51 protein-coding genes and 3 tRNA genes are annotated in these 53,913 nt (G+C 40.5%); 30 read left to right on the forward strand and 24 right to left on the reverse strand.

What is annotated here, in order from left to right:
- The 20 genes from infB to H5079_RS00100 all read left to right on the forward strand — a co-directional run.
- On the forward strand, positions 1 to 2,032 hold a 2,032-nt coding region (infB, locus tag H5079_RS00005; protein WP_182683205.1), incomplete at its 5' end, for a translation initiation factor IF-2.
- Between the two features lie 109 nt (positions 2,033 to 2,141).
- Positions 2,142 to 2,642: a 30S ribosome-binding factor RbfA gene (gene rbfA, locus H5079_RS00010; RefSeq protein ID WP_011327687.1), complete on the forward strand. Its 501-nt coding sequence runs from the start codon at positions 2,142 to 2,144 to the stop codon at positions 2,640 to 2,642.
- Complete coding sequence (gene truB / locus H5079_RS00015) at positions 2,626 to 3,585, forward strand: tRNA pseudouridine(55) synthase TruB (protein WP_011327688.1); 960 nt, start codon at positions 2,626 to 2,628, stop codon at positions 3,583 to 3,585. The genes rbfA and truB overlap by 17 nt, the downstream gene beginning before the upstream one ends.
- 154 nt (positions 3,586 to 3,739) lie before the next feature.
- Positions 3,740 to 4,009 carry a 30S ribosomal protein S15 gene (rpsO, locus tag H5079_RS00020; protein WP_011327689.1) on the forward strand — a complete coding sequence of 90 codons (270 nt, stop codon included), beginning with the start codon at positions 3,740 to 3,742 and terminating at the stop codon, positions 4,007 to 4,009.
- A gap of 350 nt (positions 4,010 to 4,359) precedes the next feature.
- Entirely contained in the window at positions 4,360 to 6,486 is a 2,127-nt protein-coding gene (gene pnp / locus H5079_RS00025; RefSeq protein WP_182683206.1) for a polyribonucleotide nucleotidyltransferase, read from the forward strand.
- Between the two features lie 254 nt (positions 6,487 to 6,740).
- Positions 6,741 to 7,619 carry a lipoprotein NlpI gene (gene nlpI / locus H5079_RS00030; RefSeq protein WP_011327691.1) on the forward strand — a complete coding sequence of 293 codons (879 nt, stop codon included), beginning with the start codon at positions 6,741 to 6,743 and terminating at the stop codon, positions 7,617 to 7,619.
- Entirely contained in the window at positions 7,603 to 8,778 is a 1,176-nt protein-coding gene (locus H5079_RS00035; protein ID WP_182683207.1) for a hypothetical protein, read from the forward strand. Before nlpI ends, H5079_RS00035 begins: the two co-directional genes overlap by 17 nt.
- A gap of 256 nt (positions 8,779 to 9,034) precedes the next feature.
- Entirely contained in the window at positions 9,035 to 11,827 is a 2,793-nt protein-coding gene (locus H5079_RS00040) for a monovalent cation/H+ antiporter subunit A (RefSeq protein ID WP_011327693.1), read from the forward strand.
- Positions 11,827 to 12,174: a Na+/H+ antiporter subunit C gene (locus H5079_RS00045; RefSeq protein ID WP_011327694.1), complete on the forward strand. Its 348-nt coding sequence runs from the start codon at positions 11,827 to 11,829 to the stop codon at positions 12,172 to 12,174. The genes H5079_RS00040 and H5079_RS00045 overlap by 1 nt, the downstream gene beginning before the upstream one ends.
- The gene (locus H5079_RS00050) at positions 12,171 to 13,688 is read left to right on the forward strand and encodes a monovalent cation/H+ antiporter subunit D (protein ID WP_011327695.1); all 1,518 of its coding nucleotides are present in this window, start codon (positions 12,171 to 12,173) and stop codon (positions 13,686 to 13,688) included. The genes H5079_RS00045 and H5079_RS00050 overlap by 4 nt, the downstream gene beginning before the upstream one ends.
- Positions 13,688 to 14,224 carry a Na+/H+ antiporter subunit E gene (locus H5079_RS00055; RefSeq protein WP_011327696.1) on the forward strand — a complete coding sequence of 179 codons (537 nt, stop codon included), beginning with the start codon at positions 13,688 to 13,690 and terminating at the stop codon, positions 14,222 to 14,224. The genes H5079_RS00050 and H5079_RS00055 overlap by 1 nt, the downstream gene beginning before the upstream one ends.
- Positions 14,218 to 14,487 carry a K+/H+ antiporter subunit F gene (locus H5079_RS00060; protein WP_011327697.1) on the forward strand — a complete coding sequence of 90 codons (270 nt, stop codon included), beginning with the start codon at positions 14,218 to 14,220 and terminating at the stop codon, positions 14,485 to 14,487. The genes H5079_RS00055 and H5079_RS00060 overlap by 7 nt, the downstream gene beginning before the upstream one ends.
- 9 nt (positions 14,488 to 14,496) lie before the next feature.
- Complete coding sequence (locus H5079_RS00065) at positions 14,497 to 14,826, forward strand: Na+/H+ antiporter subunit G (protein WP_011327698.1); 330 nt, start codon at positions 14,497 to 14,499, stop codon at positions 14,824 to 14,826.
- Between the two features lie 184 nt (positions 14,827 to 15,010).
- Entirely contained in the window at positions 15,011 to 15,445 is a 435-nt protein-coding gene (locus H5079_RS00070) for a MerR family transcriptional regulator (RefSeq protein WP_179808057.1), read from the forward strand.
- Complete coding sequence (locus tag H5079_RS00075; protein WP_182683208.1) at positions 15,445 to 17,691, forward strand: heavy metal translocating P-type ATPase; 2,247 nt, start codon at positions 15,445 to 15,447, stop codon at positions 17,689 to 17,691. The genes H5079_RS00070 and H5079_RS00075 overlap by 1 nt, the downstream gene beginning before the upstream one ends.
- Before the next feature lie 30 nt (positions 17,692 to 17,721).
- A complete protein-coding gene (locus H5079_RS00080; RefSeq protein ID WP_011327701.1) occupies positions 17,722 to 18,075 on the forward strand; it encodes a cupredoxin domain-containing protein in 354 nt (117 codons plus the stop codon).
- 72 nt (positions 18,076 to 18,147) lie between these two features.
- Positions 18,148 to 18,363, forward strand: coding sequence for a TIGR02450 family Trp-rich protein (locus H5079_RS00085; protein WP_011327702.1), 216 nt, complete (start codon positions 18,148 to 18,150; stop codon positions 18,361 to 18,363).
- Positions 18,364 to 18,917: 554 nt separating this feature from the next.
- The gene (locus tag H5079_RS00090; RefSeq protein WP_011327703.1) at positions 18,918 to 19,130 is read left to right on the forward strand and encodes an EF-hand domain-containing protein; all 213 of its coding nucleotides are present in this window, start codon (positions 18,918 to 18,920) and stop codon (positions 19,128 to 19,130) included.
- A 149-nt stretch (positions 19,131 to 19,279) separates the two neighbouring features.
- A complete protein-coding gene (locus H5079_RS00095) occupies positions 19,280 to 19,492 on the forward strand; it encodes a calmodulin (RefSeq protein ID WP_011327704.1) in 213 nt (70 codons plus the stop codon).
- A gap of 96 nt (positions 19,493 to 19,588) precedes the next feature.
- Positions 19,589 to 19,804 (forward strand): EF-hand domain-containing protein, encoded by a 216-nt coding sequence (locus H5079_RS00100; RefSeq protein WP_011327705.1) that lies wholly within the window; start codon positions 19,589 to 19,591, stop codon positions 19,802 to 19,804.
- Between the two features lie 87 nt (positions 19,805 to 19,891).
- Here the strand turns inward: H5079_RS00100 and H5079_RS00105 are convergent, their stop codons facing one another.
- The 15 genes from H5079_RS00105 to leuS form a co-directional block, all read right to left on the reverse strand.
- Complete coding sequence (locus H5079_RS00105; RefSeq protein WP_182683209.1) at positions 19,892 to 21,505, reverse strand: M28 family metallopeptidase; 1,614 nt, start codon at positions 21,503 to 21,505, stop codon at positions 19,892 to 19,894.
- Positions 21,506 to 21,775: 270 nt separating this feature from the next.
- Positions 21,776 to 22,015, reverse strand: a complete 240-nt coding sequence (locus H5079_RS00110) for a hypothetical protein (RefSeq protein WP_011327707.1) — start codon at positions 22,013 to 22,015, stop codon at positions 21,776 to 21,778.
- A 222-nt stretch (positions 22,016 to 22,237) separates the two neighbouring features.
- Complete coding sequence (gene lipA / locus H5079_RS00115; RefSeq protein WP_011327708.1) at positions 22,238 to 23,203, reverse strand: lipoyl synthase; 966 nt, start codon at positions 23,201 to 23,203, stop codon at positions 22,238 to 22,240.
- The gene (lipB, locus tag H5079_RS00120; RefSeq protein ID WP_011327709.1) at positions 23,200 to 23,853 is read right to left on the reverse strand and encodes a lipoyl(octanoyl) transferase LipB; all 654 of its coding nucleotides are present in this window, start codon (positions 23,851 to 23,853) and stop codon (positions 23,200 to 23,202) included. The genes lipA and lipB overlap by 4 nt, the downstream gene beginning before the upstream one ends.
- A 19-nt stretch (positions 23,854 to 23,872) precedes the next feature.
- Positions 23,873 to 24,151: a DUF493 family protein YbeD gene (gene ybeD / locus H5079_RS00125; RefSeq protein WP_011327710.1), complete on the reverse strand. Its 279-nt coding sequence runs from the start codon at positions 24,149 to 24,151 to the stop codon at positions 23,873 to 23,875.
- Between the two features lie 218 nt (positions 24,152 to 24,369).
- Positions 24,370 to 25,533, reverse strand: coding sequence for a serine hydrolase (locus H5079_RS00130; RefSeq protein WP_011327711.1), 1,164 nt, complete (start codon positions 25,531 to 25,533; stop codon positions 24,370 to 24,372).
- A gap of 314 nt (positions 25,534 to 25,847) precedes the next feature.
- On the reverse strand, positions 25,848 to 26,621 hold the full coding sequence (locus H5079_RS00135; RefSeq protein ID WP_041454376.1) for a septal ring lytic transglycosylase RlpA family protein: 774 nt from the start codon (positions 26,619 to 26,621) through the stop codon (positions 25,848 to 25,850).
- Complete coding sequence (rodA, locus tag H5079_RS00140) at positions 26,621 to 27,727, reverse strand: rod shape-determining protein RodA (RefSeq protein WP_011327713.1); 1,107 nt, start codon at positions 27,725 to 27,727, stop codon at positions 26,621 to 26,623. Before rodA ends, H5079_RS00135 begins: the two co-directional genes overlap by 1 nt.
- Positions 27,724 to 29,592 (reverse strand): penicillin-binding protein 2, encoded by a 1,869-nt coding sequence (mrdA, locus tag H5079_RS00145; protein WP_011327714.1) that lies wholly within the window; start codon positions 29,590 to 29,592, stop codon positions 27,724 to 27,726. Before mrdA ends, rodA begins: the two co-directional genes overlap by 4 nt.
- Before the next feature lie 8 nt (positions 29,593 to 29,600).
- Complete coding sequence (gene rlmH, locus H5079_RS00150; RefSeq protein ID WP_058372938.1) at positions 29,601 to 30,071, reverse strand: 23S rRNA (pseudouridine(1915)-N(3))-methyltransferase RlmH; 471 nt, start codon at positions 30,069 to 30,071, stop codon at positions 29,601 to 29,603.
- Between the two features lie 42 nt (positions 30,072 to 30,113).
- Entirely contained in the window at positions 30,114 to 30,431 is a 318-nt protein-coding gene (rsfS, locus tag H5079_RS00155) for a ribosome silencing factor (protein ID WP_011327716.1), read from the reverse strand.
- Between the two features lie 92 nt (positions 30,432 to 30,523).
- Positions 30,524 to 31,168, reverse strand: a complete 645-nt coding sequence (gene nadD / locus H5079_RS00160; RefSeq protein ID WP_041454377.1) for a nicotinate-nucleotide adenylyltransferase — start codon at positions 31,166 to 31,168, stop codon at positions 30,524 to 30,526.
- 15 nt (positions 31,169 to 31,183) lie between these two features.
- Positions 31,184 to 32,221: a DNA polymerase III subunit delta gene (gene holA, locus H5079_RS00165; RefSeq protein WP_011327718.1), complete on the reverse strand. Its 1,038-nt coding sequence runs from the start codon at positions 32,219 to 32,221 to the stop codon at positions 31,184 to 31,186.
- Positions 32,221 to 32,712 (reverse strand): LPS assembly lipoprotein LptE, encoded by a 492-nt coding sequence (lptE, locus tag H5079_RS00170; protein WP_011327719.1) that lies wholly within the window; start codon positions 32,710 to 32,712, stop codon positions 32,221 to 32,223. Before lptE ends, holA begins: the two co-directional genes overlap by 1 nt.
- 1 nt (position 32,713) lies before the next feature.
- Complete coding sequence (leuS, locus tag H5079_RS00175) at positions 32,714 to 35,302, reverse strand: leucine--tRNA ligase (RefSeq protein ID WP_011327720.1); 2,589 nt, start codon at positions 35,300 to 35,302, stop codon at positions 32,714 to 32,716.
- A gap of 232 nt (positions 35,303 to 35,534) precedes the next feature.
- Here leuS and H5079_RS00180 point away from each other — a divergent pair, with 232 nt between their 5' ends.
- From H5079_RS00180 to H5079_RS00200, 5 genes are all read left to right on the forward strand, one after another.
- Entirely contained in the window at positions 35,535 to 35,993 is a 459-nt protein-coding gene (locus tag H5079_RS00180) for a zinc ribbon-containing protein (RefSeq protein ID WP_011327721.1), read from the forward strand.
- 76 nt (positions 35,994 to 36,069) lie between these two features.
- Entirely contained in the window at positions 36,070 to 38,493 is a 2,424-nt protein-coding gene (locus H5079_RS00185) for a Lon protease family protein (RefSeq protein ID WP_182683210.1), read from the forward strand.
- Positions 38,494 to 38,495: 2 nt separating this feature from the next.
- The gene (locus H5079_RS00190) at positions 38,496 to 38,972 is read left to right on the forward strand and encodes an FKBP-type peptidyl-prolyl cis-trans isomerase (RefSeq protein ID WP_011327723.1); all 477 of its coding nucleotides are present in this window, start codon (positions 38,496 to 38,498) and stop codon (positions 38,970 to 38,972) included.
- Between the two features lie 147 nt (positions 38,973 to 39,119).
- Positions 39,120 to 39,635, forward strand: coding sequence for a hypothetical protein (locus H5079_RS00195; RefSeq protein WP_182683211.1), 516 nt, complete (start codon positions 39,120 to 39,122; stop codon positions 39,633 to 39,635).
- A gap of 141 nt (positions 39,636 to 39,776) precedes the next feature.
- Positions 39,777 to 40,565, forward strand: a complete 789-nt coding sequence (locus H5079_RS00200) for a hypothetical protein (RefSeq protein ID WP_011327725.1) — start codon at positions 39,777 to 39,779, stop codon at positions 40,563 to 40,565.
- A 113-nt stretch (positions 40,566 to 40,678) separates the two neighbouring features.
- Here H5079_RS00200 and H5079_RS00205 read toward each other — a convergent pair whose 3' ends face one another.
- Entirely contained in the window at positions 40,679 to 41,275 is a 597-nt protein-coding gene (locus tag H5079_RS00205; protein WP_011327726.1) for a hypothetical protein, read from the reverse strand.
- 398 nt (positions 41,276 to 41,673) lie between these two features.
- Here H5079_RS00205 and H5079_RS00210 point away from each other — a divergent pair, with 398 nt between their 5' ends.
- The 4 genes from H5079_RS00210 (at position 41,674) to H5079_RS00225 (ending at position 46,323) form a co-directional block, all read left to right on the forward strand.
- Positions 41,674 to 44,856, forward strand: coding sequence for a PDZ domain-containing protein (locus tag H5079_RS00210; RefSeq protein WP_404936201.1), 3,183 nt, complete (start codon positions 41,674 to 41,676; stop codon positions 44,854 to 44,856).
- Positions 44,857 to 44,982: 126 nt separating this feature from the next.
- Positions 44,983 to 45,294, forward strand: a complete 312-nt coding sequence (locus H5079_RS00215) for a monooxygenase (RefSeq protein ID WP_011327728.1) — start codon at positions 44,983 to 44,985, stop codon at positions 45,292 to 45,294.
- 457 nt (positions 45,295 to 45,751) lie between these two features.
- A complete protein-coding gene (locus H5079_RS00220; protein ID WP_011327729.1) occupies positions 45,752 to 46,033 on the forward strand; it encodes a type II toxin-antitoxin system Phd/YefM family antitoxin in 282 nt (93 codons plus the stop codon).
- Positions 46,030 to 46,323, forward strand: a complete 294-nt coding sequence (locus tag H5079_RS00225; protein WP_086994712.1) for a type II toxin-antitoxin system RelE/ParE family toxin — start codon at positions 46,030 to 46,032, stop codon at positions 46,321 to 46,323. Before H5079_RS00220 ends, H5079_RS00225 begins: the two co-directional genes overlap by 4 nt.
- 83 nt (positions 46,324 to 46,406) lie before the next feature.
- On the opposite strand, the gene lnt is transcribed toward H5079_RS00225, so the two are convergent.
- The 5 genes from lnt to miaB are packed head-to-tail and all read right to left on the reverse strand — an operon-like array spanning position 46,407 to position 51,865.
- Complete coding sequence (gene lnt, locus H5079_RS00230) at positions 46,407 to 47,957, reverse strand: apolipoprotein N-acyltransferase (protein WP_172459234.1); 1,551 nt, start codon at positions 47,955 to 47,957, stop codon at positions 46,407 to 46,409.
- Complete coding sequence (gene corC / locus H5079_RS00235) at positions 47,938 to 48,822, reverse strand: CNNM family magnesium/cobalt transport protein CorC (protein WP_011327732.1); 885 nt, start codon at positions 48,820 to 48,822, stop codon at positions 47,938 to 47,940. Before corC ends, lnt begins: the two co-directional genes overlap by 20 nt.
- 22 nt (positions 48,823 to 48,844) lie before the next feature.
- Complete coding sequence (ybeY, locus tag H5079_RS00240) at positions 48,845 to 49,303, reverse strand: rRNA maturation RNase YbeY (protein ID WP_011327733.1); 459 nt, start codon at positions 49,301 to 49,303, stop codon at positions 48,845 to 48,847.
- Positions 49,304 to 49,307: 4 nt separating this feature from the next.
- Positions 49,308 to 50,366 (reverse strand): PhoH family protein, encoded by a 1,059-nt coding sequence (locus tag H5079_RS00245; RefSeq protein ID WP_182683213.1) that lies wholly within the window; start codon positions 50,364 to 50,366, stop codon positions 49,308 to 49,310.
- A gap of 50 nt (positions 50,367 to 50,416) precedes the next feature.
- On the reverse strand, positions 50,417 to 51,865 hold the full coding sequence (gene miaB / locus H5079_RS00250) for a tRNA (N6-isopentenyl adenosine(37)-C2)-methylthiotransferase MiaB (RefSeq protein WP_086994706.1): 1,449 nt from the start codon (positions 51,863 to 51,865) through the stop codon (positions 50,417 to 50,419).
- Between the two features lie 264 nt (positions 51,866 to 52,129).
- On the opposite strand from miaB, the gene H5079_RS00255 reads away from it, so the two are divergent.
- On the forward strand, positions 52,130 to 53,299 hold the full coding sequence (locus H5079_RS00255) for an FAD-dependent monooxygenase (protein WP_011327736.1): 1,170 nt from the start codon (positions 52,130 to 52,132) through the stop codon (positions 53,297 to 53,299).
- Positions 53,300 to 53,569: 270 nt separating this feature from the next.
- On the opposite strand, the gene H5079_RS00260 is transcribed toward H5079_RS00255, so the two are convergent.
- The 3 genes from H5079_RS00260 to H5079_RS00270 all read right to left on the reverse strand — a co-directional run bounded on the left by H5079_RS00260 (position 53,570) and on the right by H5079_RS00270 (position 53,913).
- A tRNA-Gln gene (locus H5079_RS00260) sits at positions 53,570 to 53,644 on the reverse strand.
- Between the two features lie 39 nt (positions 53,645 to 53,683).
- Positions 53,684 to 53,768: transfer RNA gene (locus H5079_RS00265), tRNA-Leu, on the reverse strand.
- A gap of 70 nt (positions 53,769 to 53,838) precedes the next feature.
- Positions 53,839 to 53,913: transfer RNA gene (locus H5079_RS00270), tRNA-Gln, on the reverse strand.

A 53,913-nucleotide genomic window follows, 5' to 3' on the forward strand; every position in this document is an offset into this window, starting at 1 on the left:
AAGAAAGCTAGCTGAAGAGAACTCAGCACGCTGGAAGAAAGAAGAAGAAGAGCGTAAGAAGCGTGAAGAAACATCTGATCACCACCTTACAACTTCTACTTACGCACGTGAAGCAGAAGATGTTGCTGATGCTCGTGATGAGCAAGGCACACGCCGTGCGAAGAAAAAGAAAAAAGCGCCAGCAAAAGATAAATTTGCAGCGTCTAAAGGCCGTAATAAAGGCAAGTTAAAAGCACCTACATCGCTACAGCATGGTTTTACAAAACCAACTGCTGATGTTAAAAATGAAGTGCGTATTAGCGAAACAATTACAGTTGCAGAGCTTGCGTCACGCATGGCTGTTAAAGGCGCTGAAGTTGTAAAAACAATGATGAAAATGGGCGACATGGTTACTATTAACCAAGTGATTGACCAAGAAGCTGCACAACTTGTTGCAGAAGAAATGGGCCACAAAGTTATCATTGTTAAAGAAAACGAATTAGAGCAAAAAGTACTAAACGATCGCCATGAAGATGGTAAGTCTGAGCCACGTGCACCAGTTGTAACTGTTATGGGTCACGTTGACCATGGTAAAACATCTACACTTGATTACATTCGTTCAGCTAAAGTAGCCTCAGGCGAAGCCGGTGGTATTACACAGCACATTGGTGCATACCATGTTGATGTTAATGGCAACATGATCACTTTCTTAGATACTCCGGGTCACGCCGCATTTACTTCAATGCGTGCTCGTGGTGCTCAAGCGACTGATATCGTAATCTTAGTGGTTGCAGCTGATGATGGTGTTATGCCACAAACTAAAGAAGCGGTACAGCATGCACGTGCTGCTGGCGTTCCTTTAATCATTGCTGTAAACAAAATGGATAAAGAAGGCGTAGACCCAGATCGCGTTAAGAACGAGCTAGCTCAGCTTGACGTTATTCCTGAAGAATGGGGCGGCGATACGCAGTACGTTCATATCTCTGCAAAAACAGGTTTAGGTATTGATGAGCTTTTAGAAGCGGTATTAAACCAATCTGAGCTACTAGAACTTACGGCTCCAACTGTTGGTATGGCTGCAGGTGTTGTTATTGAATCACGCTTAGATAAAGGCCGTGGTCCAGTTGCATCGATACTTGTTCAATCGGGTACGCTTAACCAAGGTGACATTGTATTATGTGGTCTTGAGTATGGTCGTATTCGTGCAATGCGCGATGAAAACGGTAAAGACATTAAGTCTGCGGGTCCTTCTATTCCTGTAGAAATTTTAGGTCTTTCTGGTATTCCGGCTGCAGGCGACGAAGCAACTGTAGTTAAAGATGAGCGTAAAGCGCGTGAAGTTGCTTTATATCGTCAAGGTAAATTCCGTGATGTTAAACTAGCGCGTCAACAAAAAGCTAAGCTTGAAAACATGTTTAGTCATATGACTGAAGGCGATGTGTCTGAAGTTAACGTGGTACTTAAAGCTGACGTTCAAGGTTCAATCGAAGCAATCTCTGATTCACTAACTAAACTCTCTACTGATGAAGTGAAAGTGAAGATAGTAGGTTCAGGTGTTGGTGGTATTACCGAAACTGATGCAACACTTGCAGCAGCGTCTAACGCAATTGTGGTTGGCTTTAACGTTCGTGCTGATGCTTCTGCTCGTAAAGTAATTGAGTCTGAAAACTTAGACTTGCGTTACTACAGCGTAATCTACAGCTTGATTGACGAAGTTAAACAAGCAATGTCGGGTATGTTGGCACCAGAATTTAAGCAAGAGATTATTGGTCTTGCTCAGGTTCGTGACGTGTTTAAGTCTCCAAAAATTGGCGCAATTGCTGGTTGTATGGTTACTGAAGGTGTTATTAAACGTAGCGCTCCAATTCGTGTACTTCGTGATAACGTGGTTATCTACGAAGGTGAACTTGAGTCACTTCGTCGCTTTAAAGACGATGTTGCTGATGTTCGTAACGGCATGGAATGTGGTATCGGCGTTAAGAACTACAATGACGTTCGTGTTGGCGACCAAATTGAAGTATTTGAAACAGTTGAAATACAACGTACTCTTTAATTGTTAGCTAGCTAGACTAATAAATGGGGGCTTAGCCCCCATTTGTGTATCCATTATTTAATTAACTTATTATTATATTCCAATAGGTTATGATTTTAGGACAAATGCAATGAGAGAATTTTCTCGTACAGATCGTGTTGCTCAGCAAATTCAAAAAGAAATTGCGGTAATTTTACAACGCGAAATAAAAGATCCACGCTTAGGTATGGTGACAGTGTCAGCGGTAGAAGTATCGCGCGATTTATCTTATGCGAAAATATTCATTACGGTATTTAATACGCAAGATGATAATGCAGCGAAGCAAAGTGCAAACGTACTTAACGAAGCGACCGGTTATATCCGCTCGTTACTAGGTAAGCGTATTCGTGCACGTATTATGCCTGAGTTAAAGTTTTTAGTTGATAACTCACTAATGGAAGGTATGCGTATATCTAACTTAGTTGATTCCATTATTCGCGAAGACAACGCTAAACATGTTGCAGATGAAACAGATGTTGAAGACAGCACTGATCATGAAGATGACGTAACTAACAGCGAAGATGAGACTAAGCACGTAGATATTGATACAGATAGCGAAGAAGGCACTAATACAGATGGCAAAGCGCAGTAAAGGCCGTCCAGTTGACGGTATTTTGTTGTTAAACAAACCAATTGGCATTTCATCAAATAAAGCACTACAGCAAACAAAAGGTGTGTACTTTGCACAAAAGGCGGGGCACACAGGTGCGCTAGATCCATTGGCAACCGGTATGCTGCCTATTTGCTTTGGTGAGGCAACCAAGTTTACACAGTTTTTACTCGATACAGACAAAACCTATGTGGTACGCGCTAAATTAGGCGAGAGAACAACGACATCAGATTCTGATGGTGAAATTGTTAGCACTAAAGATGTAAATGTAACGCGTGAACAACTGATTAAAGAAATTGCCGCTTTTGTTGGTGAGTCAGATCAGTACCCGTCAATGTACTCGGCGCTTAAGTATCAAGGTAGGCCTTTATATAAGTATGCACGCGAGGGTATTGAAGTACCACGTAAATGCAGAAAAATAAACGTGTTTAGCTTAACGTTTGACGAATTTGATGAAGTGAATAACGTAATACAAATGACGGCGCATGTATCTAAAGGCACCTACATTCGTACTATTGTTGACGACTTAGGTGAAAAGCTAGGTTGTGGCGCACACGTTGTTATGCTGCACCGCACTGCGGTTGGTCAATATCCTGCAGAAAAAATGGTGTCGCTAGATGAAATTGAAGCGTTATTAGCAAAAGCTAAAGACGAAGAAGTTGCACCTTCTACTTATTTAGACGCGTTGTTATTGCCACTCGATACAGCTTTAGTTGATTTACCGGTTGTTGAGATAAGTAAAGAGCAGGGCAGTATTTTTAGTCACGGCCAAGCAATAGACCTTGATATAGATTTGCCTGAAGGCGCAATTAAGGTTGTAGCTGACGGTATTTTTATTGGTACAGGCGAGCGTAATGCCAGCGGCCATTTAAAAGTTAAACGTGGCTTGGCCAGCCAACAAGATGATTATGTAAAACCCGAATAAATAGTTGCTTTAAATATTTTCAGCAGCTTATTTATATTGATGGGATAATTAACTTGTAGTTATTTGTACAATTGGTAGAATACGCCCGCTTAATCGTTTTGGCTGAATTAGTGATCGGCTAAAGCACCTTTTAAATTTAATTTTTGGAGTTATTATGTCACTAAGCAATCAAGAAAAAATCGATATCATTGCTAAATTCGCACGTGCTGAAGGCGACACTGGTTCACCTGAAGTACAAGTAGCATTACTTACTTTTGATATCAACAAGCTTCAAGGTCACTTTGCTGATCACAAGCATGACTTCCATTCTCGTCGTGGTCTGCTTCGCAAAGTTAGCCAACGTCGTAAATTGCTTGATTACCTTAAAGGTAAAGACATCACGCGTTATACTGCGTTAATCAAAGAACTTGGCCTACGTCGCTAAGCACTTGATTATCAAAAAAGGAGCTTTTTAGCTCCTTTTTTTGTGCCTAAAATTCAGCACGACGTTTTATAAATACCTTGAATTATAAAATAAAACCTCTATTTAATAGGTAAGCAAAGGTCGTCATTTTTAGCCTTCATAAGGCTTAGCTTTTATCTAATAGCTAGACTCGCATTCTAACGGCGCTTTGGTATATACTATGCGCGTAGCTAAAAAGGTTTAGTTACGTTTATTTACGTCATCGCCAATTGTAGTACTTAATTGATTTTAAAATAAATACAATTATGTACTGTAATTGGTACTTAGATGACAACTTAAAAACATTTTAAAACATTTAAGGAATATTTTAAGTGCAAGCAATTATTAAAGAATTTCAACTAGGTCAACACACAGTGACACTAGAAACTGGTGCAATCGCTCGTCAAGCAGACGGCGCTGTACTTGCAAGCATTGGCGACACTTCAGTACTTGTTACTGTTGTTGGTAAACGTGAAGCGCAACCTGGCCAAGACTTTTTCCCACTAACAGTTAACTACCAAGAGCGTATGTACGCTGCTGGTCGTATCCCTGGTGGTTTCTTAAAGCGCGAAGGTCGTCCTAACGATGGCGAAACACTTATTGCACGTCTTATTGACCGTCCAATTCGTCCACTTTTCCCAAGTGGTTTTGTAAACGAAGTACAAGTTATTGCTACTGTTGTTTCTGTTAACCCTGAAATTCAACCTGATATGGTTGCGTTAATTGGTACTTCAGCTGCACTTGCTATCTCTGGTATTCCGTTCAGTGGTCCAATTGGTGCTACTCGCGTTGGTTACATCGACGGCGAATACGTACTTAACCCAACACTAAAAGAGCTAGAAGAAAGCAAGCTAGACTTAGTTGTTGCTGGTACTGATAACGCAGTATTAATGGTTGAGTCAGAAGCAGACGTACTTGCAGAAGACATTATGCTAGGTGCGGTTGTTTATGGCCATGAGCAAGCTCAAGCGATCATTACAGCAATTAAAGAATTTAAAGCAGAAGCAGGCAAGCCTACTTGGGATTGGACTGCACCAGCTAAAAACGTATCACTTGAAGAAAAAGTAGCGTCTATTGCTGCTGATAAAGTGGGCGAAGCTTACCGCATTACAGATAAAGTAGCGCGTAAAGAAGCACTTGGCGTAGCTAAAGATGAAGTTGTTGCTGTATTAACAAGCGAACTTGTTGAAGGCGAGTCTTTAGATAAGCAAGAAATTGGTAAAATCTTCGGTTCACTTGAGAAGAAAATCGTTCGTGGCCGTATCGCTGCTGGCGAAAAGCGTATCGATGGTCGTGAACCAGATATGATTCGTGCACTTGACGTAATGACTGGCGTATTACCGCGTACTCACGGTTCTGCTATCTTTACTCGTGGCGAAACTCAAGCACTTGTAACAGCTACACTTGGTACAGAGCGTGATTCACAGTTAATCGACGATTTAACTGGCACGCACAAAAACCACTTTATGCTTAACTACAACTTCCCTCCATTTTGTGTAGGCGAAACTGGTTTTGTTGGTTCTCCTAAGCGTCGTGAAATCGGCCATGGTAACCTTGCTAAGCGTGGTATTGCAGCAGTAATGCCAACATTGACTGAATTCCCATATTCAATCCGTGTAGTATCTGAAATCACTGAATCAAACGGTTCATCTTCAATGGCTTCTGTGTGTGGTACTTCACTTGCACTTATGAATGCTGGTGTACCAATTAAAGCGTCTGTTGCGGGTATCGCAATGGGTCTAGTTAAAGAAGACGATAAGTTTGTTGTTCTTTCTGACATCTTAGGTGATGAAGATCACTTAGGCGACATGGACTTTAAAGTTGCGGGTACTGCTGGCGGTATTACAGCACTACAAATGGACATTAAGATTGAAGGTATCACTCAAGAAATCATGCAAATTGCGCTTAAACAAGCAAAAGCTGCACGTTTACATATCTTAGAAGTGATGGACAAAGCAATTTCTGCACCGTCTGAAGAGCTTTCTCAGTTTGCTCCACGTATTTATACTATGAAGATCCCACAGAAGAAAATCGCTGAAGTTATTGGTAAAGGTGGCGCAACAATTCGTCAACTTACTGAAGAAACTGGCACAACGATTGAAATTGGTGATGATGGCACAATCAAAATTGCAGCAACTGACGGCGAAAGCGCAGCAAATGCAATTAGCCGCATTGAGCAATTAACTGCTGAGCTTGAAGTAGGTACTATCTACGAAGGTAAAGTTGTACGTATTGTTGATTTTGGTGCGTTTGTAAATATTCTTCCTGGTAAAGATGGTCTAGTACATATTTCGCAAATTAGTACTGAGCGTGTTAATAACGTGACTGATCACCTTTCTGAAGGTCAAGAAGTTAAAGTTAAAGTACTAGAAGTAGACCGCCAAGGCCGTGTACGTCTAAGTATTAAAGAAGCAATGGAATCTGCAGCACCTGCAGCTGATGCGCCAACTGACGCATAATTGCTAATATTTAATCCGGTTATATTTACTGGATAACATAAAAAGGGGCTGTTTAGCCCCTTTTTTTATGCTTTAATGAAACTAACTGCTTATAGCAATTGAATTTAAAGTTAATTATTTTAAGCGCTTAAGTTGAACGGATATCATTATTTTAAAGCGTTAAATAATTTATTAGCTAAACGCAGTTAATATGAACCTTACTAGACATCGCATGTCTTATTTATTTGCTACTTACCTTGGTATTAAGGATTTTAATGACACTCAAACATTTAGCCTTGGCATCTTTTACTATTTTGTCTTTAAGCGCGTGCCAAAGCACTTCAAAAGCTGAGTCAATGCCGATTGTTAATGTGCCTTTTACTGCGCCTCTCGCCTCTGATTTTAGAAGTGAAATTGCAATTGCACGTTATTCAGAGCTACTAAATAGAGTAGATCTAAGCCCTGAGCAACAAGCAAAACTTTATTATGATCGGGGTGTATTATTTGACAGTTTAGGCATGACCACGTTGTCGCGAATTGACTTTAATCGTGCTGTTAAATTAAAACCAGATTTAGCCGAGGTGTATAATTTTTTAGGTATTCAACATACCTTAATGCAGCAGTATGAAAAAGCCTATGAGCTTTTTGATTCAGCCCTTGAGCTTAACGAAGAACATGAATATGCGTATTTAAATCGTGGTATTGCACTGTACTATGGCGACAGAGCAGAGCTTGCACAAAACGATTTTAATGAGTTTTTAGCGCGCTCTCCAAACGATCCTTACCGTGTGTTATGGCTTTTTTTAGCGCAAGCACAGGATGATAAAGTTAAAGCACTTAGTGTGCTTAAAACCAATGCTAAAGCACTTGATGAATCGCAATGGGCGTATCAGTTAATTGCGCTTTACCTGGGCGATATTAGCGAACATGATTTTTTATCTGTTATTAGTGATGGGGTTAAATCAGAGCAAGAATACGCACAGCGATTATGCGAGGCTTACTTTTATTTGGCAAAATCGCATCAAGCAGCAGGTAATATTAATTTAGCCGCTGATTATTTTAAGCTGGCACTGGCTACCAACGTGCATGAGTTTATTGAATATAAATATGCGCGATTAGAACTTGAGCTGATGACAGGTGTTGACGAAAGCTAAGCGTTATAAACTAGCGGTAGTATTACTGTGTAGCCTATTAATTAGTGGCTCGAGTAATCATGCTAACAGTATTGGCTTTTGGCAGGTTTTAAATGCCAAGGCCAATATAATACAAAGTTATTGGCTATTTCCTGATTATTTTTCTCTGCATTTACAGCAACTCCCTGATATTGCGCTCGCTTCATTAGCGCGAAATAAAATACCTGCCGCGCAATATAGATATTCACTTAAATTATTAAAAAATAACCATACCGATACTGCAAAGTTATTTTGGCAAAAAAACACCCATACTATGAGTGAGTCAAAACGCCAAGCATTAGCGATGGAGTTATTAGCTCAATCTCAATGGGGCGATCTTAAATTATTGGCAAAGCAGGGGTTATTGCCTGAGGGAGATGCATTAAATCATCTTAAACTGCAAACAACTCAGCCTTATAGCAGCCTGCCCACAGCGTTTATGCAGCGCCTTGGTTTTTTATCATTGAGTTCAGAGGTTAAAGCGGATGAACAATGTTTGTTTAACGTGTTAATGATGAGCGATCACCGTAGCGGGTTATATAAGCTCGCTAAACTTATAAAGCAATACAATAAGCGCCCTGAGCCCAGTGCTGGGGTTTTTTGTTTATCACAACCGATTTATGTTGGCGGTGCTATTAATTGTAGTAGTGCAGCAAATAAAATGGCGCAGTGCGATTGGCAAACCGCTAGGCTAAAAAAACAGCTTCCTACTGATTTTGACTTTATAGTAATGATGCCCAAGCAGGGAAGTGCAAATGTGCGCAGTGGCATTATGCAATTAAATTCAAAAGCAGGTTACCAAGTGTTTTTACATGAATTAATGCACTTTAATGGTTTTGAGGATGAATACGCGCTACCAAAAACGAAGCAAGTTTGGCTGTGCGCACAAAGTGGTTTTGTGGCACCTAATTTGTTTTTAGCAAATAGCGAAGCTACCCCACCAGTAGGTTGGTATAAAAGCCAGAGCTGCCAGCAAGGGGCCGTGGCTTATAAGCCCAGTGAAGCTTGGTCTATTATGCAATATCAGCAGTTAGCTCTCTCAGCGCAATACAGAGCGTTGTGGCAAGCACACATAAATACCCATTTTACAGTGTTTCCTCGTTTTAACTCCTTCATGGAACGCTCAATAACGCCACGCTAAATTTTAAAGTCTTTACTCTAAGGCGTATGAAAAGCGAACATAGTTGATATTGTTGCATTAATTTATATATAAATTTGCTTGATAATTATGCAGCTAGAGGCGCTTTCTATAGACAAAAACGGCGTTTATCAGTATAACTATACGTATTAATGCTGTTAAAAAAGCAGACCACAAAAGCTAATGCCCAAGTCACTTTGGTAATTAACTATAACGAATAGCGTATTGATAAATTTATGATTTTAAAAGGTCCTTTACTATGACTTTGCTCTGGATACCCCTGCTATCCTTAATTGGCAGTGTTATTTCTGCATTTACAGGCAAACTAACGCGAAACCAAGCGACAAGCTTAACTATGCTTGCACCATTAATCGCACTTTGCATAACTCTATATCATGCGCCTGCGGTACTTGCCGGTGAAACTATTCGCTTTAGTGCTGCTTGGATCCCAAGTTTAGGGCTCGATTTCTCCCTGCGCTTAGACGGTCTAAGTTTACTGTTTATATTTATGATTTTGGGCATAGGCTTATTGGTTATTTTATATTCTCGTTATTATTTAAGTAATAACGACTCAATGGCAAAGCTATATAGCTACTTAATGTTATTTATGACCGCAATGCTTGGCATTGTTATGTCTAATAATGTTATTCAGCTATGGGTGTTTTGGGAATTAACCAGTATAAGTTCGTTTTTATTAATTAGTTATTGGTGGCATAAGTCAGAGGCGCGCAAGGGCGCACGTATGGCGCTTACAGTTACCGGAGCCGGTGGTTTAGCGCTGCTTGGTGGGTTACTGATAATTGGCGACATTGTTGGCAGTTATAACCTAGACATAATTTTAGCCAGCAGAGCAATTATTCAATCGCACGATCTATATGAGCTTGCACTGGTTTTAGTGTTATTAGGTGCATTTACTAAATCGGCACAATTTCCGTTTCATTTTTGGCTACCTCATGCCATGGCAGCGCCAACACCCGTGAGCGCCTATTTACATTCGGCGACCATGGTTAAAGCGGGTATCTTTTTGTTAGCGCGTTTTTATCCGGCCTTAGCGGGCACCGAAATGTGGTTTATATTAGTTGCCTTAACAGGTTTAATTACTTTGTTATTTGGCGCATACGTGGCTTTATTTAAGCATGATTTAAAAGGTTTATTAGCGTATTCAACGATAAGTCATTTAGGTTTAATTACGCTATTGCTAGGCCTAGATACCGAACTTGCGACTGTTGCCGCTATTTTTCATATTATTAATCACGCCACCTTTAAAGCGTCACTGTTTATGGCCACTGGTATTATTGACCATGAAACAGGTACGCGCGATATGCGTAAACTCAATGGTATGTGGCGCTTTATGCCCTACACAGCAACGCTTGCTATGGTTGCCGCTGCAGCAATGGCGGGTGTCCCTTTGCTTAATGGCTTTATTTCAAAAGAAATGTTTTTTGCCGAAACACTGCATCAGCAAGTACTTGGCTCTATGTCGTGGTTAATCCCGGTTTTAGCAACCATTGCGGGGGCATTTGCCGTGGCTTATTCGGCGCGCTTTATCCACGATGTGTTTTTTAATGGCGACCCAATAGATTTACCGCGTACGCCACACGAGCCGCCTCGTTATATGCGCGTACCCATCGAAATATTAGTGGTATTGTGTTTACTTGTTGGCATGTTTCCGCACTTTGTAGTTGATGGTATTTTATCGGCAGCTTCATTAGCAGTACTGGGCAAAGCAATGCCAGAGTATCAGCTGAGCATTTGGCATGGCTTTAATTTACCGTTATTAATGAGTGCCATGGCAGTTGCTGGCGGCTTATTTATTTATGTTAACCGTAAACACCTGTTTCAATTTCAAGCGTCTTTACCGCCGCTAAACGCTAAAAAAATGTTTGATCATTTAGTACAATGCGTTATTGATTGGAGCCAAGATAAAATAAACAAAACAGAAAATGGCTCACTGCAACGCTATGTATTTATTATGCTGGGCGTTATTTTATTAGCTGCTGGTTGGCCGTTATTCGAAATGCAAAAATTAGCGGGAAGTGTGCCAAATACACCGGTTGATTTACACAACGGCATAGGTGCTAGCTTGTTAATTGTAGGTGCCATTGCCACAGTGATAAGCCATAGATCGCGTATGGTCGCTTTGTTAATGGTATCTATTGTGGGATTAATGGTAGCTGTGGTGTTTACCCGCTTTTCGGCACCAGACTTAGCCTTAACGCAATTAACGGTAGAAGTGGCAACAATAATACTACTTATGTTGGCATTGTTTTTCTTACCGCAAAGCACCCCAAGAGAATCAAGCTCATTGCGTATATTACGTGATTTAAGTATTGCTTCGACGGTGGGCGTGGTTATAGCCAGTATTTGTTACGCTTTGCTTACTCGTCCGCTTGATTCTATTTCTGACTTTTTTATTGCCAATGCCAAAACCGGTGGTGGCGGTACCAATGTAGTTAACGTTATTTTAGTTGATTTTAGGGGCTTTGATACGCTTGGCGAAATTACCGTATTAGGTATTGCAGCACTAGGGATTTTTAAGCTTTTATCGCGAATTCCATTGTTTATGCCTGCAACCGACAGTGATGGCCGTTCATGGGCACGCGAGCGCCACCCTATTTTATTAGCCAGTATTTCGCAAAGCTTACTCCCGCTTGCACTGTTAGTGTCGGCTTATATTTTCTTACGTGGTCATAATTTACCGGGCGGCGGCTTCATTGCCGGGCTTGTTACTTCTATTGCCTTTATTTTGCAGTATATGGCACATGGCTCTACTTGGATCAGTGAGCGCTTTGATGTTAATTACCGAAAAATTATTGCCTCGGGTATCGCTATTGCTATGTTCACGGGTGTGGGTAGCTGGTTTTTTGATAAGCCATTTTTAACCACGTGGTTTGACTATTTTGACATTCCATTTATTGGTAAAACAGAGTTAGCAAGTGCCATTGTATTTGACCTTGGTGTGTACTTAACCGTAGTGGGTGCCACATTGATGATATTAGCAAGCTTAGGTGATATGACCACAAGTGCAGAGCAAAAAGAAGGTGATGTTTAATGGAGTTATTATACGCGTCGTGCGTGGGTGTATTAATTAGTTGCGGTGTGTTTTTACTGCTAAGAGCACGTACTTTTCCGGTTGTGCTTGGTCTAACTATGATTTCTTACGCAGTTAACTTGTTTTTATTTTCATCGGGTCGACTAACCACAAATAAAGCTGTCGTATTAGGTACAGGTGCAGATTACGCCGATCCACTGCCGCAAGCTTTAGTGTTAACAGCCATTGTAATTGGTTTTGCAATGACCGCCTTTGTGGTTATATTAGCAATACGTGGCCGTGCAGATTTAGGTAATGACCATGTTGATGGTCACCTTGTTAAAAGTAAGTACAAGGTGAAAAAATGATTCAGCATTTAACATCGCTTCCTGTATTGCTGCCTATGCTAGCAGCTATTATTTTACTATTACCACCGTGTGGTAAAAACTTATTTGCCCGTCGTTTGGCTTCAGGCGTAATGGCCATTATTACATTTGTAGTGAGTGTTTTATTACTGATAACCGTACACAACGAAGGTATTAACGTATACGCAATAGGTAACTGGTCAGCACCATTTGGTATTGTACTTGTTGCAGATATGCTCTCTAGCTTGTTGGTAACACTTACTTCATTTTTAGGCGTAATGGTTGTGCTGTACGGATGTGCAGGCGATGATGAACACGGCAGTTTTTTTCATCCACTAATTCACTTTTTAATTTTAGGTGTTAATGGTGCATTTTTAACTGGCGATTTATTTAACGTATTTGTATTTTTTGAAGTGCTGCTTATTGCCTCTTATGCCTTGCTTATGCACGGTGGTGGCAAGCAAAAAACTAAAGCTGCATTGCACTATGTTATTTTAAACTTAGTAGGTTCGAGTGCGTTTTTAATTGGTTTAGGTATTTTATACGGTGTACTAGGCACGCTAAATATTGCCGATATGGCGCAAAAAATATCTTTACTTACTGGCGACGATGTTTATTTAGCTAAAGCCGGTGGACTATTGTTATTAGTAGTATTTGCTTTAAAAAGTGCATTATTGCCACTGCATTTATGGTTACCAAATACCTATTCAAGTGCCGCCCCAGTTGTTGCTGCGCTATTTGCGATTATGACCAAAGTTGGTGTGTACGCCATGCTACGCGTTTATACCGTTATGTTTGGTGAGCAAGCTGGCGAACTTGAACATATGGCGCAAACTTGGTTATGGGGCTTAGCAATTGCAACGATAGTTGTAGGGGCCATAGGGGTATTAGCCGCTCAGGATTTACGTAAGATCACTGCCAATTTAGTACTGGTGTCGGTGGGTACTTTGGTGGCTTTAGTGTCGTTACAAAACATAAACGCTACGGCGGCCTTGCTATATTATTTAGTACACTCAACTTTGGTATGTGCTGCTTTATTTTTACTCGCCGATATAATTTCTATTCAACGCGGTAAAGTTGGCGACAGATTGGTAGCAGGTAGAGTGGTAAAACAGCCGTTTTTATTAGGTACGTTATTTATTATTGCAGCATTAACTGTAATAGGCATGCCGCCATTTTCAGGCTTTGTAGGCAAAATTTGGATTTTAAAAACAACACTCAATAGTGAAAATGCACTTGTATTTTGGCCTGCTTACTTAATTACTAGTTTAGTGTTAATTATTGCACTAGCACGCGCCGGAACTAGTTTGTTTTGGGAAGGTAAGTACACAGGTAGTGAGCCAAATGACGCACCAAACGCGCATCCATTGCAAGTAATTGCTATTGTGGGGTTACTTATTTGCTCAGTAATGCTAGTTGTTTTTGGTGGTGCTATTAGTGAGTACACCATAAAGGCCGCAACCCAATTACACGACATAAGTGGTGGTATTAATGCCGTGCTTAAAGGAGGTGTTTAATGCGACTAAAAGCACGTTTTAGATTGTTACCTACGCCATTTCGTAGTGTATTTTTATTTATAGTATGGCTGTTATTAAATAATAGTGTGTCTGCAGGGCACTTGGTATTAGCGGCTATATTTGCGATTGTTATTCCGTTATTTACTATATCGTTTCGCGATCCTCAGCCATTAATTTTAAGGCCCGGATTAGCCTTTAAACAGGTTTTTATTGTACTGTACGATATAATAGTGGCTAACTTACAAGTGGCTGTATTAATACTTGGGCCAAGTAAAAACATGCGCCCAGCATTTGTTAAAGTACCCGTAGATTTAACCCATGAAATGCCGATTACTATTTTGGCAAGCTGCGTGTCACTCACACCTGGCACTGTGAGCGCTGAGGTATATCCTATTTTAGAATCACTTAATAAAGGTGAGCAACCAAAACAGCGTTATTTGCTTATTCATGTACTTGATCTTAAAGACGAGCAAGCACTTATTAAACAAATAAAAGAGCGTTATGAGGCTCCCTTAAAGGAGATATTTCAATGTTAGAAACCGTATTATTAATTGTATTTAGCATGATTGGATTAGCGCTACTATTAAATTTATGGCGTTTGGTAATTGGTCCATCGGTTCCCGATCGTATTTTAGCGCTCGATACTATGTATATAAACGTGATTGCGCTGATTATTTTATACAGTATAAGTATGAGCACGGGGTTGTACTTTGAAGCGGCTTTATTAATTGCAATGCTTGGCTTTATAAGCACAGTAGCATTATGTAAGTATTTACTTCGCGGCGATATAATCGAATAAGGTATAGCAATGATCAGTGAATGGATAGTATCAATATTATTATTACTAGGTGGCGTGTTTATTTTAATTGGCTCAATAGGCTTAGTTAAACTGCCTGATTTTTTTATGCGCTTACATGGCCCAACTAAAGCAACTACCCTAGGTATGGCGAACATTTTAACTGCCGCTATGGTGTACTTTGCAAATACCGAACATGGCGTGAGTGTTAAAGAAGTACTTATTACTATATTTTTATTAATTACCGCACCGATTAGTGGGTATATGTTAATTAAAGCAGCCATTCATCATAAGCTCAAACCAAAAGATGGCACCAAAGGGCTTGATAATATTGAAGATTAATATTATTTATAAATGCATTTAGCGTGTAACTACCCTAGATATATTTAACTACAATAAAGCCGGATAAAGTTAATTTATTCGGCTTTGTTGTTTTTAAAGTATTTAAGTTGACCTATGTGTGACACATAGGTTTACACTACAGGTATGAATTTAGCTTTAAACTATGAATTATCACGGAGGAGCTATGTACGTTAAACAACTTGCCAATAAAATGAGCGTTACACCCGACACTATTCGCCATTACACGCGAATGCAGTTGCTCAAACCAGTCCGTAGTGTAAGTAACGGTTATCAAGAATATACAAAAACTGATCAACAGCGTTTAAAGTTTATAATCAATGCTCGTCAGTTGGGCTTTTCTGTTAAAGATATTCAGCACATTATTACTGAGTCGGAGCAAGGAAACTGCCCATGCCCATTAACACGAAAACTAATAGTTAAACGCTTAGCCGAAACCGAAGCTCTTTTTCAAGAAACACTTAAGCTGCGCACACGAATGCAAGCGGCAGTTAAGCAGTGGCAAAGTTCTCCCGATGGCGCAACTAGCGCTGATATATGTAGTTTAATAGAGTCATTTGTTGACCCCATTAGCACTGAAGAAAATAACCCGGAGGCGTAATGAGTAATAATATTAACAGCAGCTCACAAAACTTTATTATTGAAGGGGCTAATTGTGGCAGCTGCGTAGCAAAAATAGAAAAAGCGCTAAAAACAGTATCGGGTGCACAGCGAGTAGAAATGAACTTTGCACAACGCACCGTACAAGTGGAAGGGCAAGCGGATGAAGCGGCGCTTATTGCAGCGGTAGAAAACATTGGCTATAAAGCAAAGCCCATGAGTAATGACTCAGAGCAAGATGCGCTCGATGAAAAAGCCAAAGCCGATGACGCGCATTATAAAAAATTAATGCGCAATATGATATTAGCGTTAGGCGTAGGTGCACCATTAATGCTTTATGGGCTTATTTTCGATATGAACGTAATAACCACGACTCAACGTATAGCTTGGTTTATTGTGGGTTTAGCCACGTTGGCAGTGATGGCCGTAGCCGGTAAGCAATTTTACAATGGCGCATGGCAAGCATTTAAAAACCATGCCGCCAATATGGATACGCTTATAGCGCTGGGAACCGGTACTGCTTGGTTATATTCTATGGTAGTCGTTATTACCCCTAACCTACTACCAGAGGTGGCAAGGCATGTGTACTTTGAAGCCTCAGCAATGATCATTGGTTTAATAAGCTTAGGCCTAGCATTAGAAGTAAAAGCACGCGGGCGCACCTCTGAGGCTATAAAGCGTTTAATAGGGCTGCAACCAAAAACAGCACGTGTTATTCGCGACGGGCAAGAGCGCGATATTGATATTAGCGACGTAGTAAAAAGTGATCAGGTACGAGTGCGCCCGGGCGAAAAAATATCAGTAGATGGCGAAGTGCTTGAAGGCAGTAGTAGTGTTGACGAATCAATGCTAACGGGTGAACCTATGCCGGTTAATAAACAAATAGGCGATACGGTAGTCGCTGGTAGTATTAATAAAACCGGAACATTATTATTCAAAGCGACCCATATAGGCAGCGAAACAACACTCGCCAATATTATTAATATGGTAAAGCGGGCACAAAACTCAAAGCCGTCAATTGGTCGTTTAGCAGATGTTATTTCGGGTATTTTTGTTCCCACGGTAATGATAATAGCAATACTTGCTGGGCTTGCCTGGTTAAACTTTGGCCCTGAGCCAGCAATTGCTTATGCGGTAGTTGCTGTCACTACAGTGCTTATTATTGCTTGTCCGTGTGCGCTTGGTTTAGCAACGCCAATGTCGGTAATGGTGGGCATAGGTAAAGCTGCTGAGTCGGGAATACTGATCCGCAACGGTGAGGCACTACAAGTAACTTCTAAAATTACCACCATGATTTTAGATAAAACTGGCACCATTACCCAAGGATCGCCAACGGTAACCGATGTTATTACCTTTAATAACAGCGATGAAAACACAGTAATGCAGCACGTTGCTAGCCTAGAGAGTAGTTCAGAGCATCCATTAGCCGAGGCCATAATAAGTTATGCTAAAGCGCTAAACTTAACGCTGAGTAAAGTAACTGACTTTGATGCACTTACCGGTAAAGGAGTAATAGGGACACTTGATGGACAAACGCTGTTGTTTGGTAATAAGGCCTTAATGGATAAATACCATGTTGCAATTGACGATGCGTACGAGCAGGCACAAACATTGGCAAGTGAAGCAAAAACCCCAATGTATTTTGCAGTTAATCAACAGCTACAGGCTATTATTGCTGTAGCAGATCCTATTAAAGCAGACTCAGCTGCAGCAATTAAGCGGTTGCAAAATAAAGGCATTCACTTAGTCATGCTCACAGGTGATAACCAAGCAACAGCGCAAGCAGTTGCTAAAAAAGTAGGAATAAAGGACTTTATTGCAGAAGTACTCCCTGACGACAAAGTAAATGAAGTTATAAAACGCCAAGCAAAGGGCGAAATAGTGGGTATGACGGGCGATGGCATTAACGATGCACCGGCACTAGCACAAGCCGATGTTGGCTTTGCGATTGGCACAGGCACTGATATAGCCATAGAAAGTGGCGACATAACCCTAATGCGCGGATCGTTACACGGCCTTGCAGATGCAATTGCAGTAAGTAGCGCGACCATTTTAAATATTAAGCAAAATCTATTTGGTGCCTTTATTTATAATGTGGCGGGTATTCCAATTGCTGCTGGGTTGTTATATCCATTTTTTGGATTATTGCTTAACCCAGTAGTAGCAGGGGCTGCTATGGCACTATCATCGCTAACGGTTGTTAGTAACGCCAATAGATTACGCTTTTTTAAACCAGCAAAATCATAAGCCAAAGCCTTTAATTTAGGAGTAATAATTATGTTGATGATTAATATATTAGGCGCATTACTCATAATTGCGATTGTGTACTGGTTTTGGCTTTTTAAGCCAAAGCAAGTGCAAAGTAACGACAATAAGGTAGTTATAGTGGTTGATAACGGTATATACCAGCCGGCGCAAATTAAAGTTGTTGCAGGTAAAGAGTTAACACTTAACTTCGATCGCCAAGATAGTGCACCATGTAGCGAAACAGTCATATTTCCACAGCTTGATATAAGTAAAACCCTCGTAATGGGCGATGCTAATACCTTAAAAATACCCGAGCTTAAAGTAGGTGAGTACGACTTTCACTGCCAAATGCAAATGTATAAAGGTAAGCTAATAGTGCAGTAATAGTTGAGCTAAACGTATTGTTAGCGCGTATTGGCTTATCATATTTACAGCTTGGTTGGACTTTGCAATTTTATGAATAAACTAAACCCTAAAAAGCTACTTAATAGTAAGTGGACTGCAGTACCTGCAATCAATAAAGAAAAACACTTTATTATTATAGAGGTTGAGTACGATGAGGATAGCAACGTGATTGCGTGCGTTACTGAGGCAATAATTTCAAAAAGCCAATACCCAATTAGTTGGCGAGATTTAAAAAACGCACAAAATTGGTTACAAGGCTGGAAATAACAACTAATTCCACTTCTCGTAAAAATAATAAAGCCGCTGCATTAAGATTATGTAGCGGTTTTTTGTTTCAATTCACTGTTAATCACATCCTAATGTGCACTGCATTCGCCAAATGGCGACAAAAAGTATCATTTACTTTAAAACACTTCATAAATGCTGAATTAATAAAATCAATTATAAAAAGCTATTAAATTTCAATGCCTTATTGTTTGTTTTTTATTTAATAATTTATAAAAAGTAAATTGTTCATGGTGGGTTTATTACAAAATCAACTTAAAGCAGCCAGTAGTGGCTTATTTGCGCTGTGTTGTGTCTTTTTTATTAAAGTTAACCTTATGATTTTTAAGCTTTAATTATTTAACATCAAACAGCTGTTGCTAAAAAGCAACAAAAAATCATTATAAAACACCCTCAAACGGCTTAAATAAGTATAAGTAACTGTTTTTATTGTGATTTAAAAACATGGCACCGAAGTTGTAATACCTAAGCTGTATTGAGCAAAACAAGATTAAAGTTAAACAGCTTAAATCATAACCCAATGAAGGAATTACATTATGAAAACATTTAAATCAACACTGGTACTAATGGCTTTAGCTTCTTCATCAGCGGCTTTTGCAGCAACAGATTTTGACACACTCGATGTAGATGGTAATGGTGCAATTAGCCAAGCAGAAGCGTCGGTAGATGCAGAGCTTATGAGTAAATTTACTGAGCTTGATACTGACCAAAATGGTGAGTTATCTAAAGAAGAATTTTCTAAGGCATAAGCCTCAAGCCCTACAACACAATTAATATTCTGAGTTGCCAAAGACAACCTAAATAGGCAAGGGAGCCTTTGATAAAGAATAATAAGGAAATTCAAGTGTTCACGGGAAAGTTAATACATTTATATTACATAGACTTGAAGGATTAAATTATGAAAAAGTTACAATCAACACTGGTTTTAATGGCATTAGCGTCTTCATCTGCAGTATTTGCAGGCACCGACTTTGAAACACTTGATGTAGATAGCAGTGGCACAATTAGCCAAGCCGAAGCGTCGGTTGCTGCTGAGTTAATGGAGCAATTTGCAGAGCTTGACGTTGATGGCAACGGTGAGCTTTCTAAAGAAGAATTTGCTGAGTATTAATTTTCAGCACATTAATTTACAGAATATGGATTCTTGAAAAGGACTTTTCACTTTATTATTTTTTATTAAACAGGCTTTAAGCTTAAGGATAACACAATGAAAACATTACATAAGACATTAGCACTAATCGCACTAGCATCATCTTCAGCGGCATTTGCAGCAGTCGACTTCGACTCATTTGATACAGATGGCGACGGCGTTATTAGCCAAACAGAAGCGCAGGCAAACCCGCAGCTTGCACAAATATTTGATGAATTAGATGCAGATGGTAATGGTGAACTTTCTAAAGAAGAGTTTGCAGCAGTTCAATAATGCTACCCATTTCTAACTAAATAATGATAATACGTACTAAAAAGCAGCCAATTGGCTGCTTTTTTATGTGTGTTTAAAACGCAATTGCTAGCGCTTATCTTGCTCACGTTTTGTTTTAAAGTCAGACTCTGCTTTCCACTTTGGCCAATCGTTGCTGTTAGCCAGTTGTGTGGCTATATTAATGATCAGTTGGCTATCTTGCTCTACACCACCAAGCGACCAGTCGGTAGAGTAATCATCGGCTTCTTTGTGGTACTTATGAGTAATGTAATCAGGGTCGGTATCACCAAGGCTCATAAATAATAAACTGGGCACACCTTGCTTAGAAAGCGAAAAGTGATCAGAGCGAAAAAATAAACCATTTTGCGGGCGAGGATCCATTTTTACCGTTCGACCTTGTGCCTTAGCGGCCTTGGCTAAGTAATCTTCCATTTCAGAAAGCCCTTTACCATACTGTAAAACATAGTCAGTAGCGTCAAGTACGTTCATGCCATCAATATTTAATAAGCCAACCATTTGTTTAGTTGGGATCACCGCACCAGATGCAAATTCTTCTGAGCCAATTAGGCCAGTTTCTTCTGCGGTAAAATTGGCAAAAATGATCGAGCGTTTAAATGGCGTTTGTTGATGCATTTTACTCATTACTCTGGCAATTTCGAGCGTGGCGGCTGTACCTGATGCGTTATCTACCGCACCATTATAAATTTTAGGCCCGCTATCTGTTTGTTTAGTGCCAAAGTGATCCCAATGCGCACTAATTACAACGTATTCGTCTGGCAGTTCGCTACCGGTAAGTTGTGCTACTACGTTATGCGATTTTGCATGCGATACTTCATTTTTAAAAGCCAGGTTGGCTTTTACATTAAGCGGCAGCGCTTTAAAGTCAGCATTTAAAGCCTGTTGTTTTAATTGCTGATAGTTAAGGTTTGCAGCATTAAATAAGCGCTCGGTAGCCTCAAGGTGTAACCATCCCATAACGGGAAGTTTTGAGGTGTTGTTGGTGCCATCAATTAGCGTATATTTAGTACCCGTATTTGAGCTCTCTACCACGCTCCACGGGTAAGCTGCTGGTGCAGTTTCGTGCACTATAAGAACGGCAGCAGCACCTTGACGAGCCGCTTCTTCGTACTTGTAAGTCCAACGACCGTAGTAGGTCATAGCATTACCGGTAAACAGGCTGTCGTCTTGAGTTGCAAAGCCAGGATCGTTAACTAACACCACCACGGTTTTGCCTGTTACATCAAGATTTTTATAATCGTTCCAGTTACATTCTGGTGCATTAATACCATAGCCTACATATACCACGTCAGAATTACGCACATCAATAACGCTTTGTAGCTGCTCGGTACGGGCAGTAAAGTCTTTACCTGCACTAAAAGTGAGCTCACCAATAGTTAATTGCATATTTTGATCAGCAGTTACTTTTGCCATTTTCACCGGTTGTAAGTACTTATCGTTATAAGCACCGCTTAAACCAAACGCTTGGTATTGCTTAGTTAAATAACCAATCGTTTTTACTTCACCGGCTGTAAGGGGGCCACGACCTTCAAATTCGTCTGAGGCGAGTGTTTTAATGTGCTGCTTAATATTATTAATACTAAGTGCTTGGGAATTCTCAAGTTTAGTTGTGTCTGCAGCTTGCTCTGAGCAACCTATGAGCGTTAGAAATAAAAAAAGGCTGGTTGTTTTTATAATTGTCATAATAACTGAGGGTAGGTAATACATAGCTCGACTATATACAGCGAACTTTAAAGTGTCTATACAGGATATAATTTTATAGACTTAAGTTTTAGCTGTTGCACAATATTGAACTTAGAACTTAGAACTTAGAACTTAGAACTTAGGAGGGGGAGCAAGGAGCAAAAATTAGTTGTGGCAGTGTTATAAATGTAGGCTAAATTAATACTGCCCTAATAATAAAACACATCTGTGTTTATAATATTAAGGGCAATAATAGCCGCGGCTAACTAATTAAGCATCTGCCAATTTAACGCGGATTTTGCTTTTATCAACAGTTGCTTGGTTAAGGGCTTTAATTGCACCTTTAACTTCTATGTCGTTTGGCATTTCAACAAAGGCAAAACCTTTAGATTGGCCAGTTTCTTTATCAAGTACTAAGTTACAGGTAGTCACTTTACCGTGCTCTGCAAATAAAGTACGAAGGTCGTGCTCAGAAGTAGCACGAGATAAGTTGCGAACTAATAGTTTCATAATGAACCATGTTTTAAAAATAACTACCGCGATTGTCTCAAGTAAAAGCCGATTGACCTAACGATAAATTGCGATCAGTAAAAATAGTTTAGCCAGTGGTGGCTACAAGCGAGATAATTATGCGCGGATTTGTTTTGGTTTAAGCAATTAGCATAATGCTAGGTGCCTAATAGAAAACCGCTGCTTAATAAAAGCGAGCGGTTTTTTTATGCCAAAAACGACTTATTTTACTTCTTTACCTGCCGCTTGTTGGTCAGCATGGTAGCTAGAGCGCACAAATGGGCCAGAGGCTGCATGAGTAAAGCCAATTTCATCAGCGTAGGCTTTTAGTGCATCAAACTCAGCAGGTGGCACGTAACGTTTTACTGGTAAGTGGTGCTTAGAAGGCTGTAAGTATTGGCCTACTGTAAGCATATCAACGTTATGGGCACGTAAGTCGCGAAGTACTTCTTCTATTTCGCTAATTTCTTCACCTAAACCAACCATTAAACCAGACTTAGTTTTAATCTCTGGGTGCGCTTCTTTAAAGCGACGCAGTAGCTCAAGTGACCATTTGTAATCAGCCCCTGGACGCGCAAGCTTATATAAACGCGGCGCAGTTTCTAGGTTATGGTTAAACACATCTGGTGGGGTTTCGATTAGTATTTCGAGTGCGCGGTCCATACGGCCACGAAAATCGGGTACTAAAATCTCAATAGTAATATTCGGGCTGTGCTTGCGAATTTCGCGAATACAATCGGCAAAATGCTGCGCGCCGCCATCACGTAAATCATCACGATCTACCGAGGTAATAACCACATAGCTTAGCTTCATGTCTTTAATTGTAAGCGCTAGTTTTTCAGGCTCAGTTGCATCAGGTGTTAATGGACGACCATGGGCAACATCACAAAATGGGCAACGACGAGTACAAATTGCACCTAAAATCATAAAGGTAGCTGTACCGTGGTTAAAACATTCAGATAGGTTAGGGCACGAAGCCTCTTCGCATACCGAGTGCAGCCCATGCTTACGCATCGCCTGTTTAATGCCCTCAATACGCTCTGTTGATTTAGGTAAGCGAATTTTTAGCCACTCTGGCTTGCGTAACATTTCGTTTTTTTCTGTTGGTAAAACTTTTACGGGGATCAACGCCATTTTTGCTGCGTCGCGTAGTTTTACACCTGGTTCCATCTTGACTGGTTTATTCATTCGTTTTCAAACCCTTCAGTATGCTTAACCTGTGTTGCATTAAGCTTTTTAATCATGTGTTTTACCAGTCCTGCACCTGCTGTTTCTAGGTTTTGAGGACCCTTTAATTCTTTAGTTTGCACCATATTCATGCCTGCATAACCACATGGGTTAATGCGTAAAAATGGACTTAGGTCCATGTTAACATTTAATGCTAAGCCATGAAACGAGCAACCACGACGAACGCGTAAACCCAAAGAGGCTATTTTACTGTCGTTAACGTAAACACCGGGCGCATCGGCTTTGGCGTATGCTTGAATGTCGTACTCGGCGAGGGATTCAATAATACACTCCTCTAGCCAAGTAACTAATTCGCGTACACCAATTTTTAAACGACGTAAGTTAAATAGTACATACATCATTTGCTGGCCGGGGCCGTGGTAGGTTACTTGCCCACCGCGATCAACTTTAATCACTTCTATATCGCCGGGTGCGAGTAAGTGCTCGTCTTTACCTGCTTGGCCTTGAGTAAATACACTTTCGTGCTCTACTAACCAAATTTCATCCGCGCTATCGTCGTCGCGGGTATCGGTGAAGTCTTGCATTTTCTGCCAAATTGGCAAGTAACGCTGGCGGCCAAGTTGGCGCACGATTAAGGTGTTTTCTTTCACAACAAATCTCAATTATGGCTTAAAGCATGTGGCGTACGTCATCTAGATTACTGATCACGTTATAAATTTCTTCAATATGAGCGCCACTAGTAACGGTTGCAACAAGCGAAACTGATTCGTAATTACCTTTGCTACTTGGTTTTACTTTTGGGGCATAGTCGCCAGGTGCAATAACTTGTAACTTAGCTAAAATTTGATCCGTTAAGTTTACATTGGCTAAACCCATTATTTTAAATGTAAACGGGCAAGGGAACTCTAAATACTCATCAAATTTAGTATCTTTAACTGGTTGAACCACGACAGTGACTCCTCATACAAAAAAGTGTTGGCTTAATTTTGCTAAGTGGCAAACCCTAAGCTTAATACTATTGGGCTAATGGCAATCTGAGTTAAGCTTGTTTGGCTGTGCCAAAAAAGTTACAACTCAACATAATTGACTTATATGGGGCGCATTCTAGCATTTTTCAAGCAAAAAAAAACGCCTCATAGCAGAGGCGTTAATATTGTTTTATGCGGCTATTGCATAATCTGTAAACGTAAGTAGTCATAAATTTTACTAAAGAAGCTACCTTCTTCCACTTCTTCAAGTGTAACTAGCGGATATTGTGCAATATCTTCGCCTTCTAGTTGTAAAAATAAAGTACCTACTTTAGTGCCTTTAGCTAATGGCGCTTCAAGCGTGTTATCTAATTTAAAGTTCGCTTTTAAATTTTTATGCTGACCACGTGGAATAGTGATAGGGGTATCTTCTAAAATACCTAAAGAAACATTTTCTTTATTACCCATCCAAATACGTTGCTCTGCAAAGCTATCGCCTGCTTTGTACGGTGTAATTGTTTCATAAAAGCGAAAGCCATAGTTAAGTAACTTTTTGCTTTCTTCTTTACGTGCGCGCTCGCTTGAAGTACCCATAACAACAGCAATTAAACGCATATCGTTTTTAGTTGCAGAGGTTACTAAGCTGTAGCCTGCATCTGATGTATGGCCGGTTTTAATACCGTCTACGTCTAGGCTTTCATCCCATAATAATGAGTTGCGGTTGTATTGTTTAATGCCGTTATAAGTAAATGACTTTTTCTTATAAAGTGCGTACTCATCGGGTACATCGCGAATAAGTGCGCCGCCAAGTGTTGCCATATCACGCGGTGTTGTATAGTGCGCGTCGGTATCAAGGCCGTGGCTATTAATAAAGTGAGTGTTGCTCATGCCTAATTTTGCAGCGTGGGCGTTCATTAAATCAGCAAAAGCGCTTTCGCTACCGGCAATGTGCTCTGCCATAGCAACGCAGGCATCGTTACCTGATTGAATAATTATTCCGTGGTTTAGGTCATCAACGCTAATTTGTTTACCTACTTCAATAAACATTTTAGATGATTCTGGAAAGTTTTTAGCCCATGCTTTTTCGCTAACCGTAACCATGTCGGTAGGTGCAATATTACCGGCTTTAACTTCTGTGCCTATAACATAACTGGTCATCATTTTAGTTAAACTAGCAGGTGCTAACTTTGTATCAGCTTCACCTTGGGCAATAACTTTACCAGTTGTAAAGTCTACTAAAAAATAACCTTTAGCATTAACTTGAGGAGGTGCTGGAATAATTTGTGCGGTGGCTGAAAATACGGCGGCAGAACAAACTAGGCCGCATACCCCGTTGAGAATTTTATGTTTAATAGATTTCATCATACTCATTAATGGTTAAAGTTAAAGATTTGCGTTAGCCCATTCACATACCCAAACTACCCCTAGATGCGGGCGTCGTTGGAATTAAAAACGATTTAGGCAAGGCATTGATTACAAATAATAGTCACTCTATTGTTCAAATCAATAACGCAGTATAAATCGTTTTTAAACCAACCTCCAGGGCGTTTCACTGGAGCTTACTCTCTGTGTTGTTACTTTTTAAAAGGGATTACCATTTCAGCAAAGTAACGCCTAGATATTAAGTCCCAGTGCAACGCTGAATTCTGCATCTTAGGGTGGTTTGGGTATTAGTCTTACTGAGTGTAAAGCAAGAACGCGTTTTTAAATTGGTTTTGTTTTAATTGTGTTAATACTTGCTGTGCATGCTGGGCGTCTTTAATTGGCCCTAAATGCAACCTGAAAATATCGTCTTTTTGCACGATATTAGTGGGTAATTTATAATCGAGGCGTAAACGACTAGCCAATGCTTCAATATTTGCTAGTGTACTACCTGCTGCTACCTGAATATAGGTTAAATGCGCAGTCGAATTATCAAGCGTAACTGCTTCAAGCTTAACCTTGGCTGTACCATGGGTGTAATAACCTAGTTTGTATGCGGCTGCGTAGGATAAATCAATCACTCTATCTTCATGAAATGGGCCACGGTCATTTACGCGCACAATGACAGATTTATTATTACTGGTATTTGTTACTTTTACAAAGCTAGGTAAGGGCAGTGTTTTATGAGCGGCGGTCATGGCAAACATATCGTATATTTCGCCATTTGAAGTATGATAACCATGAAATTTACGGCCGTACCACGATGCAATGCCTTCCTCTGCATAACCAGTCTCGTCAAGCATAGGCGTATAACTTTTACCTAATACGGTATAAGGCCGGCTTGCGCTGGCACTTTTAGTAACTTTAACCACTACAGCGTCTTGCATTTCTAATGTGGTAGGCGCACGTAATGGTGCAGCATCATGGCGCATGCTGTAGCGACTGCTTGGGGTGTTATTTGAGCTACTACAAGCACTTAAAAGTATTAGGACAAAGCTGATAGTAAAAAATCGAGTATAAAATTGCATTATTTTAAAAGCATCCTTTTATCAGTTGCAATAGACATAATAATGCCAAAACTGGCCATCAGCGTCACCATAGACGTACCACCATAACTTATTAGTGGAAGCGGTACACCTACAACGGGTAATAAACCCGATACCATGCCTATATTTACAAACACATAAACAAAAAATGTCAGTGTAAGTGAGCCAGCTAATAACTTGCCAAAGGCATCTTGTGCATTAACGGCAATGTATAAACCGCGGCCAATAATAAATAAATATAAACTGAGTAAAATACACACCCCAAATAAGCCAAATTCCTCACTTAACACCGAAAATATAAAGTCAGTATGGCGCTCTGGTAAAAATTCAAGTTGCGATTGCGTACCCTGTAACCAACCTTTACCTTCAATGCCACCAGAGCCAATCGCAATTTTAGACTGAATAATATGATAGCCAGAGCCAAGCGGGTCGCTTTCAGGATCTAAAAAAGTAAGTACTCGTTGCTTTTGATAATCGTGCATACCGTAGTGCCAAAAAGGCCATGCAGCGAGTGCTACGATAGAGCTTAAAAAACCAATTAAACGCCAGCTCAAACCCGATAAAAACAATACAAAAACACCTGAGCTGGCAATTAATATAGAAGTGCCTAAGTCGGGCTGCTCTTTAATTAGTAGCGTCGGTAGCATCATAATTACAAAACCAATAATTAAATGCAGTGGGCGAGGGGGTAAGTGATTACGTCCTATATACCAAGCAACCATCATGGGGACTGCAAGCTTCATTAATTCAGATGGTTGAAAGCGAGTGATACCTAAGTCTAGCCAGCGCTGAGCACCTTTAGAACTCACTCCAAATAATAACACTCCAACCAGCATTAATAGCCCTAAGCAATAAAGCGGTATAACTAAGCGCTTTAAAGTAGCAGGAGATAGCTGCGCTAATACGAACATAGCTACAATTGCACCGCCCATACGCGTAATATGGCGGATCATCATGGCGTTGTCTTGGCCACTGGCGCTGTACACAATAGTGATACTACCGACCATCATTATTAGCAGCGCAATAAATAAGGGTAAGTCTATATGTAGGCGCATCCAAATTGAGCGTTTATCGTGCAAAGCGGTCATGGGATGTTATTCCTTGCAAGATTAACGGGGTTGGCTGCAAAGTAGTAATCCATAAGTTGCCGAGCAATTTGCACACCACCATGGTTATTTTCTAATATTACAGACACTACAATTTTGGGATCGTTATACGGTGCAAAACCAATATAAATAGTGTTGTCGCGTTGTCGCTCTTTTAACGCATCAGCATCGTAGCGTTCGCCTTGAGCAATACTTACTATTTGTGCTGTGCCCGTTTTACCAGCAGAGTCATAATTAGTCCCTTTAAATGCTTTATGCGCAGTACCCGATACTTTTTTTACTGTGTTGTGCATTGCATCTAAAGCAATTTGCCAATGATGAGGGTTTTTTAATATTACAGGGGGCTTTTCTTCATTATTGATTTGTATAATGTCGTTATCTTTTTTAACCACTTGCACTAAATGTGGCGGATGGTTAATACCACGGTTTACTAAAATGTTTGTCGCATTTGCAATCTGAATTGGAGTGGCGGTCCAATAGCCTTGGCCTATGCCTACAGAAATAGTGTCACCACGCCACCACGACTCTTTAAAGCGATTTTCTTTCCACTCTTTTGAGGGCAGTATTGCCGTAGTTTCTTCATGAATATCAATACCAGAGAGTTCACCAAAGCCAAAACGCGACATAAAGTTACTTATTTTAGTAATACCTAAGCGATAAGCTGCATCGTAAAAATAGGTATCGCACGACTCTTCAATTGCTTTGTATACATCAACATGACCATGACCCCAACGTTTCCAGTCGCGCCATTTATGCTCTACATTTGGAATTTGAAAAAAACCAGGATCCCACATAGAAGTACTTTCGCTGACTATATTCTCTTCTAGGGCTAAAATAGCCATATGTGGTTTTACAGTAGAGGCAGGTGCATAACGACCTTGAGTTGCACGATTAATTAACGGGCGGTCTGGGTTTAGTAACGCTTTATAGTTTTTGCTGCTTATGCCGTGCACAAATAAATTAGGGTCGTAACTAGGGTTAGAATAAAGCGCAAGTACACCGCCATCTTTAGCGTCCATAACGACAATAGCACCACGCATATCTTTAAGCGCATGTTGGGCAATTTGCTGTAAACCAATATCGAGTGTGAGTACTAAGTCGCTCCCTGGTTGCGGGGGGAGCATGCTTAAAGTGCGAATTATTCTACCGCGATTATTAACTTCAACATGCTGCGAGCCCACTTGGCCATGCAAGAGTTCTTCGTAATACTTTTCGATGCCGAGTTTGCCAATGTCGTGAGTGGCGCGATAATTTGTAGCTTGATCTTCTTGAGTTAATTTATTTAGCTCTTTTCTGTTTAATTTAGCCACATAGCCCAGTGCATGGGTAAGGGTATCGCCAAACGGATAATAGCGTGCGAGGCGAGCTTCAATACTAAAGCCTGGGAATTTATGTTGGTTTACTGAAAATTTAGCAACTTCTGTTTCATCTAAACGTGCTTTTAGTACTTGGCTTTTAAAGCGCCGCGTATGTTTTATATCGTCTAAAAAGTCGGTTTTTTCTTGCTCGCTTATGGTTATTATTTTACTTACTTGTTCAAGCGATAGCGGCAGGTCTGCAACATCTTCAGGAATAACCTCAAGATTATAAACGGGTTTGTTTTCGGCAAGTAATACGCCATTGCGGTCGTAAATTAAACCTCGGTTAGGCGCAATTGGAATAACTTTAATACGGTTGTCGTTGGAGCGAGTTTGGTAGTTTTGATGATCATCTACCTGAATTTTATATAAATTCGAGAGTAAAATAGCAATTAGAGCTAATATAAAAATAAAACCCACAAACGCACGCCGTGCAAATAAGTTTGCCTCTGCTGAATGGTCGCGAATAGTGGGTCTTTGTTTTAACATGGCAAGGATTACTCGCGATGATAAGGATGGTTGTTATTTAAGCTCCAGCCTCTGTATAGGCTTTCAGCAACAATAATACGCACCAAAGGGTGCGGTAAAGTTAAGTTAGATAACGACCATTTTTGCTCAGAGGCAGCAATACACTCTGGTGCAAGTCCTTCAGGACCGCCAATAAGTAAACTTACATCGCGGCCATCGAGTTGCCATTTTTCCATGTTTTTAGCAAGTTCGTGGGTATCAAGTGGTTTACCTGTTACTTCTAGAGTAACAATACGGTTGCCTTTAGGAATAGCTGCTAAGGTTTTTTCACCTTCAATATGTAAAATGCGTTTTATATCTGCATTTTTACCACGTTTTCCGGCTGGGATTTCAATCAGTTCAAGTGCCATATCTTTAGCAAAACGACGTTGATACTCTGTAAATCCGGTTTCTACCCAAGCTGGCATTTTTGTACCAACGGCAATCATTTGTATTTTCACGTGTTACTTCCAAGCCTGTCTAAAATAAGTGGGTGTTTATTACTAGCCCCACAGTTTTTCTAGATCGTAATAGCTACGTGCTTCGTTTTGCATCACGTGTACAACCACATCACCTAAATCAACCAATGCCCATTCACCGTCGCTTTGGCCTTCATAACCTAAAGGTTCTTCACCTGCGTGGCGAGCCTCTTTTGCTAAATTATCAGCAATTGACAGAACATGACGTTTAGATGTGCCAGAGCATACAACCATGTAGTCTGTAATGTCTGATGTTGCTGTTACGTCAATATGAATCACATCGCGTGCTTTCATATCTTCAATTTTATCTATTGCAAAAGCGAGTAGTTGTTTCGAATCCAAGGTTTTGTCTCAATTTTAAATTTAATAGCGTGCATTTTAACATGCTAGGGGTTTTATACCAATGACTCTTGCAGAGTATTCACTTGTCAAGGTTAATTAGTATTATCATCATTTTGGTAAAGCGCATGGCGCTCTATATACAGACTCACCGCATCGGGTAATAGTTCATTCTTTTTATTAGTATTTTTAAGTTGTTGGCGAATATTACTCGATGCTGCATCGAGCATTTCACCGGGTAAAAAATAAAGTTTACCGGCAACCGTATGTGAAAGGGTTTTTGCATTATTAACTTGCGCTTGTTGCATATAATGCTGTAAATGGCCACTAACAGCACATTGCTGCCCAGGGCGTTGATACACCACAATATGGCAAAGTTGCGTGATTGCTTGCCACTGATACCATTTATCGAGGTTATTAAACGAGTCCATGCCAATTAAAAACACAATTGGCGTGTTTGGATGCTGTGCTCTTAATTCTTGTAAACTCAATAAAGAATAAGAAGGCCCAGTGCGGTGCAACTCTCTTAAATCGAGTTGAAAAAAAGGGTAAGGCGCAATTGCTGCATTGAGCATAGCTACTCGGTGCTCGGTGCTAATGCCAGGAGCCATTTTGTGGGCGGGCAGTGCGCAAGGCATAAAGTACAACGTATTTAAGTTAAGTGCATTTACGCATTGCTTTGCCATATTAATGTGCCCCAAATGAACGGGGTCGAAAGTGCCACCAAAAATTGCGATCATGTTAAATTCTGCATTTTAATTAACAGGATGACATGGCAGCGAAATATTCAGCGGTTGGCAAAACTTAATACAAATATGCGCGAGTGCTTGATAGGGCGCAATTAAGTTACCTTGTTTGTAGCTGGCGTCAAATATTGCAAGCTCAGAGCTAATTTGCTCAAGGGTATGAATACTTAACCTGTTTATAGCACTTTGTACTGGCGCTTGTTGGTTTTTCCATATTGCTTTTTGCTTAAATAAATTAGCAATGGGCTCGCCATTAAGTAAACCAATTTGCACATCAATTAAGGTGTTAAGCTCCTTGGTTATTGCCCATAAAATACTCACCACTTCGGTGTTATCGCTGGCCAGTTTATTCAGCACTTTTATTGCTTGTTTAGCTTGGCCGTTTAATAGTGCGTCGCTTAAATCAAAAATATCAAACTTGGCTTGATTTAATAGCCCTTGCATTACTAATTGTTGTGTAATGAGCGCATTGGCGTGTAGTAATGAGAGTTTTTCGAGTTCTTGAAAACACGCCAGTAAATTACCTTCAGTGGCGCTAATTAAACTCAGCTTTGCCTCATTTTGCATATTAAGAGATAAACGCTGGCATTGCTCATCTAACCAACGCTTTACATGCGTACCGGTAAGCGGATAGCAAGGTACAAATAAACCGTGTTTATCAAGCGCTTTAAACCAAGCACTGCGTTGTACGTCTTGGCTGGCTTTAGCGCCTTTAATAATTAAAATGGTATCGGGGTTTATTAGCTCAATAATTTTTTTAAACGTGTTGCTGCCAATAATTCCTGGCTTTTGCTGGTTTAAATCAAGCTCAATAATAGTGCGGGCGCTAAACAGCGACATACTTTGATATTGAGCTATAATTTCTTGCCAATCAAAACCTTGCATTAAAGTAAATTTAATTACTTCATCAAAGCCTTGCTCTTTAGCAATTGCGCGAATTTGTTGTACACATTGCGCTTCTTGAAAAGGCTCTTCACCAAACACTAAGTAAAAGGGTTTTAAGCCTTTTTTTAGTTCACTCGGTAATTGATTAGCGTAACAGCGCATTATAGTTGCGACAACTCTCTAAGAATACGACGACTAGCTTGTTGGCGTATTTCGCTAATAAGGAGTGCAAGCTCTTTTGCTTTGGCTAATGCATTGTCAGGATCGTCTTGATAATTACGATATAACTCAAAGCGCTTTTCTATTGGCTCAGCATTAGGACGATTGATCACAAACGCAACACTGTAAGTAAGTTCGTATTCTGCTACTTGGCCATTTTGAAACAACGACAAGGTTTGACGTTCAAGCTGATCTTTAAATAAATAAAGCTGTGCCGACTTTTTACTAGCCGCAACTAGTTTAACGTCACTGGCAATAAGCTCACTTTTTAAGGCGCTAAATAACGCTGACTTTTCATCGTCGCCAATGAGGGTTATTTGTTTTAGATCGTCTGGCAAGCTAGAGGCTTTTTTTAAATGAAAGCCACAGCTAGTTAATAAAAAACAGACTAGCACTAAGGCTAGTCCGTTTTTAATGGCGTTAAAAGCGGCCATATTAATTAGCTACCACATTAAGCAGTTTACCCGGTACGTAAATAACTTTACGAACGGTAACGCCGTCAGTGTATTTAGTTACGCTTGCTTGTTCAAAAGCGAGTGCTTCTACTTGCTCTTTTGTGGCATCGGCTGCAACGGTTAGTTTAGCGCGTAGTTTTCCGTTAACTTGAATAATAATTAACTTTTCATCTTCAACCAAAGCCGACTGATCAACCTCTGGCCATGAAGCGTTAACTATATCGCCTTCTTTACCTAGCTCTTGCCATAATTGGTGCGACAAATGCGGCGTAATAGGTGCAAGCATAATAAGCATTGCTTCAAGCGCTTCGTTAGCTATCGCTACATCTTGCTTACTATTTAACGGTGCTTTTAATAATTTATTAGACAGCTCCATAATTGCCGCAATAGCAGTATTAAAGGTTTGACGACGTTCAACATCATCACTCACTTTAGCAATTGCTTTGTGTAAATCGCGACGCAGTACTTTTTGCTCGTTATTTAATGCTGTTTTATTGAGTGGTTGAAAACCAACTGTTTTAACATCAACCGCGTATTTCCACACACGTTTTAAGAAGCGATGTGCACCTTCAACACCCGCGTCAGACCATTCTAGCGTTTGCTCTGGTGGTGCTGTAAACATCATAAATAAACGTACAGTGTCGGCGCCGTATTGTGCAATAACATGCTGTGGGTCAATACCGTTATTTTTCGATTTTGACATTTTGCTCATGCCAGATGAAAACACCGGGTTACCATCAACTTTATGCCATGCTTTAGTTACGCGGCCTTTGTCGTCTGTTTCGGTATTTACGTCGCTTGGCGAAATCCAAATATCAGCCCCTTTTTCATCTTTACGATAAAATGTTTCGGCTAATACCATACCTTGACAAAGTAAGCGGTCAAATGGCTCGTCTGAATCAACTAAACCAAAGTCGCGTAATAGTTTATGGAAAAAGCGCGAGTACAATAAATGTAAAATAGCGTGTTCAATACCGCCTATGTATTGGTTTACTGGTAACCAATAGTTAGCCGCTGCTGGGTCTAGCATGCCTTCGTCATGACGTGGGCTACAGTAACGAGCGTAATACCAAGACGATTCCATAAAGGTGTCAAAGGTATCGGTTTCATGAAACGCTGGTGCGCCATTCATGGTGGTTTTTGCCCAGTTAGGATCAGCTTTGATTGGCGATGTAACGCCATTCATTACTACGTCCTCTGGTAAGCGTACTGGCAGCATATCGTCGGTTGCTGCAAGTTCGTTACCGTCTTCGTCGCTAAGCATTGGAATTGGTGAACCCCAGTAACGTTGGCGGCTTACACCCCAATCACGCAGGCGGAAGTTTACTTTACGCTCGCCCACACCCAAGGCTTCTAACTTATCGGCAATGGCATTAAATGCCGCGTCAAAATCAAGGCCGTCAAATTCACCCGAGTTAACCAATACACCTTTATCGGTAAACGCTTCTTTGTTTAGGTTTACTTCAAGGTCAGAGCCCGTAACTGGCGCAATCACTTGTTTAATATCAAGGCCGTAGGCTGTTGCAAATTCAAAGTCACGTTGGTCGTGTGCAGGCACTGCCATTACCGCGCCTGAGCCGTAATGCATTAATACAAAGTTAGCGATCCAAATTGGTACTTGCTCACCAGTAAGTGGGTGAGTAGCAAAAAAGCCTGTTGCTATGCCTTTTTTCTCCATGGTTGCCATGTCGGCTTCACTTACTTTGTTGTTTTTACATTCTTCAACAAACAGTGCCACAGAATCGCTATTTTTAGCCGCTTCTTTAGCAATTGGGTGGCCTGCAGCAACCGCTACATAAGTCACACCCATAAAGGTATCTGGACGCGTGGTATAAACGCTAAATGTTTCGTTGTTATCAGTGCGTTTAAATTCAATATCACACCCTTCAGAGCGACCAATCCAGTTGCGCTGCATGGTTTTAACTTGTTCAGGCCAATCTTCTAACTTGTCTAAATCGTCAAGTAGTTCTTGTGCGTAGTCGGTAATTTTAATAAACCACTGTGGAATTTCTTTTTGCTCAACCACAGCGCCCGAACGCCAACCGCGACCGTCAATAACTTGCTCGTTAGCTAATACAGTTTGATCTACCGGATCCCAGTTAACTGTCGACATTTTTTTGTACACTAAGCCTTTTTCGTACAACTTAGTGAAAAACCATTGTTCCCATTTATAGTATTCTGGATGACAGGTGGCAATTTCGCGATCCCAGTCATAACCAAAACCTAACTGCTTAAGTTGGGTACGCATGTAGTCAATATTCTCGTAGGTCCATTTTGCAGGGGCTGTTTTGTTTTTAATAGCCGCGTTTTCTGCAGGTAAACCAAACGCATCCCAACCCATAGGTTGCATTACGTTTTTGCCTTTTAAGCGCTGAAAGCGAGATACAACGTCACCAATAGTGTAGTTACGCACGTGACCCATATGGAGTCGACCGCTCGGGTAGGGGAACATAGAAAGGCAGTAATACTTTTCTTTGCTCTCATCTTCCGTAACTTTAAATACTTTGTTTTCTTCCCAGTAACGTTGGATTTTTGACTCTATTTTTTGAGGGTTATATTGCTCTTGCATCTACGGTTCCAGACTTCTTACGACTAATAAAAAATTAGCTCTAGGATAACCCAAATAAACCGCTATTTATAGCGCCATAAACACGCTTTTATTAAATTATAACTTTCAGTGCAGGTTAACCTATACTTTTGTAAGCTAGTTGCTGAAAAGCATAGGTTAAAGGTTGATTTAACAGCCCTAATAGGTTCAACCTACAAATCTAAATATGCCCTAAATTTGCAGGAGTAAGAAAATGGCTGACTACAAAACATGGCTAAACGATTTAACGCTTTGGTTAAAAGATGTAAAAGATCATGAATTAAAAGAGGCGGTAAAACGATTTGTTGAATCTGAGCAGGCACTTAAAAATTTAGGAGAAGAAAAGTATCAACTTTATCGTAACTACTTAATGCGCGATTTAGAACACTTGCAAGAGCACGAAACCCACTATAATTCGCTTGCATGGCAAGAGCTTAAAGAATCATTATGGTATGAGCTTTCGCACATAGAAGACAAAACACAGCTAGAGTGGCACTCACTTAGCCAAGATTTTAAGCACAATGGCATATATCACGTAGGCGAATGGATAGCCATGGGCACATTAGTATGTAAGAATTGTAACCATAGTTACGATGTTTATCATGCTACGCAAATAACACCTTGTTTAGAGTGTGATGGAATCTATTTTAGCCGTAAGGCTTTGCAACCCTAAATATAAGTATTAAGTGGCTGCAGGCCACTTAATACGCCAAAAGCCAGTGAATACGCTGGTAAACAAAGAAGTTAGAATGACGAAAAAATTACTGCCACTACCTGTATCAAAGCTTGCGCCGAGCATTTCTACTAGCCACGTGCATACTTGCATGAGCAACCCATACCCAGAGCATTTTACTTTTATAGGCCAACAACGGGCGCAAAGTGCATTAGACTTTTCACTCGGTATGGATTTACCTGGCTATAACGTATACGTAATGGGCGAAGCTGCACATGGACGTTTTACCCTAGTAAAAGACAAACTAAAAGAGCATGCCAAAGGCAGAGTAACGCCTAATGAGTGGTTGTATGTAAATAATTACGACGACCACCGCGAGCCTATCGCACTGTTTATGCAAGCTGGGCAAAGTAAAAAGCTTGCCGATGACATTGATGCTTTTATTGACGAAGTGCTCGACACCTTTCCTGCCGCATTTGACAACCCTGCGTACCAGCGCAAAAAGAAATCCATAGACCGTGAATTTAACGACGCCTATGACGGTGCTATTACCGCGGTAGAAATTGCGGCGCTTGAACAAAGTGTGGCGCTTATTGAAGAAAAAGGCGTAGTAGGTTTTGCTCCATTAATAGGTGGCAAGCAGCTAAGCGATAATGAATTTTCGCACCTTGAAGATGAGCTACGTGAAACCTTTTTTGAAAGAATTGAAAAACTCGAAGACACATTAATAGAAGCACTTATTGAGCTGCCGCGCTGGAAACGTGAATCTACCGAAAAGCTACGTAATCTTAAAAAGTCGACTGCCGAGCAAGCAACTAAGCCCTTATTAAAAGACTTAGAGCATAAATATGCCAGCCATATTGGCGTGCTGCGTTATTTAAAAGACATTCGCGTAGAAATTATTGACGCTGTGCTGGAGTGGTTAGACGATGAAGGCGAAAGCGAAGAAAACAAAGAAGACTTTGATCGCAAAGGCATGCTTACAGACTTTTTTGCGCCCAATATTTTAGTTGAATTTAAAGAAGGCGACGCCGCTCCTGTGGTTTACGAACCTAACCCAACGTTTGGCAACATATTTGGCAAGGTTGAGTACGCAACCTCACAAGGCTCGCTTATAACTAGCTATCGCTCAATTCAGGCCGGCGCATTGCATCGCGCTAACGGTGGCTATTTAATGATGGACGCCGAAAAAGTAATGGCTAACCCACAAGTGTGGGATGGTTTAAAACTATCGCTTAAAACCCATCAAATTAAAAATGACTTACCGTATCAAGATAGCGTTGTAGGCAGCAGTTTTACGTTGCGCCCGCAGTTAATTCCGCTAGATGTAAAAATAATATTATTAGGCTCGCGCGAGCTGTACTACACCATAGGTGAGTACGACGAAGAATTTGCTGAGCTGTTTAGAATACTAGCCGACTTTGACTACTACTTACCGAGTAGCGATAAATTACAGTACCAATTTATTACCAAAGTAACTGACTATTGCGAGCACGTTTTAAAATGCACCACTACAGAAGCCGCAATGGTGCGCTTGCTCAAATTTAGTTATCGCCAAGCCGAGCATCATAATAAACTCTCTGCCCGCTTTGCCGATGTGTTAGAGCTGGTAGCCGAAGCAAGTTATTATGCCAAACAAGACAAGCTAACGGTTATAGACGCTCATCATATTGACGAAGCCATTGAAGGTAAACAGTATCGTACTGGGCAAATTAGCGAAAACATGCTCAGTGATATTAAAGAAGGGCACACCCTTATTGCCACGCAAGGCCAAGCCATAGGCAAAGTAAATGGTTTAACTGTACTGCATATTGGCGATACCTCATTTGGTACACCTGCGCGTATTACGGCAACAGTTTATGCCGGTGCCGATGGCGTTTTAGATGTAGAGCGCGAAGCCGAGCTAGGTAAAGCAATTCACTCTAAAGGGGTAATGCTACTTACCGGCTATTTAGGCAATAAATACGCGCAGCACTTTAGCTTAACGCTCAGTGCAAATATTGCAATTGAACAAAGTTATGGCTACATAGATGGCGATAGCGCGTCACTTGCCGAGTTATGCGCGTTAATTTCGGCTATTACTAGTTTACCACTGAGTCAATCAATTGCGCTTACAGGCTCAATTAACCAACATGGCGATGTACAAGCTATTGGTGGCGTAAACGAAAAAATAGAAGGCTTTTTTAAACTGTGTAAAATGCGCGGTTTAACTGGCGAAGAGGGCGTGATCATTCCTAAATCTAACCAAGTTAACTTAGTGTTAGATGAGGAAATACTTAATGCAGTTGAACTTAGTAAATTTAATATTTACGCAGTAGAGACGGTAGATCAGGCACTTAACTTACTGATGAATTTAGAAGCTGGCGATTTAGTTGACGGGCACTATCCTGAAAACTCAGTAAACGGCCTAGCCTTAGCACGACTTAAAGATATTGCAGACATTGTAAACGGCGATAGCGAAGATGAAAAAGACGCAGAACCAGAAGAGGAAAAAAATTAACTATGCTTAATATAATATTAGCGGTAATTATCGCCATATTTTGCTTTTTAATATTTAAAAACAGCAAAAAAGCCAAACAACAAGTGGGTATTAACGCGCAAATAGAAGCTGATTTTTTGGCAGCTAATGCAAAAGTAGATGGCGTACAAGAGACCGCTTCAGGCTTGCAGTACAAAGTATTGCACCAAGGGCAAAGCGATGACAAGCCTAACCCCAAAAGCATGGTTAATGTGCATTACCACGGTACGTTAATAGACGGCACAGTATTTGACAGCTCAGTTGAGCGTAAAGCCCCTATTAGCTTTGGTTTACATCAAGTTATTAAAGGGTGGACCGAAGGTCTGCAACTTATGAGCCCCGGCGATAAATACCTACTTTATGTACCGCATCAACTGGCTTACGGTGAAAAACGTGTGGGCAGCATTCCACCGGCATCACTGCTTATATTTGAAGTTGAGTTATTGGCTATTGAGTCGTAATATTATTTTAAGTAATAATTACTTAAGCCCTGCTTTCATAAAGTGGGGCTTTTTGCTTTTAGCCAGCCAGCCTGTAAACGTTACTCAAGAATTTTAATGTTAGGTCGATACCTATAATAGTGACAAAGCTATTTTAGGGATAAAGTAATGAAGATTTCACCAGCGCCCCCTTTACACCATGCATACAGCCTTAATACTCAGCCTTTAACACAACCAGATAAGCAACTTGCCGAAGGTGAGACAGAGGATGAGCCAAAATATGTTTTATCAAAGTTCTTAGACACTAAAGCACAAAAGTACAGTGAAGATAACGCAACGTTTGGCGATCAATATAAAAACCTAGAAAAAGTGTATAAGCACTTTTTAGGGCGGGTTATTGCATTGCAAGAGCAAATTAACAAACTCAAACAAAGTCCAATTCAAAGCAGTTTAACCATAAATAGCACCGCAAATGAGCCAAATAAAAGTGATGCTAGTTTAGCTATTGATGTTGAGCATTTAGGGTCTAAAAAATATAAAAACTCACAACAACAAGAGCAAATAGATATACTAGAGCGGCAATTAGGGGAGTTAAAATCAGAGCAAGCAGCAATAAAACAACAAATGGTTGAGCTGGTTATGAGTGAAATGAAAAGACGAGGCGATCACGACTATAATGTTTAGCGTTAAGGCAGGTTGGTGAATCAGCCCTTAACTTAATTTTACTTACTTCCAGTTTAAATTTACCGTATCTTTAAAGTATAACTTTGTTGAGTACGCTTTAAAAAGTACACCCAAATAATGGCCAGTGGAATTTACTAAATTATGTTCGAAGATGAATTACTTTATGGATACAGCAGTGTATTAATTGCAGTTACATTGTTTATTGCGATCGTTATTTTTAACGAAATAGGCTTTAGAGCAGGGCGGTTTATTCAAGGCAGAACCGACAGTGAAGTTAAGACGCTAACGGGTTCTATTCAGGGCAGTATATTAGGTTTGTTAGCATTACTACTGGGTTTTACATTTAGCATGTCGATGCAACGGTATGATAACCGCAGCATGGCGTTAATAGATGAAGCAAACACAATCGGCACAGCCATATTACGGGTTGAATTACTGCCACAAGAATACAAAAAACAAGCCAATGAATTATTTAAAGAGTATGTAGACTTACGAGTTGCTATAGGCCAATTAGATTTAACCAAACACGCGCAGCGTAACGACTACAATAATAAAATAGCCAACCTACAGCGTCAGTTATGGTCATTGGCTATCGCAGCCACAAATGTTGACCCAAGGCCTGTAACTACAGGAGCGTTTGTAAAATCGCTTAATGATGTAATAGACAGCCAAGGAAAGCGAAATGCTTTATTGCAAATGCATGTACCTGAGGTGGTATTAATACTGCTCTTTATTGTTTTTATTTCGTCTGGCGGCATTATGGGTTATTCCGCAGGACTCAGTGGTAAGCGAATGATTGTGCCCATAGTATTGGTTTCTTTGTTAATTACTTTAATCGTATTTATTATTATAGATTTAGACCGGCCAAAGCGCGGGCTTATACAAGTAGATCAAACGGTAATGATTGAGGTTTCAGAAAATATTAAATAGTAATAAAGAAGGGGTTTTAATTTAAGCGCGTAAATAACAATTATATTGTTTGCTGCTTTGGCGAACTAAATACTTATTTAGTTCGCCAATAAAAATGTTCGCGTAGTTTAAAATTACAGTAACGCTTTAACCTCAGGATCTGCAAACGCTAATTCAAAGCGCTCTTTATAAAGCATTTGTAAGTCGTTGGTATGCATACTTGGAATGTCTTGCTCGCCAGTAAAGTTTTTATTTATAAGCGTAGCACCAGTGCGATCCTTAATTATTAGATCAAAGTTATACCATGAGTTATCAGTAAAAGCGTGGTGATCATACTTCCATTCGTTAAGTACGATTATAATAGTCGCAGTATCGCTATCTGCTTTAATGTCATTAATATCGACCTGTGGTGTGGTAGCTATTAGCTTAGCGTTAATACCAGAGCGAATAAAACCAGCAGCAAGGCGTTTACCTAAGTGTTGTGGCATAGTTTCGCCAGTAATGATGTTTTGTGTATAAGGTATACCAAAGCCAGAGCGACTTAATCCTTCAAAACCAGAGAGTTTGTCACCATTTACAACATATGGGCGATGATCTACCACTGCAATTTGTATTTCATCAACTTGGGGCTTATTTAACGTAGGAGCTGCTTGTTCTGCAGTCATAATGGCCGTACAGCCGGTAGTTAAAAGTAGGGTAACAGCGATAAAGATTGAAGCTATTTTGTTCACATTATATTCCTTTTATGTGTATTTATGATTAAATAAAACCAAATTACAGATCGTTAGGTAATGCCATGAAAGTAATGGATTTTATTGGGCAAGATAGTATTAACAAAAGCTGAATAAATCAAGGCAGTATTAACTTTTATTTTTTTTATGGGCTTAAAGTACTGCTTTTAGCTAGAGTAGGTGTTTAAAATATTAAAATGTGAGTGAAATATATTACCAATTATTAAGCTTTTACAATGACTGTATTTACACCTTGTTACAGTAATTTGTCGCACAAAGCTGCAAACTGTCTTTTTATTGTTATTATGAAATGAAATAACATTGTAAGGACGATAACCTTGAAACTACGCACTTTATTAACAGCAATAGCAGTAGCGGTTGCACCGGCAATATCGCCGATGGTTGCGGCTTATCAAACACAAGATACCCGCTTATTACGCTTTCCCGATATTCATAAAGAATCAGTAACCTTTGTTTATGCGGGCGATATTTATATAGCAAACACTAAAACAGGTAAAAGCACGCGCTTAACTGATCATATTGGTTTTGAAACTTTTCCTAAATTTTCGCCAGATGGCAGCCAAATCGCTTTTTCTGCCCAATATAATGGCAGCCGCCAAGTGTATGTAATGAACCGCGATGGCTCCGACTTAAAACAACTGACTTATTATAACGACGTAGGTGTAATGCCGCCGCGCGGAGGTTTTGATTATCGTGTACTTGATTGGACCCCAGACGGTAAGCATATTGTGTTTAGAGCTAACCGTACCCCTTATGGTCAGCGTGTTGGCCGACCTTATATAGTGCCTGCTGCGGGTGGCCTAGAGCAACCATTAGCCATACCAGAAACTGGCGGTGGCATGTTATCGCCCGATGGCAAACAGTATGTGTATACACCCATTGATCGCGAATTTCGTACTTGGAAACGCACCCGTGGCGGGCGCGCACAAGATGTATGGGTTTACGATTTAGAAAATAACAAATCAAAGCAATTAACAACCAACAGAGCAACCGACCAACAGCCTACTTGGGTTAACAATAACATTTACTACGTGTCGGACAGAGAATACACGCTAAATTTATACAAACATCAAGATGGCAAAAATCCGATAAAAGTAACTAACCACAGCGACTTTGATGTGCTTTGGCCCTCGGCTGGGCCCAACGCCATAGTGTATGAAAATGGTGGTTATTTGTATCGCTTTGATGACGCCACGCAGCAATCTGAAAAGCTGAGCATAAATGTTCAAGGTAACCGTGAACATACAATGGCCTACAGTAAAAATGTTAGTGACTTTATTGATTCAATGGACGTATCGCACGATGGAAAAAGAGTACTATTTACAGCACGCGGCGAACTGTTTTCTGTGCCGGTTAAAAATGGCCCAACCCGAAACTTAAGCCATACGCCAAAAGGGCGTGAAATATCGGCTACATGGTCGCCCAATGGACGCTATATTGCTTACATGAGTGATGAAACAGGCGAGTACGAAATTTACCTAAAAGACAGAGCTAACAATAACCAAGTTAAGCAACTGACCAGTAATGGCAGTATTTGGCGTTTTGAGCCAGTTTGGTCACCAGATAATAAAAAGTTATTGTTTAGCGATCAGAATCACACCCTGTGGTGGCTCGATATTAAAACCGGTAAGCAGCGTAAAATTGATACCGCAAAATATAATGAAGATGGTTTAACTAGCTATATTTGGTCGCCTAATAGCGAGGATATAGTGTTTGTTAAAAATAACGAAAATCGCTACGCCTCATTATGGCATTACAATTTAAAAGACAAACGCGTTACTCGCTTAACTGATGACATGAGCAGTGAGACAAACCCAGCGTTTTCTCCCGACGGGCAGCAATTGTATTTCACATCAGAGCGCGACTTTAATTTAACTTTTAGTAGCTACGAGTTTGACTACATGTTTAACAATGCAACCCGACTGTATTCGGTTGCAGTAAATAGTAAAATCAAGCCACTTAATACACCGCTGAGTGACGAAATAAGCATTGTTGATTCAAAAGCAGATAAAGACGATAAAAAATCAGCTAAAGCACCCAGCAACTATATAGAAAGTAACGGCTTTATGAGCCGCGTTGTGGCGCTAAATGTACCTGCAGGAAATTACGGCGCACTAAGCGGCGTAAAAGACGGCGTATTAACACTATCGGCAGGAGAGCTTAAGTTAGTGCCTAATGCCGTTGATGGTGAAGTTGCCACAATAGCAGCAGGAGTGAGTAATTATAAAGTGTCGGCTAATGCTGAGCATATTATTGCTCGTGCAGGAAAAAACATTAGCGTAATAAAGCCAGAAGCTAAACAAGACTTAAAAGCTACGCAACTTAACTTGCAAGATATGGTATTAAAAATTGACCCGCAAACCGAATGGGCACAAATGTATCGTGAAGGCTGGCGCACTCTGCGCGACTGGTTTTATGACGAAAACCATCATGGCCAAGATTGGAATGCTATTTTAGCGCGTTACCAACCTATGGCAGACGCTATTGCACATCGAGCCGACCTAGATTATGTATTAAGTGAAATAGCAGGCGAAATAAACTCAGGGCATATTTATGTTAACTCGGGCGATATGCCAACATCTCCTCGTTTACAGCATGGCTTATTGGGCGCAGAAATTAGCGCGCATAAATCAGGCTTTGTAAAAATAGAGACTATTTTTAAAGGCGAAAACTGGCACGAAAACTTTCGCTCACCGCTAAACGAAACCGGCATTAACGCCAATGTAGGCGATTACGTAATTGCAGTAAATGGCCGCTCAGTAAAAAGCGTAGTCAACTTTTACGAACTACTAGAAAACACCCAAGGTAAATCGGTTGAATTACTACTCAGTAAATCACCAAGCCTAAAAAACAGCTGGAAAGTAATGGTAACGCCTATTGCCAGCGAAACTGGATTGCGTTACTTACAGTGGGCACAATCGCGCGCTGAGTATGTTAATAAGCTTTCAGATGGGCGTATTGGCTACGTGCATTTACCTAACACCCATTACGAAGGTAACCGTTCGTTATTTAAAAACTTTTTACCGCAAACTAATAAAGAAGCGATGATCATAGACGATCGTTACAATGGCGGCGGTTTTATACCTGAACATATGATCACTTGGTTAGCGCGTAAACCGCTTAACTACTGGAAACGCCGTGGTGTAGAGCCAACTAAAACCCCGCAGTTTGCACACGATGGCCCTAAAGCTATGCTGATCAATGGCTACTCTAGTTCAGGCGGCGACGCACTACCGTATTACTTTCGCCAAGCAGGTTTAGGCAAATTAATTGGTACGCGTACCTGGGGCGGTTTAATTGGTATTTCGGGCAACCCTGGGCTTGTAGATGGTGGCTCAGTTATTGCCGCTACTTTTAGAATTTTAGATAACGAAGGTAACTGGATCATTGAAAATGAAGGCGTAAGCCCAGACATAGAAGTGATTGATCGCCCAGAGCTTATTCAAGCCGGACAAGATCCGTCGATTGAACGCGCTGTAAAAGAGTTATTAAAAGAGCTTAAAGCAAATCCGAAAAAACCATTGGTAGTGCCAGCACCACCGAGTGAATTTGGTCGCTAATTGCAATAAATTAAGCTGCTAAGTCACGCAGCCTGTTAGCTACTTTGCGTGTGCTTGGTAGCTAACTAATTTATTAGAGTATTATTAAAAGCGTGATACCGCGCTTTAGTTAAAAGAGAGCTTATAGTGAAAAAATTATTACAGGTAGATTTTGATTTTGCAGGCCCGTTTGGGGAGCAAATGTCAGCAGCATTAAAAGATTTAGCCGAATCAATTAACCATGAACCCGGTATTATTTGGAAAATTTGGACCGAAAACCAACAAGGTCAACTTGCTGGTGGTATTTACTTATTTGAAGATGAAGCATCAGCTAATGCGTATTTAACTATGCACACCGCACGCTTAAAGGCTATGGGGGTTGCCCAAGTTCGTGGCCAATTATTCGATGTAAACCTGCCATTATCAGCGATTAATAACGCACCGCTTACCGTTAAATAGATTAGTTAAATAGTTAGTTAAATAGTTAAGCAGCCAAATAATAAGACGGGTTAAAAAATCATTTAAATTAAAGGCTGCCTAGTGCAGCCTTTTTTCAAAGCCCACAAATTAAATAACGTATTTTATATAGAGGAGTTACGCAAGAGCGGAGCGAAACCGAACAAGGGAATTAATAATACTCTATTCATCTCAGAGTGTTTAGATATGCTTTGCTACACAGAACATCCATGCTTTAGTTTTTAACAACATTCACAAAACATAAGTCGCTAAAGAAGGTGTCATATAAGCTTATTTAGCATCATTTTGATACTTAATAAGCTTGTTTACCTTAGAGTTAGTATAATTGGATTTATATACTTCGCTCGATATTGTTATTGAGCTTAAGTATAAAGTATTGTATTTAACATTTATTTTAACTATAGTTTGTACCATATAAAGTACAACTAAAGGTACGATCATGAGTAGGCTTCATTTAGATCAAGATATTCAGCCGCTTTCAGATTTTAGAGCTGGAGCTGCATCATTTATACGCCAAGTTAATGAAACCAGAAGGCCAATTGTAATAACTCAAAGGGGTAAAGGCGTTGCTGTGGTTTTAGATGTTGCTGAATATGAATCTATGCAGGAAAAAATAGAGTTATTAGAGGAAATACAAAAAGCTGAAGATCAACTCTCTATGGGGCTGGGTATTTCAAACTCAGATGCTCGTGCGCAAGTTTTAAAGAGTATTAAAGATTGAAAGTAGTTTGGTCGCCTTTAGCATTAGAAAAATTAGTCACTATGGCTAAATTTATTGCTTTTGATAAACCATCGGCGGCTGACAAATGGGTTAATGATATTTTTGATCGAACAGATTTACTTGGTACTCAACCTGAACTAGGTCGGGAAGTGCCAGAATTATTAGGCTCAAGATATCGTGAATTAATATTTGGTAGCTATCGAATTATTTATAAAGTTGAACATGAAATTAAAATACTCACATTACGCAATAGGCGTCAATTGCTTAGCTTGAGCGATGTAGAGCAATAATTAACCAGAAAAGTTAATTGTTAAGCCCAAAGACTGCGCTGGGCTTAATCTATTGCTAATTCTCTAAGTTTAGAATTTTTCATTTATCTCTTAAACCTAATCCCAAACCCGCCAACACCCAGCAACAACACAAATCCCCATACAAACATGTTGCCGTATTGGCTGTACACGCTGTCGCCTTGTATTAACTTAACGTCGGCTTTCATGGTGGTTGCTTCAAACTGTGGCATGCTTTGTTGCGTGTGGCTTATTGGGTCGTATACGCCGCTTACGCCGTTGTTAGTAACACGTATTAGTGGCCGCTGTAGCTCTAGAGCGCGCATGCGAGCGATTTGCATATGCTGGTGGGGGCCAATGGAGTCGCCAAACCAAGCATCGTTACTTACGGTAAAGAGTAAATCTGAGCTGTGCTGATAATTACCACGCACTAGGTCGGCAAATACTATTTCGTAGCATATAGCGGGTAGTATATTAAAGCCGTTAGCACGTAGGTTGTTTTGTACTTTGTCGCCACGGGTAAACGACGACATAGGTAAATCAAACAACGGTGCAATAGGGCGCAGTAAATCTTCAAATGGTACAAATTCGCCAATAGGGAGTAATTGGTGTTTTTGATAGCGGTTTTTATCTAGGTAGCGGTAGTGGCCGTGTTCATCATCTTTATTTTTATTACCCACTACTATAAGGGTATTAAAAATAGTTTTAGTGTCGAGTTGGTAGTCAACAACACCGGTAATTAGCGCGGTTTTATTAAATGAAGCGGCACTGTCTAAGCCTGCTAGGTATGAGTCGGCAAGCGCTTCTATTTCGGGTACTGCGGCTTCGGGCCATACTATTAAGTCGGCGTCCCAGTGTGTGCGGGTTAGGTCCTGGTATTTACTCATGGTGGTCCAAAACTGGCTGGGATCAAAGCGCAGATTTTGTTTTATATTACCTTGTACAAGTAATGTCGACATACTTTTGCCAGAGTACTGTGCTGTACCTGTGGTGTATGCACCGGCAAAAAGTAGTGCTAAAGCACTGCTGGTTATGGCCAATGTTTTAAAATCTTTTTGGCTTAGGCGATACAATGCAAAACCAATGGCAATACATACTAAGGTTAAACCAAATTCGCCAATATAAGGGGCAAGCAGTCTAAGTGGGCTGTCGGTTTGCGTATAACCAAAACTTAACCATGGAAAGCCTGTTAGTAAGTGTGCGCGTAAGTATTCGCTTATGGCAAAACTTACAATTAATAATGCGCCATAACTTTTAGGGCCGCTGGCAAAGCGAGTTGTTGCCCAAAAGGCAAGTGCAGGAAATAACGCTAAGTATGAACACAATAAGGCCATAAGCGCTAAAGAAGCGATTAATGGCATACCGCCAAAAGTGGCTATAGATACATGTACCCAGCTAATACCAGCACCAAACCAACCTAAACCAAATATAAAGCCATATTTAGCGGCTGTTTTTGCGTGTGTTTTACCGGTGTTTTTTGGATTAATACAAAAAATGATGGCAGCAAGGCTAAAAAACGCAATGGGCCAAATTTCAAAGGGGGCATAGGCAAAAGTTAAAATAAGGCCCGCAATTAATGCGAGCCATGCTTTTTTATCTTTTGCTAATAAGGTGAACTTAGTTAGCAGAATCTTCACTGTAGTTATCATCAACCTTAGGAACGGTGACTTGCAGTTGCAAGATGCGGCGATTGTCAGAGTTGGTTACTTTAAATTGGTAACCTTCTATATCAATGGTTTCGCCACGGCTTGGCATGTGGCCAAAGGCATGTAATACAGTGCCACCAATAGTATCGGCGTCATCTGTGCTGTAACCTGTTTTAAAATGCTCGTTAAAGTCATCAACAGGGGTTAGCGCTTGTACTACGTAAACATGCTTAGCAAGTTGGCGAATATCTTGTTGCTCTTCTTCTTCGTCGTGTTCGTCTTCTATTTCGCCCACGATTATTTCAAGAATATCTTCAATAGTGACTAAGCCCGATACACCGCCGTATTCATCAATAACAATAGCCATATGGTAGCGTTGCTGACGAAATTCGTTAAGCAGGGTATCGACACGTTTACTTTCGGGTACTACCATTGCTGGGCGTAAATAATCGCGCAGTGAGGGCAGTAAGTCGTCTTTGTTTAAGATTAGGGGTAATAAATCTTTAGCGAGTAAAATCCCTTCTACATGGTCTTTGTCCTCACACACCACCGGAAAGCGTGAGTGCGTAGAGTGAACCATCATAGGTATGAGCTCTTCAAGCGGGCTGTCGATCTCAAGGGTGATCATTTGTGAGCGCGGCACCATAATGTCTCGCACTTTAAGCTTAGACACGCCAAGCACACCTTCAATCATCTCTTTGGTTTCTGGATCGATTACATCCCGCTCTTGCGCATCGGCAATTACTTCAACCAGCTCTTCTCTGTTCTGGGGTTCCCCTTGAAACTTTTGGGCTATTCGGCCCAGCCAGCTTTTTCCAGAAGAACCCTGGCTAGAATGCGAGTTACCGTCGCTCATTATATCTGATTACTCCGTTTATTTAAATTTCGTCCCGATATGGGTCTGCTATGTTTAGCTCAGCAAGTAATTGCTTTTCTATACTTTCCATCTCAAAAGCATCTTCACTCTTTATATGGTCAAATCCAAGCAAATGCAAGCATCCATGAATAACCATATGAGCAAAGTGGTCATGAAATGACTTTTCTTGCTCAATTGCTTCAGCCAATACAATAGCTGGGCAAATAACTAAATCACCTACTAAAGGAATATCTATTCCCGGTGGTGCTTCAAACTCAAACGACAGTACATTGGTAGGCTTGTTTTTACCACGGTAGTCGTTGTTGAGTTGTTGCGACTGCGCTTCGTCACTAATTACAATAGTGAGTTCAGATTCGTCGCGGTATTGGCTAAGGGCTTTGTCGGCCCAAAGCGCAAATTGTGCCTCGCTTGGTAAGTTGTCAAACTCACAGGCTATTTGTAAATCAAGTTCAGTGTTCACGGTATTACTCTTTAGTAGCAGGCGGTTGTTGAGCGGCAAGTTGCTCTCGGGCTTTTTGCTTTTTTAGGCGCATAAGTCGCTCGCTTTCATCGTTGCGCTCGTAGGCTTCAACAATACGCGCAACCACAGGGTGGCGAACTATGTCTTGGGCTTTAAAGTGGTTAAAGCTTATTTCGTCTACGCCATCGAGTACTTCCATTGCATGGCGTAAGCCTGAGCGCACACCACGTGGTAAATCTACTTGCGTTATGTCGCCAGTAATAACCGCTTTTGAGTTAAACCCAATACGGGTTAAAAACATTTTCATTTGCTCTGCGGTGGTATTTTGGCTTTCATCTAAAATAATAAAGGCATCATTAAGCGTACGCCCACGCATATAAGCAAGTGGGGCAATTTCAATAACGTTTTTTTCGATTAGTTTTTCTACTTTTTCAAAGCCAAGCATTTCAAATAGCGCATCGTAAAGCGGGCGCAAGTATGGGTCGACCTTTTGGCTTAAATCGCCCGGTAAAAAACCGAGCTTTTCACCTGCTTCTACCGCTGGGCGGGTAAGCAATATACGGCGAATTTCTTGGCGCTCTAGGGCATCAACTGCAGTTGCCACAGCTAAGTATGTTTTGCCTGTACCAGCAGGGCCAATGCCAAAGGTAATATCGTGATGCAAAATATTAGAAACGTATATACCTTGGTTTTCGTTACGCGGCTTTATAACACCACGGCGCGTTTTAATCACCATTTCTTTGGTGTAAGTGCTGGTTGTGGCGTCTTGTTCAAGGGCGTTTGATTCGGTAATGGCTAAGTGCACGTTGTCGGGTTCTATTTCGCCAATTTCGCCGCGCACAGGTTGAGTATCAATATAAAGGTTTTTTAAAATTTCTACAGCGCTGGCGCTACTGTAAGTTTTGCCTGTGACTTTAAAAAAGTTATCGCGGTGGATAATTTCAACACCGAGTCGGCGTTCAATTTGTTTGATGTTTTCGTCAAACGGGCCACATAAAGAAGAAAGGCGTTTGTTATCGGCAGGTTCTAAATAAATCTCTAATGTTTTTAACTGATTACTCAAAATTACTTCCTATAGCATGGCGCCAGTGTTAACTGGCGCTAAAATTTCCACTAAGGGACGAAAGTAGCAACGCCAATTTCGTTTATAGTGTCAGGTTTAGGCTCAAGGCTTGCAGCTTTAGTTAAAATAGCTGAAGGAGCGATTTCACGGCGTAAGTTCATTTCTGATTCTGTACGAATTAAGTCACCACGTAAAGAATTAGGTAGTGCCTCGGTAATACGTACGTCAACAAACTGACCGATCACTGTATGTGGGCCAACAAAGTTAACTACACGGTTGTTTTCGGTACGGCCACGTAATTCCATTGGGTTCTTTTTAGAAGGACCTTCAACGAGTATACGCTGCTCTGTATCGAACATTTGACGGCTAATTTGTTGCGCCATTTGTGTAATACGATTTTGCAGTAAGTATAAACGCTCTTTTTTCTCTTGCTCGGTTACGTCATCTGGCAAGTCGGCCGCTGGTGTACCTGGGCGTGCACTGTAAATAAAGCTAAAGCTCATATCAAAACCAACGTCGCTAATTAGCTTCATGGTTGCTTCAAAGTCATCTTGGGTTTCACCCGGAAAACCAATAATAAAATCTGACGACATGCTTAAGTTAGGACGAATTTTGCGTAACTTACGAATTGTCGACTTATATTCAATTGCCGTATGGCCGCGTTTCATTAGGTTTAAAATACGGTCTGAACCACTTTGTACTGGTAGATGTAAATGATCTACAAGCTCTGGTACATCGGCGTATACGTCAACTATATCTTGGGTAAACTCTACTGGATGCGATGTGGTGTAACGAATACGGTCAATACCATCAATGGCAGCAATAAGACGAATTAAATCCGAAAAATAACAAATTTCGCCATCGTGTGTGTCGCCGCGGTACGCGTTTACGTTTTGGCCAAGCAGGTTTACTTCACGTACGTTTTGCTCAGCAAGCTGGGCAATTTCTAATAGTACGTCATCTACTGGGCGGCTAACTTCTTCGCCGCGAGTGTATGGTACAACACAAAAAGTACAGTACTTAGAGCAGCCTTCCATAATAGATACAAACGCAGATGGGCCATCGGCTTTTGGCTCTGGTAAACGGTCAAATTTTTCAATCTCTGGGAATGAAATATCAACAACCGATGAGCCTTTATCGCCTTGCACTTGTTTAATCATTTCTGGTAAACGGTGCAGCGTTTGTGGGCCAAAAATAACGTCTACAAATGGCGCACGCTGGCGAATAGAGTCACCTTCTTGTGAGGCAACACAACCACCTACGCCAATAATTAAGTCTGGCTTGTCGTCTTTTAACAACTTCCAACGACCTAACTGATGGAACACTTTTTCTTGTGCTTTTTCACGAATTGAACAGGTGTTAAGTAAAATTACGTCGGCATCTGTTGCATCATCAGTTAGCTGGTAGCCATTGGTGGCATCTAAAAGTTCAGCCATTTTCTGAGAGTCGTATTCGTTCATCTGACAACCCCAGGTTTTAATATGCAGCTTTTTGCTCATTGAAATATTGCCTCGTGTTCAATTCGATAGTGGCACAAAAATGTGCTAGAAACAGGATTAAGTGAAATGCATTACTGCGCTATACCCACTTAAAGGACGCGTATTTTAGCTGGATACACACGTAAATCCAAGTATAGTTTTCATGTTTGTGATTTCAAATCAATGCAGCTTTAGTTTTATCCACAGTTGAGCGTATCCTTTGGCACATAACAAGCTAATTACGATACAATTAAAATAGTTTTAAGAAATTAAAAAGATGAGAACATGACAAAAAATAAAGTAATTGTTGTGGGTGCTGGCATGGTGGGTGCTGCTATGGCAATTAAACTTGCCCAGCAAGGCAAAGCAGTGCGCATAATAGAAAAAAAACTAATAAATCCGCAGCAAGTTTTAAGCAGTGATCAGGTTGATATTCGCGTATCGGCAATAAATCGTTTTTCAGAAAAGCTGCTAGACGAATTGGGCGCAATGCCACTTTTAAAACAAAGTAGGTTAGCGCCGTATCAACAATTAGAAGCGTTTGAGCGCGGTGGTGATAATTTATTATTTGATTGCGCCGATATAAACACCACGCATTTAGGCCACTTAATTGAAAATAACCTAATTCAAGCCAGTTTATGGCAGCAATTTGAGCAATACAACATTGAAGTTATTGAGCAAGCAGCGCCTATTACGAGTATTGAGCAAACCTCAGATGCAATTACGCTAGTGTATGGTGAGCAAACGTATACCGCTGATTTAGTTATTGCAGCCGACGGCGGGCAATCGCAATTACGCGCTAAAGCCAACATAGGTATAACCGGTTGGCAGTATCAGCAGCACTGCATGGGCGTACTTATAAAACTTGATGCGCCGCAACAAGTAAAAACGTGGCAGCAATTTACTCCCACCGGCCCTTTGGCCTTTTTACCTATGCAGGCTCCTTACGCTAATTTAATTTGGTATGACGATGCCAATACACTGCAAAGCTTTAAAGGTTTAAACCCGCTGCAACTTAAAACACATATTGTTAAAAAGTTTCCTGAGCTTGCCGGTGATTTTACCGTGTTAAAGCACGCGGTGTTTCCACTGGCTCGCCAGCACGCAAATAAATATTCGCAAGGGCGACTAGTGCTTGTAGGTGACGCTGCACATACTATTAACCCATTAGCCGGGCAGGGCGTAAATTTAGGCTTTCAAGACGTTGTAGCGCTTGCACAGGTGCTATTAAGTGCTGATGACATAGGTTGCCCATTAAAATTAAATGAGTATGAAAAATCGCGCCGCAAAGCAAATTTATTAATGATGAGTATGATGGATGCCTGCTACTTTGGCTTTTCTAATCAAATTGCACCATTAAAATGGGCGCGTAGCCAATTTTTAAAAATAGCTAACAATACCGGACCGGTAAAAAACTGGGTTTTAAAATACGCTATTAGCGGCGAGTTAAATTAATACTAATTGCTATAACATTTGCGAACTATTGAAAAGGCTCATTTATGGGTCTTTTTTTATGCTTATTTATTGATTAAAAGTGCGGTAGCAGAGGGGCTGCTAATAAAATATAGCCACTAAAATACAGTTATTAAAATAAGATTTTATAGATAGATTAAAAATACAGAAGTTTAAAATAAATAGATTTAAAATGAGTAGTTATGAGTACTTATGAGTACTTATGAGTAATACAAAAAGGAAGAGTAATTTAAGTAGGAAGTATAAACAAATTGGCTGGGATACCAGGATTTGAACCTGGGAATGCCAGGATCAAAACCTGGTGCCTTACCGCTTGGCGATATCCCAACTATAAATTTGTACAAGTTTTCGTTCTAGTTAAGAACATGGTGCGGAAGGAGAGACTTGAACTCTCACATCCTAAGATACTGGAACCTAAATCCAGCGCGTCTACCAATTCCGCCACTCCCGCATCACTAATTTGCTAATTTAAACTCTAAGCTAGAGCTATTCTTTAAACAACTTTCCTTGGTAGAAGAAGTTGGCTGGGATACCAGGATTTGAACCTGGGAATGCCAGGATCAAAACCTGGTGCCTTACCGCTTGGCGATATCCCA

This window comes from Pseudoalteromonas sp. SG44-5, assembly GCF_014164175.1.
Lineage (GTDB): Bacteria > Pseudomonadota > Gammaproteobacteria > Enterobacterales > Alteromonadaceae > Pseudoalteromonas > Pseudoalteromonas nigrifaciens.

What these genes read in the sequence shown, in the direction of transcription:
- H5079_RS00060 (WP_011327697.1), top strand. Translation starts at nt 14,218, where the DNA reads ATGTTAGAAACCGTATTATTAATTGTATTTAGCATGATTGGATTAGCG.
- holA (WP_011327718.1), bottom strand. Translation starts at nt 32,221, where the DNA reads ATGCGCTGTTACGCTAATCAATTACCGAGTGAACTAAAAAAAGGCTTA.
- H5079_RS00255 (WP_011327736.1), top strand. Translation starts at nt 52,130, where the DNA reads ATGACAAAAAATAAAGTAATTGTTGTGGGTGCTGGCATGGTGGGTGCT.
- H5079_RS00070 (WP_179808057.1), top strand. Translation starts at nt 15,011, where the DNA reads ATGTACGTTAAACAACTTGCCAATAAAATGAGCGTTACACCCGACACT.
- H5079_RS00090 (WP_011327703.1), top strand. Translation starts at nt 18,918, where the DNA reads ATGAAAACATTTAAATCAACACTGGTACTAATGGCTTTAGCTTCTTCA.
- H5079_RS00195 (WP_182683211.1), top strand. Translation starts at nt 39,120, where the DNA reads ATGAAGATTTCACCAGCGCCCCCTTTACACCATGCATACAGCCTTAAT.
- H5079_RS00180 (WP_011327721.1), top strand. Translation starts at nt 35,535, where the DNA reads ATGGCTGACTACAAAACATGGCTAAACGATTTAACGCTTTGGTTAAAA.
- lipA (WP_011327708.1), bottom strand. Translation starts at nt 23,203, where the DNA reads ATGAATAAACCAGTCAAGATGGAACCAGGTGTAAAACTACGCGACGCA.
- H5079_RS00095 (WP_011327704.1), top strand. Translation starts at nt 19,280, where the DNA reads ATGAAAAAGTTACAATCAACACTGGTTTTAATGGCATTAGCGTCTTCA.
- H5079_RS00185 (WP_182683210.1), top strand. Translation starts at nt 36,070, where the DNA reads ATGACGAAAAAATTACTGCCACTACCTGTATCAAAGCTTGCGCCGAGC.
- H5079_RS00055 (WP_011327696.1), top strand. Translation starts at nt 13,688, where the DNA reads ATGCGACTAAAAGCACGTTTTAGATTGTTACCTACGCCATTTCGTAGT.
- rpsO (WP_011327689.1), top strand. Translation starts at nt 3,740, where the DNA reads ATGTCACTAAGCAATCAAGAAAAAATCGATATCATTGCTAAATTCGCA.
- H5079_RS00210 (WP_404936201.1), top strand. Translation starts at nt 41,674, where the DNA reads ATGGTTGCGGCTTATCAAACACAAGATACCCGCTTATTACGCTTTCCC.
- H5079_RS00040 (WP_011327693.1), top strand. Translation starts at nt 9,035, where the DNA reads ATGACTTTGCTCTGGATACCCCTGCTATCCTTAATTGGCAGTGTTATT.
- H5079_RS00190 (WP_011327723.1), top strand. Translation starts at nt 38,496, where the DNA reads ATGCTTAATATAATATTAGCGGTAATTATCGCCATATTTTGCTTTTTA.
- lptE (WP_011327719.1), bottom strand. Translation starts at nt 32,712, where the DNA reads ATGGCCGCTTTTAACGCCATTAAAAACGGACTAGCCTTAGTGCTAGTC.
- H5079_RS00080 (WP_011327701.1), top strand. Translation starts at nt 17,722, where the DNA reads ATGTTGATGATTAATATATTAGGCGCATTACTCATAATTGCGATTGTG.
- rbfA (WP_011327687.1), top strand. Translation starts at nt 2,142, where the DNA reads ATGAGAGAATTTTCTCGTACAGATCGTGTTGCTCAGCAAATTCAAAAA.
- truB (WP_011327688.1), top strand. Translation starts at nt 2,626, where the DNA reads ATGGCAAAGCGCAGTAAAGGCCGTCCAGTTGACGGTATTTTGTTGTTA.
- corC (WP_011327732.1), bottom strand. Translation starts at nt 48,822, where the DNA reads ATGAGCGACGGTAACTCGCATTCTAGCCAGGGTTCTTCTGGAAAAAGC.
- H5079_RS00100 (WP_011327705.1), top strand. Translation starts at nt 19,589, where the DNA reads ATGAAAACATTACATAAGACATTAGCACTAATCGCACTAGCATCATCT.
- H5079_RS00220 (WP_011327729.1), top strand. Translation starts at nt 45,752, where the DNA reads ATGAGTAGGCTTCATTTAGATCAAGATATTCAGCCGCTTTCAGATTTT.
- miaB (WP_086994706.1), bottom strand. Translation starts at nt 51,865, where the DNA reads ATGAGCAAAAAGCTGCATATTAAAACCTGGGGTTGTCAGATGAACGAA.
- leuS (WP_011327720.1), bottom strand. Translation starts at nt 35,302, where the DNA reads ATGCAAGAGCAATATAACCCTCAAAAAATAGAGTCAAAAATCCAACGT.
- H5079_RS00065 (WP_011327698.1), top strand. Translation starts at nt 14,497, where the DNA reads ATGATCAGTGAATGGATAGTATCAATATTATTATTACTAGGTGGCGTG.
- nadD (WP_041454377.1), bottom strand. Translation starts at nt 31,168, where the DNA reads ATGATCGCAATTTTTGGTGGCACTTTCGACCCCGTTCATTTGGGGCAC.
- H5079_RS00130 (WP_011327711.1), bottom strand. Translation starts at nt 25,533, where the DNA reads ATGAAATCTATTAAACATAAAATTCTCAACGGGGTATGCGGCCTAGTT.
- H5079_RS00135 (WP_041454376.1), bottom strand. Translation starts at nt 26,621, where the DNA reads ATGCAATTTTATACTCGATTTTTTACTATCAGCTTTGTCCTAATACTT.
- mrdA (WP_011327714.1), bottom strand. Translation starts at nt 29,592, where the DNA reads ATGTTAAAACAAAGACCCACTATTCGCGACCATTCAGCAGAGGCAAAC.
- rodA (WP_011327713.1), bottom strand. Translation starts at nt 27,727, where the DNA reads ATGACCGCTTTGCACGATAAACGCTCAATTTGGATGCGCCTACATATA.
- H5079_RS00105 (WP_182683209.1), bottom strand. Translation starts at nt 21,505, where the DNA reads ATGACAATTATAAAAACAACCAGCCTTTTTTTATTTCTAACGCTCATA.
- H5079_RS00110 (WP_011327707.1), bottom strand. Translation starts at nt 22,015, where the DNA reads ATGAAACTATTAGTTCGCAACTTATCTCGTGCTACTTCTGAGCACGAC.
- nlpI (WP_011327691.1), top strand. Translation starts at nt 6,741, where the DNA reads ATGACACTCAAACATTTAGCCTTGGCATCTTTTACTATTTTGTCTTTA.
- H5079_RS00085 (WP_011327702.1), top strand. Translation starts at nt 18,148, where the DNA reads ATGAATAAACTAAACCCTAAAAAGCTACTTAATAGTAAGTGGACTGCA.
- H5079_RS00200 (WP_011327725.1), top strand. Translation starts at nt 39,777, where the DNA reads ATGTTCGAAGATGAATTACTTTATGGATACAGCAGTGTATTAATTGCA.
- H5079_RS00075 (WP_182683208.1), top strand. Translation starts at nt 15,445, where the DNA reads ATGAGTAATAATATTAACAGCAGCTCACAAAACTTTATTATTGAAGGG.
- H5079_RS00050 (WP_011327695.1), top strand. Translation starts at nt 12,171, where the DNA reads ATGATTCAGCATTTAACATCGCTTCCTGTATTGCTGCCTATGCTAGCA.
- H5079_RS00045 (WP_011327694.1), top strand. Translation starts at nt 11,827, where the DNA reads ATGGAGTTATTATACGCGTCGTGCGTGGGTGTATTAATTAGTTGCGGT.